The 49,445-nt window shown below is 73.0% G+C and carries 33 protein-coding genes; 22 read left to right on the forward strand and 11 right to left on the reverse strand.

The features are described from left to right. Positions 1–169: 169 nt before the first annotated feature. The 8 genes from POF43_RS11295 to POF43_RS11330 are packed head-to-tail and all read right to left on the reverse strand — an operon-like array spanning position 170 to position 7,656. The gene (locus POF43_RS11295) at positions 170–892 is read right to left on the reverse strand and encodes a sigma-70 family RNA polymerase sigma factor (protein ID WP_271322842.1); all 723 of its coding nucleotides are present in this window, start codon (positions 890–892) and stop codon (positions 170–172) included. A 45-nt stretch (positions 893–937) separates the two neighbouring features. Then, positions 938–1,606 carry an HAD family hydrolase gene (locus POF43_RS11300; RefSeq protein ID WP_271322841.1) on the reverse strand — a complete coding sequence of 223 codons (669 nt, stop codon included), beginning with the start codon at positions 1,604–1,606 and terminating at the stop codon, positions 938–940. 14 nt (positions 1,607–1,620) lie between these two features. Further along, complete coding sequence (locus POF43_RS11305; protein WP_271322840.1) at positions 1,621–2,970, reverse strand: NAD(P)/FAD-dependent oxidoreductase; 1,350 nt, start codon at positions 2,968–2,970, stop codon at positions 1,621–1,623. 11 nt (positions 2,971–2,981) lie between these two features. Further along, positions 2,982–3,260, reverse strand: a complete 279-nt coding sequence (locus tag POF43_RS11310; RefSeq protein ID WP_271312359.1) for an acyl carrier protein — start codon at positions 3,258–3,260, stop codon at positions 2,982–2,984. Positions 3,261–3,299: 39 nt separating this feature from the next. Next, on the reverse strand, positions 3,300–4,019 hold the full coding sequence (locus POF43_RS11315; protein WP_271322839.1) for a class I SAM-dependent methyltransferase: 720 nt from the start codon (positions 4,017–4,019) through the stop codon (positions 3,300–3,302). Further along, positions 4,016–5,449 carry an amino acid adenylation domain-containing protein gene (locus tag POF43_RS11320; RefSeq protein WP_271322838.1) on the reverse strand — a complete coding sequence of 478 codons (1,434 nt, stop codon included), beginning with the start codon at positions 5,447–5,449 and terminating at the stop codon, positions 4,016–4,018. The genes POF43_RS11315 and POF43_RS11320 overlap by 4 nt, the downstream gene beginning before the upstream one ends. Continuing rightward, positions 5,446–6,576: an acyl-CoA dehydrogenase family protein gene (locus tag POF43_RS11325; RefSeq protein WP_271322837.1), complete on the reverse strand. Its 1,131-nt coding sequence runs from the start codon at positions 6,574–6,576 to the stop codon at positions 5,446–5,448. The genes POF43_RS11320 and POF43_RS11325 overlap by 4 nt, the downstream gene beginning before the upstream one ends. 9 nt (positions 6,577–6,585) lie before the next feature. Continuing rightward, positions 6,586–7,656, reverse strand: a complete 1,071-nt coding sequence (locus POF43_RS11330) for a ketoacyl-ACP synthase III family protein (RefSeq protein WP_271312363.1) — start codon at positions 7,654–7,656, stop codon at positions 6,586–6,588. A gap of 1,675 nt (positions 7,657–9,331) precedes the next feature. Here POF43_RS11330 and POF43_RS11335 point away from each other — a divergent pair. Next, positions 9,332–10,648 (forward strand): aldehyde dehydrogenase family protein, encoded by a 1,317-nt coding sequence (locus tag POF43_RS11335; RefSeq protein WP_271322836.1) that lies wholly within the window; start codon positions 9,332–9,334, stop codon positions 10,646–10,648. A gap of 193 nt (positions 10,649–10,841) precedes the next feature. On the opposite strand, the gene POF43_RS11340 is transcribed toward POF43_RS11335, so the two are convergent. Further along, on the reverse strand, positions 10,842–11,579 hold the full coding sequence (locus tag POF43_RS11340; protein ID WP_271322793.1) for a DUF4232 domain-containing protein: 738 nt from the start codon (positions 11,577–11,579) through the stop codon (positions 10,842–10,844). 175 nt (positions 11,580–11,754) lie between these two features. Here POF43_RS11340 and POF43_RS11345 point away from each other — a divergent pair, with 175 nt between their 5' ends. The 9 genes from POF43_RS11345 (at position 11,755) to POF43_RS11385 (ending at position 29,818) form a co-directional block, all read left to right on the forward strand. After that, positions 11,755–13,314 carry a transcriptional regulator gene (locus POF43_RS11345; RefSeq protein WP_271322794.1) on the forward strand — a complete coding sequence of 520 codons (1,560 nt, stop codon included), beginning with the start codon at positions 11,755–11,757 and terminating at the stop codon, positions 13,312–13,314. Positions 13,315–13,646: 332 nt separating this feature from the next. Continuing rightward, on the forward strand, positions 13,647–14,255 hold the full coding sequence (locus POF43_RS11350) for a malectin domain-containing carbohydrate-binding protein (protein WP_271322795.1): 609 nt from the start codon (positions 13,647–13,649) through the stop codon (positions 14,253–14,255). A 189-nt stretch (positions 14,256–14,444) separates the two neighbouring features. Further along, a complete protein-coding gene (locus POF43_RS11355) occupies positions 14,445–14,690 on the forward strand; it encodes a hypothetical protein (protein WP_282704535.1) in 246 nt (81 codons plus the stop codon). Continuing rightward, positions 14,687–16,051 (forward strand): MFS transporter, encoded by a 1,365-nt coding sequence (locus POF43_RS11360; RefSeq protein ID WP_271322797.1) that lies wholly within the window; start codon positions 14,687–14,689, stop codon positions 16,049–16,051. Before POF43_RS11355 ends, POF43_RS11360 begins: the two co-directional genes overlap by 4 nt. A gap of 1,992 nt (positions 16,052–18,043) precedes the next feature. Further along, complete coding sequence (locus POF43_RS11365; protein WP_372515963.1) at positions 18,044–24,067, forward strand: acyltransferase domain-containing protein; 6,024 nt, start codon at positions 18,044–18,046, stop codon at positions 24,065–24,067. Continuing rightward, positions 24,064–25,884, forward strand: a complete 1,821-nt coding sequence (locus tag POF43_RS11370; protein ID WP_271322799.1) for a non-ribosomal peptide synthetase — start codon at positions 24,064–24,066, stop codon at positions 25,882–25,884. Before POF43_RS11365 ends, POF43_RS11370 begins: the two co-directional genes overlap by 4 nt. 35 nt (positions 25,885–25,919) lie before the next feature. Beyond that, the gene (locus POF43_RS11375; protein WP_271322800.1) at positions 25,920–27,704 is read left to right on the forward strand and encodes a beta-ketoacyl synthase N-terminal-like domain-containing protein; all 1,785 of its coding nucleotides are present in this window, start codon (positions 25,920–25,922) and stop codon (positions 27,702–27,704) included. Continuing rightward, on the forward strand, positions 27,701–28,942 hold the full coding sequence (locus tag POF43_RS11380; RefSeq protein ID WP_271312374.1) for a cytochrome P450: 1,242 nt from the start codon (positions 27,701–27,703) through the stop codon (positions 28,940–28,942). Before POF43_RS11375 ends, POF43_RS11380 begins: the two co-directional genes overlap by 4 nt. A 180-nt stretch (positions 28,943–29,122) precedes the next feature. Continuing rightward, positions 29,123–29,818, forward strand: coding sequence for a formyltransferase family protein (locus POF43_RS11385; RefSeq protein WP_271322801.1), 696 nt, complete (start codon positions 29,123–29,125; stop codon positions 29,816–29,818). Between the two features lie 328 nt (positions 29,819–30,146). Here POF43_RS11385 and POF43_RS11390 read toward each other — a convergent pair whose 3' ends face one another. Then, complete coding sequence (locus POF43_RS11390) at positions 30,147–31,688, reverse strand: FAD-dependent monooxygenase (RefSeq protein ID WP_282704536.1); 1,542 nt, start codon at positions 31,686–31,688, stop codon at positions 30,147–30,149. A 621-nt stretch (positions 31,689–32,309) separates the two neighbouring features. On the opposite strand from POF43_RS11390, the gene POF43_RS11395 reads away from it, so the two are divergent. From POF43_RS11395 to POF43_RS11405, 3 genes are all read left to right on the forward strand, one after another. Further along, positions 32,310–33,887 (forward strand): MFS transporter, encoded by a 1,578-nt coding sequence (locus POF43_RS11395; RefSeq protein WP_271317396.1) that lies wholly within the window; start codon positions 32,310–32,312, stop codon positions 33,885–33,887. 152 nt (positions 33,888–34,039) lie between these two features. Next, complete coding sequence (locus POF43_RS11400) at positions 34,040–34,498, forward strand: nuclear transport factor 2 family protein (protein WP_271325246.1); 459 nt, start codon at positions 34,040–34,042, stop codon at positions 34,496–34,498. 771 nt (positions 34,499–35,269) lie between these two features. Then, a complete protein-coding gene (locus POF43_RS11405) occupies positions 35,270–36,253 on the forward strand; it encodes a quinone oxidoreductase family protein (RefSeq protein ID WP_271325154.1) in 984 nt (327 codons plus the stop codon). 367 nt (positions 36,254–36,620) lie between these two features. On the opposite strand, the gene POF43_RS11410 is transcribed toward POF43_RS11405, so the two are convergent. Next, positions 36,621–37,562 (reverse strand): zinc-binding dehydrogenase, encoded by a 942-nt coding sequence (locus POF43_RS11410; protein ID WP_271317443.1) that lies wholly within the window; start codon positions 37,560–37,562, stop codon positions 36,621–36,623. 713 nt (positions 37,563–38,275) lie between these two features. Here POF43_RS11410 and POF43_RS11415 point away from each other — a divergent pair. From POF43_RS11415 to POF43_RS11455, 9 genes are all read left to right on the forward strand, one after another. Next, positions 38,276–38,941 carry a response regulator transcription factor gene (locus tag POF43_RS11415; protein ID WP_271325155.1) on the forward strand — a complete coding sequence of 222 codons (666 nt, stop codon included), beginning with the start codon at positions 38,276–38,278 and terminating at the stop codon, positions 38,939–38,941. A 692-nt stretch (positions 38,942–39,633) separates the two neighbouring features. After that, positions 39,634–40,407, forward strand: a complete 774-nt coding sequence (locus tag POF43_RS11420) for an SDR family oxidoreductase (RefSeq protein WP_271318815.1) — start codon at positions 39,634–39,636, stop codon at positions 40,405–40,407. A gap of 670 nt (positions 40,408–41,077) precedes the next feature. Next, positions 41,078–41,260 carry a 4-oxalocrotonate tautomerase DmpI gene (gene dmpI, locus POF43_RS11425; RefSeq protein WP_271315771.1) on the forward strand — a complete coding sequence of 61 codons (183 nt, stop codon included), beginning with the start codon at positions 41,078–41,080 and terminating at the stop codon, positions 41,258–41,260. A 202-nt stretch (positions 41,261–41,462) separates the two neighbouring features. Beyond that, positions 41,463–42,515, forward strand: a complete 1,053-nt coding sequence (locus POF43_RS11430; protein ID WP_271315770.1) for a phosphotransferase family protein — start codon at positions 41,463–41,465, stop codon at positions 42,513–42,515. An 85-nt stretch (positions 42,516–42,600) separates the two neighbouring features. Continuing rightward, positions 42,601–43,815, forward strand: a complete 1,215-nt coding sequence (locus POF43_RS11435; protein WP_271315769.1) for an acyl-CoA dehydrogenase family protein — start codon at positions 42,601–42,603, stop codon at positions 43,813–43,815. A 379-nt stretch (positions 43,816–44,194) separates the two neighbouring features. Further along, the gene (locus POF43_RS11440) at positions 44,195–45,520 is read left to right on the forward strand and encodes a beta-ketoacyl-[acyl-carrier-protein] synthase family protein (protein ID WP_271315768.1); all 1,326 of its coding nucleotides are present in this window, start codon (positions 44,195–44,197) and stop codon (positions 45,518–45,520) included. Continuing rightward, a complete protein-coding gene (locus POF43_RS11445) occupies positions 45,517–47,346 on the forward strand; it encodes a CoA-transferase (protein WP_271315767.1) in 1,830 nt (609 codons plus the stop codon). The genes POF43_RS11440 and POF43_RS11445 overlap by 4 nt, the downstream gene beginning before the upstream one ends. 158 nt (positions 47,347–47,504) lie before the next feature. Then, entirely contained in the window at positions 47,505–48,482 is a 978-nt protein-coding gene (locus POF43_RS11450; protein WP_271315766.1) for a ketoacyl-ACP synthase III, read from the forward strand. A 189-nt stretch (positions 48,483–48,671) separates the two neighbouring features. After that, positions 48,672–49,340 carry an HAD-IA family hydrolase gene (locus POF43_RS11455; protein ID WP_271324169.1) on the forward strand — a complete coding sequence of 223 codons (669 nt, stop codon included), beginning with the start codon at positions 48,672–48,674 and terminating at the stop codon, positions 49,338–49,340. The last annotated feature ends 105 nt before the right edge of the window (positions 49,341–49,445 follow it).

The following is a 49,445-nucleotide window of genomic DNA, read 5'->3' on the forward strand; positions in this document are numbered from 1 at the left end:
ACCGACCGCGCCGGGCCGTGCGGTGCGCCGGGCCGTGCGATCCGTGTGCCGGGCCGGTCCGATGAGCACACCGGCCCCGCCGTTCAGTGCGCGGGACCGGTCCGATGAGTACACCGGCCGCACCGTCCAATGCACCGCTTCGATCCGATGAGCGCACCGGCCGCACCGTTCAGTGCACCGGGCCCAGGAGTTCGGCCAGCGACCTCAGCGCGTAGAAGCGCCGCGACCGCACCGTGCCTTCCGGCACCCCCAGCCGGGTGGCCAGCTCGCGGGGCGTGACGTCGCGGTAGTACAACTCGACGAGCACCTCGCGCTGCACCTCCTTCAGCCGCGCCAGGGCGGACCGGACGGTGTGCACGTCCACCACCCGCTGCGCGTGATCCGGCGTGTCGATGTGCACCGGCGCCTCGACCACGGCACGCCGCTCGGCGCGTATCTTCCGTTTGCGGGTCGCGTCGATGAACGCGTGCCGGGCGACCGTGAACAGCCAGGGCTGGCACAGCTCCGGGCCGGCCGGCAGCGCGTCGACGTTGCGCCACGCCCGCAGCAGCGTCTCCTGGAGCAGGTCCTCGGCGAATTCGCGTTCCCCCGCCGTCAGCCGCAGCAGGAACCGGCGCAACGCCCCGGCGTGGGTATCGTGGACGTCCCACATCCGGCGCAGGTCGTCGGACACGGCCCCCGGCGTGCGGGCCGCACCGGGACGCGCGAGTACCGGTTCGCCGTCGGGCCGGACGCCGCAGTACCCGCCGCGGACGTCCTGCCCGGCCTGCGCGCGGTCGTCGGCGGTGCCGTCGGCGGCGGCGAGGGAACCGGTGCCGGAGGCGGCACCGGGCTCGGCGAGTGGGGTGGAGAACGCGACGGGGACGCGTTCGGCACGTCGGGTGGGGGACATTCGCGGTCCTTGGTTCGGTCGGCGTCGTCGGGCGAGCCCGGTCCGTCACACGGTCGGGACGGCCGCTCCCCGATTGCGGGAGCGTGTGGTGCCCGCGTCAACCAGGCGGGCGAGCCGTTCAACGGTCAGTTCGGACAGGCCGGGTACGCACAGGGCCACCGGTTCCCGTGTCGGCGCGACCGAGACCGGCACGCACCCCGCGGCGATGCCTGACCGGATTCCGGTGGACGAGTCCTCGACGACCACGCAGCGCCCGGGGGCGACCCCGAGCCTGGCCGCGGCGGTGCGGTAGGACTCGGGGTCGGGTTTCGGGCGGTCCACCTCGTCGCCCGCCACGGTCACGGCGAACTCCGCCCGGCCGAGCGAGGGCAGCACGGCGTCCACCATCGCCCGGTACGAGGACGTGACCAGCGCGCACGGCACCCCGGCCCGCCGCAGCGCCCGCAGCAGGCCGACGGCTCCGGGCAGCGGGGTGATCCCGTCACGCAACCGGGCGAGTACCCGGTCGTTGACGTGTGCGTACAGCTCCTGCGTGCTCATCGGCGACCGCAGCAGGCCGCTCAGCCGGGTCAGGTTCTCCGCGACACTGCGCCCCCGCAGTTCCTCCGGCCGAACCGCCGAGGCCGGCACGCCCCGGTCGACGAGCACCGCCAGCAGGGCGCCGAGCAGGATCGGTTCGGTGTCGACCAGGGTGCCGTCCAGGTCGAACAGCACCGCCCACGGCGCGGTCAGAAGAGGGCCTTGGACGCGAGGGAGACCTTCATCTTTCCCAGCAGCGGGTGCCAGAGGTGGTCGGGATTCTCCTCGACGGTGGTGACGAACTCCCGCATCGCCGTCAGGGCGGCCGGCTCCTGGTCGTCGTAGACGTCCCCCTGAAGCAGTTTCAGTACGTCGATACGGTAACGGGGGTCCTGGACGAAGGCGGTGAACAGGATGTTGAGGCGGTAGTAGATGGAGATGAACTCGTACCAGGTGGACACCCCGCGCCGCAGCTTCGTCACGTAGGTCTCGAACCGGTCGGCGCTGAAGTCGTCGGCCGCCGCGGCGGCGATGATGTCGGCGCAGGCCAGCCGGGCGCTGTTCATCGCGACACTGACACCGCTGGAGAAGATCGGGTCGACGAACCGGGCGGCGTCGCCGATCATGACCATCGCGTCACCGCTGACCTTGCGCATGCCGTAGCTGTAGTCGCCCTCGGCCTTGAAGGGGCGTACCCGCTCGGCCTTCTTCAGCGCGTCGTGCAGCAGCGGCCTGCTGCCGACCGACTCCCAGAAGAAGCCTTCGAGATCGTCCTTGCTCTCCTTGAACCGCGCCTTCTGGGTGACGACCCCGATCGAGGTGATCGTGTCGGTGATCGGGATCTGCCACACCCAGGTGTCGCTGAGCGGCAGGAAGTGGATGAATATGTACCCGGCCTGGTTCTCGTCGTTGGCCAGTGCCTGCCGGTCGAGCCCTTCGAACCAGCTGTGCACGGCGTACTGGTTGAACACCGGGTCGGGGACCTTGACCTTGAGCTGCCGCCCCAGGAGCGTGCCGCGCCCGCTGGCGTCGACGACCATCCGCACCGTGACGTCCGCGGTCGGCCCGCCGAGTCCGACCCGCAGCACGGGACGGCGGGGATCGGCGAAGTCCACGTCCCGCACCCGCACCCCGCAGAACACCTTCGCCCCGAGGCTTTCCGCGTGCTTGAGCAGGATCAGGTCGAACTCGCCGCGGTCGACGTGGAAGGTGTAGTCGCGGTCGACGCCGAGCTGGTCGCGTTCGTTGAACAGCACGTCGGCCGCGCCGAGGCCGTGGTCGTGGACCTGGAAGCCGAGCGGGTCCACCCCGTCCGCGTTGGCCGACGTCCACGCGGCGCCGTACTTGCGGGGGAAGCCGGCCGCTTCGATCTTGTCCATGACGCCGATGTCGAGCAGGACCGGCGTGGTGGCCGGCACCAGCGACTCACCCACGTGTTCCCGGGGGAACAGCTCACTTTCGAACACCGCGACCGAGAGGCCGGCCTTGGCCAGGTAGGACGCGGCGGTGGAGCCGGCCGGACCGCCGCCGATGATGCCGATGTCGTAGTCGTACGTCATCTGTCGCCCCGTCAGATAGAGGCGGTCTGGGAACGGAGGAGCAATATCAGGTCGGTGATCGTCTCCAGCGTGCGGAAGTGCTCACCGGTCATGTACAGCGGCGGAATCCGGGTGCCGTACTCGGAGCGGATGTGCGCCAGCAACCGTGCGGTGCGCACCGAATCCAGCACGCCCAGTTCCAGCAACTGGCTGTCGGCGGTGATCAGTTCGGGATCCACGCCGCCGGCGAGCTCGTCCTTCACGTAGCGCAGCAACTGGTCCAGCAGCGTCGCGCGATCGAGGTCCGTCATGGTTTCTCCTTGCATCGGTGAGGGGGCTGCGGCAGGGCATCAGTGCGGGGCGGCGGCGCGTGCGACGAGGTAACTCGTCGGCAGCTCGAGCGGTCGCCCGTCGGAGGTGTTCTCCGTGGTGTGCAGGGCGATCTCGCCGTCGGCGACGACGTCGAACCCGTTTCTTTCGAACAGCAGCCTCAGCTGTCCCTCGTGCGCGGGGGCGACGCGGGCGCCGAAGTCGAAGTGGGCGGCCAGCCCGGCGGTCTTCGGCAGTGGCTGGCCGCTGGCGAGCAGCTCGGAGACGTACCAGCCGGTGCGCTCGGTCAGCTCCTGGGCGAACAGGCGGCCGGAGTCGCCGAGCAGCAGGGCGAGGGTTCCCAGCATCGTGCGGCGCTCGTCCGGGACGAGTTGGTGCAGGACGCCGCGCATGTAGACGTTGACGTCGCCGAGTTCGGTGTGCAGGGCCGCCGCGGCGTGCTCGTCGAGCAGATCGGCGCAGCGGTAGGTGACGTTGGGTGCCGGATGCGACTCGGTGGCCAACTCCACCGCGGCCTCGGCGATGTCGAGGCCGATGACCCGCGGGAAGTGCCGCGCCAGCCACTGCGTCTGCCGTCCGTTGCCGCAACCGATGTCGACCAGCGGCAGGAGCGGGTCGACGTGGTCACGGAACAGCGGAAGGTGCTGCGCCGCGGTCAGCTGGGGCGACGAGTCCCACAGGGCGGCCCCGGGTTCGGCCGGCAGCATGGTCCAGAACGCGTTCCAGGCGGTGCTCGTCATGCGTCGGCTCCTTGCGCCACCAGGCCGCTGAGCGCGGCGCGATCGACTTTCCCGTTCCGGGTGAGAGGAAATCCGCCGATCGTGTGCGACGCGTCGATGTTCATGTACGCGGGCAGACGGCCGGCGCAGTGCCGTCGCAGCTCGACGTGCTCGGGTGCGGTGTCCGTCTCGGGGACCACGAAGGCGTGCAGTCGCGCGTCAAGACCGGTCCCGACGACGAGCACCACCGCGTCGCGCACCGCTTCGTGCGTGACGAGCGCGCTCTCCACCTCGGCCGGCTCGATCCGGTAGCCGCGGACCTTGGCCATGTTGTCGACCCGGCCCCGGTATTCGAGCAGGCCGTCGGGACCGTACCTGCCGAGGTCGCCGGTGCGGTACGGACCGGCCTGGGGCGGCGCACCCCAGTAGCCGAGCATGACGGTCGGGCCGCCGACCACGATTTCGCCGTCGTCGAGGGAGACGGTGTCCCCGGCGACGGGCGCCCCGATCGGAACGGCCGTGGTGCGGTCGAGGTCGGCGGCGGTCACCTCGTAGGAGGTGCAGACGTTGGTCTCGGTCGGGCCGTACCAGTTGAGCATCCGGATGCCGGGCCAGCCGCGGCGCAGATCCTTCAGCTGCTTCAACGGAAAGGGCTCGCCGGCGAACACGCACGCGCGGAGCGCTCCCGGTCCGCGCTCCAGCAGTTCGCCGTACTCGGCCATGAGGATCAGCGCGGACGGCACCGAGTACCAGACCGTGATGGCGCGGTCGAGCAGGAAGTCGACCAGCGGATCGGCGGCCTGGGCGAGGGTCTCGCCGATCAGGTGCACCGACGCGCCGGCCCGGAAGGCCCCGTAGAGGTCGAAGACCGACAGGTCGAAGCCGAACGAGGCGTGGTTCGCGAGCCGGTCGGACGCGGTGAGGTCCAACTCCCGGCAGGCCCAGTCGACGAACGCGATCGCGTTGCCGTGGCTCAGGCAGACGCCCTTCGGCGTGCCCGTCGATCCCGAGGTGTACAGGATGTACGCGGGGTCGGCCGGCCGGACCGGGCAGTGCGCCGCGGCGGAACCGCGCGTCACTCCCTTGACGAGGTCCTCGCAGTGCACCGAGACGGTGTCGCGGACGTGATCACCGTGGTCCGTGATGATCAGCGCCGGGCGGGCGTCCGCGACGATCCGGGCGACCCGCTCGCGGGGATTGCCCCGGGGGACCGGGACGTGGATCGCGCCGGCGCGTAACACCGCCTGGGCGATCGCCACGGCCTCGGTCGTCTTGTCCGTCCACACCAGTACGCGGTCGCCCGGCCGGACACCGCGGCCGTGCAGGGCGGCCAGGTACTCGTCCGCGCGCGCGTCCAGTTCGCGGTAGCTGAGACCGGTGAACAGGTCGTGGACCGCGAGAGCGTCCGGTGTCCGCGCGGCCGCGTCGACCACGAAGCTGTAGAGGCTCAAAGTCCCATCCCCCGGGCGATCAGCTGACGCTGGATGTCGGAGGTGCCGGAGAAGGTCGTGGCCGGAAGGGCGTCGCGCAACTGCTCTTCGATCCCGTACTCCTTGAGGTAGCCGCGGCCGCCGAAGATCCGGGTGGCGTCGAGCGCGGTAGCGACCGCCGCCTCGGAGACGGCGAGTTTCGCCAGGGAGATCCACAGGGAGGGGTCCTGACCGCTGTCGATCTCGGCGCAGGCGCGGTACAGCAGGAGCCGGCCGCTCTCCAGCCGCAGTCGCATCTCCGCCAGCCGATCCGCGACCGGCTGGATGTCGGCCAGCCGCTTCCCGAACTGCCGTCGCTCCCGCACGTGTTGAACGCACTGACCGATGAGCCGTTCTTGCTGGCCCAGGTAGATCGCGAACAGGCAGCAGCGTTCCCACTGCATCGACGTCTGGAAGACCAACTGCCCCTGCCCCGGACTGGCGATGACCCGGTCGTCCGGCACGAAACACCGGGTGAACACCACCTGGCTCGACTGGCAGGTCGTCAGCCCGGACTTCTCCATCGGGGGGCCCGCGACAAGACCGGGTGAGTCCTTGTCCACGGCGAACGCGGTCGTGTTGAAGTACGCGCCCTGCGGATCCGTCGTGGCATACGTGACGTAGAGATCGGCGACCGGCCCGTTGCTGACAAAGCTCTTGACCCCGTCGAGCAGGTACCCGCCGTCGACCTTGGTGGCCCGGGTGGCCAGCCGGGAGACGTCCGAGCCCGACTCCGGCTCGGTCATGGCGTTACCGGCGATCCATTCACCGGAACACAGCGCGGGCAGCAGCGCCTTGCGGATCCCCTCGGACGCGAACTCCACCAGCGGGCGGACGCAGGCGAAAAGATGTGCCGCGGCGGCGAAGAGCAGCCCGTTGTCGGCACACCCCTCACCCGCGGCCTCGAAGAGCAGGGCCGTGTCGAGGGCGCCGAACCCCGAACCGCCGTACTCCTGCGGGACCGCCGCACCGAGCAGTCCCATCGCCGCCAGGCCCGTCCAGTCGCGCCGGCGAAATCCCGCGGCGGAGGAACCCGCGGACAGGTCCCGCGCGGCGCTCTTCACCCGCGCGTACCGCTGCTGTTGTTCGGCACTCCGACTGAAGTCCATGAGATTCCTTCAGGAGGCGGTGGCGGGGGAAGCGGCGGCCCGGGCGGCGGTGGACCAGTGCGGGGTCCCGGTGATCTCGATCACGGCGCACGCGATGTTCAGCCCGGGGCCCACCCCGAGCATCAGGAAATGGTCGCCCTGCCGCAGCGAACCGTCGAGCAGGAGCTGCTCCAGAGCCACCACCTGGTCACTGGCGCCGATATGGCCGACGGTCCGTCCCTGCTCCCATGTCGACAGGGACATCGGCAGGCCGAGCGGCACCATCGCGCGGTCCTCGACCCGTTCCCGCGACCCGTTGGCGTAGGCGACGCGGGAGACGTCGTCCAGCGTGATCCCGGCCTCGTCGAGCGTGCGGCTCACCAGTTCGTCCTGGGCGGCGACGAGTTTCAACGGGCCGACCGGGTCGCGATCCGGGCCTTCCAGCCACCGGTGCTTGGAGTTGCCGAAGTCGAGCTTGCCCGGCAGCGTGGCCCCCGGCGGGTACAGCGGTTCCGGCCCACGATGCATGGCTTCGTACTCGGGGAGCGTGACCGAGTTGATGGACTTGAGCCGGGCGAACCCCTCCCGCCTGCTGAGGACGACGGCGGAACCGGCGTCCCCCATGACGAAATGCGGACTGAAACGCCAGCGCTCCAGCAGGGGCGAGGTGAAGTTGTCCCCGGAGGTGACCAGCGCCGCCTCGTGGTCGTCCGAGGCCATGAGGTGGGTCGCCGCCAGTTCCAGCGCGGAGAACATCCCCATGCAGCCCTGCCGGATCTCAGCGGCGGTCGCCCGGCCCGCGCCCGTGTGCCGCTGGACGTAGTACTGCGGGCACCAGCCGTGCGGGCCCTGGTACCACACGCTGACGTACAGCAGGAGGCTCAGCGACTCGGCTTTCTGCCCGGCCCGTTCGAGAGCCTGCCGGCACGCCCGCACCGCCATCTCCGGCGCCGGTATTTCGCCCGCGACGGTGACACTGGTGATCCCGTATTCCTCCGCCGCGGTCCGATCGATCAGTTCCCGCTCCACCGCCCACTCAATGGGGACCTGATCGGGCAGAAAGGAGCCCAGGCCGCTGATCAGCACATCGGACGCCTTCATTGACTGCCCCAGATTCTCTTGGCCGCGAAATTATTCGGTGTACCGGCAGACGGGTGAGGGAGTTCCGTTCCGCCCCGGCACGCCGGTTGCCGGCGGCACCGGCCGAGTCGGAACAGGGGGTGGTGGGCAACGGGGCCCGCACGACGATGCGGCCGACAACAAGGCGGCAGCGATGGTGTGTTGGGCGACGGGGTCCGGGCAACGCTACGGTCAGTAACGGTGTCCCCGGGACGGTGTGCCGGGCAACGTTGTCGCCCCGGCCGCGACGGCCGTGGCGGAGCGGAGTGCCAAGTCGGGCACGCGGAGCGAAAGGCCCATATTCAGAACGATCGGCTCTGTCGGGCCTTCGGCGTTGAGCACCATATTGTCCGGAGAGGGCATGCCGCCACTACCAGGTACTGACATGCTGCGCTAGCCTCCGGAACAAGTTCGACCCGACGGCGAATTGCCGTTGCCGAACCGTTATATTACCTTCCGTGTCACCTTGCGTCAAGAGTCGAGTCAAGTTCAGGCGGATATGCATAAGTAAAGGGAATTCCCGCTCGCGAGGGGACTACTCTTCCCGGTTTGCGGGAACGGAGTCGTTTTGCCCTGCTCGGCCGAAGCGGGATGCGTGCACCCGCCCGCGATGCCCCCGCGGTGCCGGCCGTGTTGTCGGCGGCACGCGCCGGTGCGCGTCGCCGGCGGGTGGCCTGACGGCGACTCACGGCGCCTCTCACGGCGCCTCTCACGGCGCCTCTCACGGCGCCTCTCACGGCGCCTCTCACGGCGCCTCTCACGGCGCCGCACGGTCGCTCGCGAAGGGTGAGATGTGTACGTCGTGCGGTGGGCCCGGCTCCCGTTGGCCGGGCGGAGTCGCGTCCCGCCCTGCTCGCCCGGCCGCCCGCGCGCCACGCAAGCCGGTGCCGGCGATCCGGGTCCGCACGACGGTGCCGGGTGCGGCGGCGGTGAGGTGAGGCCGGCCTCCGGGAGTTGGAAGGTGCCGCACCCGGTGATCCGGCCGGGGACGGTCACGACGATGTCGCTGCCGACGACCGCGATGCAAGCGCCGGGGACGCCCGAGCCGCCGGGGCGTCCCGATATTGTTGGCGGTGCTGGTGCTGGTGCTGGTGCTGGTGTCTTCGTCGGTGTTGCCCCCGCGCTGCGCCGCCGGGGCCCGCGGGCGGCGGCCGCCGGGTGCATGTCTCGCCGATGCGGGTCGCGTTGTTGGGCCGGTTCGCTCGGCACCTACGACGAGGCCTACGCCCCCGAGGCCGCGCGAACCGGTGCGGAACATGCCCCTCTCGACCCGGAGACCTCCATCGCCGACACACCGCCCGGCCGGTACCGGGACGTCATGGACGGGTTCCGGTCGTCCGTCGCACCGGGGCGTTCGCCGCACCGGAGCGTCATGGACCGCACCGGATGTCCGTCGCTCCCGGTGGCCCGCCGACTGGCCGGCAGACGTGCCACCCTCGGCGACACGCCGAGGGGGGCGTGCCGCCGCCCGCCGCGCGGGCAGCACACTGACGGGGTCCGGGCGCAGGTCCGGGCCGCTCAGGACGTCGGGCGGGTGCGGGGTCCGCGCCCCGCGCGGCGAGCCGCCGGCGACCGTTTTCCTCTCCCGACCACCCCTTCTCCCTCACCGCCCGGGGCCCGGCGAACGCCGCCCCCCACCATCCGTCTGGAGCACCGCATGTCGCACGACCCGTCCGAGACCCCAGCCGAGATCGTCACCCGGCTGCGTGCCACCTTCGACGCCGGACGTTCCGCGCCGCTCGCCTGGCGCATCGCGCAACTGCGGGCGCTGCGCACGCTGTTGACCGAGGAGGGCGAGACCCTGGCGGCGGCGCTGCGCGAGGACCTCGGCAAGGGGCGCGAGGAGGCGTACCGCACCGAGATCGACTTCACCGTCCGCGAGATCGACCACACCCTGGAGCACCTGGCCGACTGGCTGCGGCCGCAGCCCGCGCCGGTTCCGGAGCGGTTGAGCCCGGCCAAGGCCGACACCGTCCTCGACCCGCTCGGCGTGGTCCTGGTCATCGCCCCCTGGAACTACCCGGTGCAGCTGCTGCTGGCCCCGGTCGTGGGAGCGCTGGCCGCCGGCAACTGCGTGGTGGCCAAGCCCAGCGAGCTGGCCCCCGCGACCTCGCGCGCGCTGGCCCGGCTGCTGCCCCTGCACCTGGACACCGACGCGGTCGCCGTGGTGGAGGGCGCCGTGCCGGAGACCACGGCCCTGCTGGCGCAGCGGTTCGACCACATCTTCTACACCGGCAACGGCACCGTCGGCCGGATCGTGCTGCGCGCCGCCGCCGAGTACCTGACCCCGGTCACCCTCGAACTGGGCGGCAAGTCACCGGTGTTCGTCGACCGGGGGACCGACCTGGCGACGGTCGCCGCCCGGCTGGTGTCGACCAAGTTCATGAACGCGGGACAGACCTGCGTCGCCCCCGACTACGTGCTGACCGACCCGGAGACCGCCCGCGCCCTGGAGGAGCGGCTCGCCGAGGCGGTCCGCGAGCGGTACGGCGACGACCCGGCGACCGCCGAGGACTACGGCCGGATCGTCAACGAGCGCCACTTCGACCGGCTGTCCGGCCTGCTGGACTCGGGCCGCACGGTCACCGGCGGCGTGGGCGACCGGGAGCGGCGCTACCTCGCCCCGACCGTGCTGGCGCAGGTCGAGCCGGACGCGCCGGTGATGCGCGAGGAGATCTTCGGGCCGATCCTGCCGCTGGTCGAGGTGGCCGGCCTGGACGAGGCCATCGCCTTCATCCGGGACCGCGACAAGCCGCTGGCCCTGTACGCCTTCACCGACTCCGACACCACGCGTGAGCGCCTGATCCGCGAGACCTCCTCGGGCGGCATCACCTTCAACCAGCCGGTGGTTCACCTGACCGTCTCCGACCTGCCGTTCGGCGGCGTGGGCGAGAGCGGGATGGGCAACTACCACGGCCGGTACTCGCTGGAGACCTTCAGCCACCGCAAGGCGGTCCTGGACCGGCGCGGCTGACCGTACCGGGGCCGGACGCCGCGCGGGCCGCGCGGGCCGGACGACCGGTGGGCGGGCCCGTACGCCCACCGGTCGGTCCTGCCGGTCCGCGTACCGCGGCCCGCGTTCCGGCGCCTGCACGCGGGCGCGGCGTTCCGGCCCGCGGCACGCCCCCGCACGCGCCCTCCGCACGCCCCCCGCACGCCCCCTGCCGTCACCAGGTCAGCGCGTCGGCCATGGACTGCTCCCAGTACGTGGTCCTGAGCGAGTCGTCGATGTGGACGCCCTGCGCGGGCAGCGACGGGTGGGCGCCGGTGCCGACGCTCCTGGTGCCGGTGCCGGAGCGGCCGTAGAAGTAGACGGTCAGTGACTTCACGGTGCGACCGTTCGTGCCGCTGCCGTCGCCGGCGGACAGGCTGACGGAGGCGTAGCCGGACTCGCCCGGGTCGAGGGTGACCACGGCCTGCGGGTGGGAGGCCGCGACGACCGGCGGCACGGCCTGGGCGTCGCTGAAGCGCAGCGCCGGGTAGTCGTAGAGGTAGCACGTGCGGCTGCCGGTGTTGGTGACCGTGAGCAGCATGTGGTTCACCGGACGCTGCAACAGGGCGGCCACCATCCTGGTGTTGGAGCCCTCACAGGTGACCGGCGGGCCGGCGGAGGCCGGGGCCTTGGTGGCGATGGAGTGGTGTGCCGGCTTCGCGCCGGCGGGCGGCGCGGCGGCGGGTGACGCGCCGGAGGACGACCCGCCGGAGGACGACGAGGCCGTGCCGGCGGTGGACGTCCTGGCCGCAGGGGTGGCCGTGGAGGTCGGCGCGGAGGTGAAGGCGCTCGCCGAGGCTCCCTCGTCCTTGACGCCTGTTCCGTTGCCGCACGCGGTCAGGGAGAGCGCGGCGAGTACGACAGCCGCGGCTGCGCCGATGAGACCGGTTCGGGGGTTTCGCACGCTGGACATGTGGTGGTGCCTCTTTCGCTGTTCGGCCGGATGCGATGCTTGGATGACCGGAGCTTGCGGGGCGATCCGTCCCAGCCGCCAGGTACGGCGGAAAGCTGGGACGCGGGAACGCCGAAACCCGCTCCGAGCAGGGGAAACGGACCGCCCCTGGGACGCGCCAACGGGACGCTGTGGGATGGAGGAACGGGTGTCGGAGCCGGCAGGGGCCCGGGAGAACGCGGAGTTCGCGAGGCTGCTGCGGGAGCTCAAGGACCGCTCGGGGCTGAGTTACGGGGTATTGGCCAAGCGGCTGCACACGAGCACGTCGACACTCCACCGCTACTGCAACGGCACCGTGATCCCGGGCGACTACGCACCGGTGGAGCGCCTCGCGCGCGTCTGCCGGGCGACACCGAAGGAACTGGTGGACCTGCACCGGCGCTGGGTCCTGGCGGACGCGGTCCGCGGTCTCAGGGAGGACCCCGCCACGGTCAAGCCGACCGGTGCGGCCGGCGCGGGTGCCGCCACCGCGGAACCGGCCGCGGCGAAGCATTCGCCCCGGGAGGGTGATCCGGTCGATCCGGCCGCACCGGGTGAGCCGGCCGATCCGGCCGGGTCGGCCGCCGAGACAGAAGCGGCAGGAGCAGCAGACGCGGCAGGCACGCCGCAGCGGGCGGATGCCGAGTCGGCGGCCGGGTCCGCTCGTACTGCGGCATCCGGACCGGCGGCCGACGTTGCCGGCGCCACCGCGTCCGACGGAGGCGACGACGCCAGCGGCACGGGTGAGCCGCGTGAGCCCGGTGAGCCGTTCGGCGCCGGCGTGGTGTCGGAACCCGGGGCGCGGCGTCGGCGTCGTACCGCGCTGATCGCCTCCGTCGCGGTGGCCGCCGTGCTGGGGGCGTTGGTGCTCGTCGCGTCCTCGCCGTGGGGCGCCGGTCGGAGCGACGCGCGGGACCAGCGGACGGTCGGTGCCACCGCGAGCAGCGGCACGGCCGGGGCCGGGCAGCCGTCCGCCGTTCCGTCCCCGGGCCGGCGGTCCCGCACACCGTCCGCCTCGGCCTCCGTCGGCAGGCCCGGCACGGGCGGCGGTGCCGGCGCCTCGCGGAGCAGCGCCAGGCAGGGGACGACGACCGGGCCCGCCGGCGGCAGCGGCACCAGCGCCGCCCCGCCCAGCGTCGAGATCCGCCCGTACGTCTACGACAGCCCGTGCAGTCAGCACTTCCTCGTCGACCAGGCACCCGGGAAGGTCGGCCCGCCCGCGGACGAGCAGGACGCGCCGCGCTGGGCCGCCGCGTACGGCGCGGTCTCCTCGGGCGAACAGGAGGTCGCCCTCACCGTCCAGGGCGCCGGCGCGAACACCGTCGTCCTGGAGGCGTTGCACGTACGCGTCCTCGCCCTGGCCGCGCCGCTGGCCTGGAACGACTACTCGATGGGCGTCGGCTGCGGCGGCAACGTCGCCACCAAGTCGTTCGCCGTCGACCTGGACGAGGGAAGCCCCATGGTCACCGTGCAGGGCGGCCAGCGCGACTTCCCGTACTCGGTCAGCGAGTCCGACCCGGAGGTCTTCTACGTCGTCGCCCGCACCACGGCGCACGACGTCCGCTGGGATCTCAGCCTGGACTGGTCCAGCGGCAGCCGCCACGGCACCGTGCTCATCGACGACCACGGCACCCCGTTCCGCACCAGCGCCGACGCCGGCCGCCCCGGCTACGACTACCCGCTGGGCGGCGACGACTGGATCAAACGCGTGGACTGACGGGTCCGGCCCCTTCCCGTCGGCGGCCGGCCTGGCCCGAGGCGGACGACGCTCACGGTGGGACCGCGCCGGCCGGTCCGCCTGCCGAAAGGCCCCTGGCGGGGGCGCCCTTGACGGAGAATCGCTCCCACGTGACACTGTGTAACGCCGGAGAGCGCTCTCCGGTCCTTTTCGGAAGCTTTCTCCGTCCCGCCTTCCGCGTTCTGGTTCCGAGCCCGACCCGCGCCCGGCGTCGCCGTACCGCCGGTCGCGGCCACCGATTCAGTTCCTGCCCCCGCACCGACCGGGTGAGCCGTCCGGTCGGGCAGAAGCACACCGGATAGGGAGTCTCCATGACGAAGGCACGCCGCCTGCCCAGATCGGGACGGACCCGGATGCTCGCCGCCGCGGCCGTCACACTGAGCGTGGTGCTGGGACCTCTCGCGGCCGCCGGGCCCGCCCAGGCCGACCCGGCGGACGGGGTGTCGATCGATCTGGGCGGTGCCGGAGGCGGCGGCTTCACCGCGGACACGTACGGTACGGGTGGCAGCGCCGACACCCTGCCCGCGGGAGCGGCCACCTTCCCCAACTGGGGGCCCACGGTGGCCCATCCGATTCCCGCCGCCGTCTGGAACACCTCGCGGGTGGGGGAGTCCCACTACTCCGTTCCCGGGCTCACCCCCGGTAGCGAGTACCAGGCCCGGCTGTATTTCATGGACTGGTACTTCTCCCACCCCGGCCAGCGGGAGTTCGACGTCGCCATCGACGGCACCCAGGTGCTCAGCGACTTCGACATCATCAACACGGCCGTCACCAAGGGCGCGGACGGGCAGGAGGCCTTCGGCGTCGAAGAGGACTTCCCCGTCACCGTCGGCCCCTCCGGCACCGTCACCCTCGACTTCACCCGCGGCGCCGCCGACCAGCCCCAAGTCAACGCCATCGTGCTGAGCCCGGTCAGCTGACGGGCTCTCATGGACTGTCGAGCACAAGTGAGTTGAGGACTCACGGGGCGTCCTCGCGTTCGGTCGAGGGCGAGGACGCCCGGCCTTCGGGGCAACTGCCGTACACCGCGACCGCGTTACGGGCCGGTCTGGACAGCAGGTGAGCGGCACTGCAAGCTGCTCGATATGACAACCACAAACCACGTGCCGGTGTTGGCCGACGCCCGCGTCCGGGTGGTGGGCACCGGACAGGTGGGGCTCGCCGCCGAGCGGAAGGTGCTTGCGGCCGACGCCGGCGTCACCTTATCCAGACGTTCACCACACCGTCGCGTGGCCGCACCGCACCGACGTATGGCCGCCGCCAACGCCATCACCAGCGCCACCGGCACCACCACCCCCGCCGGCACCACCACCGTCACCATCAACGCCGGCGCGATCCTTGGCGGCCTCGCATGAGCGACGCCACCGTGACGCCATCGCGCCGGCCGGGCCTGGCACTCGGGGTGCTCGCCGGGGCGCTCGCGCTGGACGTGAGCGGCCTCGGGGTGCTGAACGCCGCCCTGCCGTCCATCGGAACCCGTTTTGGCCTGAACGACGCCACGCTCCAGTGGGTCATGACCGCCTACGCCGTCACGTTCGCCGGCTGCCTGCTGGTGGGCGGACGCCTGGCCGATGTCTTCGGCCGGCGGCGGGTGTTCGCCGTCGGGGTCGCCCTGTTCGCGGTATCCGCGGCGGTCGGGGCCCTGGCGCCGGACACCGTGGTGCTGTTCGGCGCGCGGGCGGTCCAGGGCATCGGAGCGGCCCTGTCGGGTCCGGCCGCGCTGGCCCTGATGGCCGAGGTGTTCCCGGCCGGCGCCGCGCGCAACCGGGCGTTCAGTGTGTACGCGGCGATCGGCGGCGCGAGCTTCAGCGGCGGGGTGCTGCTGGGCGGCGTACTGACCCAGTTCCTCGGCTGGCGGTCCGTGCTGTGGTTCTCGGCGGTGCTGGGACTGGCCGTGCTCGCCGCGACGCGTGCCGGGCTGCCCCACAGTGCCGGGCGCGGCGGCCGGCTGGACCTGCCCGGCGCGGTGTCGGGCACGCTCGGCCTCACCCTGCTGATCGTCGGCGTGAGCAGTCACGGCGCGTGGGCCTGGAGCGCGCTCGGCGCCGCGGTCGTCCTCCTGGTGCTCTTCATCGTGCGCGAACAGCGCACCGCCGACCCGGTGCTTCCGCTCGGCCTCTTCCGCAGCGCGTCGGTACGCTTCGCCAGCCTGGCGGCGTTCCTCCAGTTCACGGGCTCGGTCGGGCTGCTGTTCTTCGCGCCGCTGTACCTCCAGGGGATGCTGCACTACTCCCCGGCCGAGTCCGGTCTCGCACTGGTGCCGATGTCGGCGGCCGTCTTCCTCACCGCCAACTTCGCCACCGGACGGCTGCTGGCCCGGCACGCCCCGCGAACGCTGATGGCCGTCGGGCTCGTGCTGATCGGCGGCGGAACGGCGTTGTGGCTGGGCACCGCGCACCACGGCAGCTACGTGGAGCACGTGCTGCCCGGCCTGGTGCTGAGCGGCATCGGCCAGGGACTGAACTTCCCCTCGATGACGACCGCCGCGCTCACCGACGTCCCGCCGGACCGACACGCCGTCGCCGGGGCGGTCAACGTCGTGGCACAGCAGATCGGCGCCAGCGCCGGTGTGGCGGCCATGGTCCTGGTCGCGTCGACCGGCGACAACCTGCTCACCGGCTACCACCTCGCCTACCTGACCGCCGCCGTCGCCTGCGCGCTCGGCGCGGCAGCCATCGCCGTGGTGCCGTGGCGGGCCCGACAGGCAGCGGCGTAGCCCGCGCCGCGGGGTTGTCGCGACGAGCGCGGCCAGCGCGATCAGCGCGGCCCGCGGGTCCTCCCCATGGAGCGGAGCCGCCCGGCACGCGTTCGTTGCCGGCCGTCGACCACCTTCCCGGGCGATCCGGGGAGGTGGTCGACGGTCCCGGCCTCCCCCGGCCGGGTACCTGCCGCACGTCGGTCCGCCGGAACGGGGAAAGCCCGCGCCGGCGGACCGGAAGGCGTGACCGACGGCCTTCCGCGCGAAGTGCCCGGGCCCGCGCGACGCACAACTGCGGTGCGGCGATGAGGACTTCGGCGGACAGAACCGTCCTCGGCGATTCGCCGTACCTTCGAGTTCTGCCGGTCGGCCACTGAACAGGGCCTGGACGAGGCGGAAATCAACGGCATCTCCGACAACTCGGCTTCTGCCGACGGCGATCCGCCGGGATTTTGGGCAAGGGATGCCGTTCCGGCCGAGGAACTCCCGGAAGACGATCGCCGGGGGCGCATTCTCTGGCGGATGGCGTCTGTCGAGCCCCGCCGGCGCCGGCCGCAGCAGCCGCGCCGGCCGTGGCGGACGACCCGCACAGGCGACGGGAGCGTCAGGATTGATCCACGTATGAGAAGGATGTTCACTCTGGCCGTACAACGTCCCAACTGCCTCGCGATCATCGCCCGGAAGGAGAGGAATCGGACACTTCGGGGACCAAAACGAGCCACCTCACCTTCCGGCTCGCGGAGCACACTTGTCTCACCATCCACAGGGTGGCATTCTGACGTTTGCCGGTCTGGCGAGAGCCTCGTAATCCGGTCCGTATCGGTCCGCAGATTGTTGCCCCGGGCAAGTGGACCTTGAGGCTCGTCGGCAATGGTCATGCAGCTGAAAATGTTCGCGTGCACGTTCCCCAAAGTCACCTGACGGGAGTAGGGTCGCGATGCGCGTACCGGGTTTTTCGGCAGCCCTGCTTTCATGTCCGCTGTGAGACAGCCTGTCCAGCGTCATACGGATCAATTCCCAAGATCGTCATCGGTTGAAACGACCAACGCGGCGATTCTCCTCGGCATCCAGGTGCGGACCGGGGTAACGGCATTTCGTGGGCCCACTCCGATTCCGGAGACCGCCGAATATCCGCACTGCTGACCCAGGGCGTGGATTCCCCGCGCTCTGTGGGCAAGAACCTCGCGAGCCGCTGGTGCCACCTGCGGAACGGTCCGAGGGATTGCCCGGCCGGCGCGTATTGACCGCCCTCGTTCGATGACGCCGGCGCGGTTCCGGGAGACCCGCGACCCTTCCATCGCCGAACCACGACGACCCACGTGCCAACGATTCACGTGCCAACGATCCCTCTGTCAACGATCCTTGTGCCAACGTGCCAACGTGCCAACGTGCCAACGTGCCAACGCGACACCGCGGGTAGCGCCTCCCACCTGGGCCGGACCGGTGATCAGTAGGTCCTTCCGGGGTGGAGACGCGGCCAGGGCGAGCTACGCCACCACGTAGCACGGCGTCGCGCGAAAACCGCGTTGCGCGGTCCGATGATTTCCGCTCGCCCGAACGTTGATGCCGGGTACACCGATCCCGTACGCCCCTTTCCGTCGGCTCCGGCGGAACCCGGCACGGCGGAGCCGATCCTTCGTGCCCTCCGACATCTCCGCGGCCGCATTCGGGCACCGCCCGCCCCGGTCGAGAACCGCCGACGCCGGCCGCGTGCACCAAACGGGCACCAAAATTGCCGCAAGCGCGCCACCCGCACCTCGCCGTATGTATGCCGTACGCATCTCGCCGCATACGCGCCACCCGCACCTCGTCGCACGTACGCCGCACGCACGTCCACCGCACTGCTGTCGCATCGTTGACGGATTGCTGAGCCCTCGCCGGTCGGCCGCAGGTTCCACCAGTCCATTCCATCTGTTCCGCTGAGGAGCCGAAATGCCCCAAGAGCGCGCGGCACGGGATTTGCACGCCGTGACGGAGTTTCTGCTTTCTCGCGTTGCCGAGGTGCTGGACGTGGCCAAGGATTCGGTGGATCGCTGGGCGCCGATGCACCGGTACGGCCTGGACTCGCTGAAGTCCGCGACGCTCGCCGCCGAGTTGTCCGAATTCCTCGGCTGGAAAGTCCCGGTCACCTGGATGTGGCAGTACCCGACCGTCGACGAGCTGTCCCGCGCGCTGGTCGACGGTCCGCGTGCCGCGCAGGCCGCCCCCGCCGACGACCGCCGGGTGGCGTCCCACGAGCCCGTCGCGATCGTGGGCATCGGCTGCCGGTTCCCCGGCGGACCGGACCCGTCCGCGTTCTGGCAGCTGCTGGTGGAGGGCGGCGACGCCGTCGGACCGGTGCCGGCCGCGCGGCGCGAGATGCTGAACGGCAGGGCGCGCTGGGGCGGGTTCATCGACGGCATCGACCAGTTCGATCCGCTGTTCTTCGGCATCTCACCGCGCGAAGCCGTCCAGATGGACCCGCAGCAACGCCTGGTGCTGGAGCTGTGCTGGGAGGCGCTGGAGGACGCGGGGGTCGCGCCGCTCAGCCTGGTCGGCACCGAGACCGGCGTGTTCATGGCGTCCTGCTGGGGCGACTACGCGGCGCTGGCGCACTATCGCGGTCCCGACAGCCGGATCACCCCGCACACCGCGACCGGCATGCACGACGGCATCATCGCCAACCGGGTCTCCTACGTCCTCGGCCTGCAAGGGCCGAGCATGGCGATCGACGCCGCCTGCGCCGGATCGCTGGTCTCGGTGCACCTGGGCTGCCAGTCGATCTGGATGGGCGAGAGCGAACTGGTGCTGGCCGGGGGCGTGAACCTGAGCTTCGTCTCCGACTACTACGCCGCCATGGAGGCGATGGGCGCGCTCGCCCCGGACGGCCGCTGCAAGACCTTCGACGCCCGCGCCGACGGCTACGTCCGCGGTGAGGGCGCCGGGGTCGTCGTGCTGGCGCCGTTGAGCGTGGCGCTGGAGCGCGAACTGCCGGTGTACTGCGTGATCAAGGGCAGCTCGGCCAACAACGACGGTCTGAGCAACGGCATGACCGCGCCGAACCCGCAGGCGCAGGAGCTGATGCTCCGCAACGCCTACCGGCGGGCCGGCATCAAGCCGTCGCTGGTGGACTACGTCGAGTGCCACGGCTCCGCGACGCCGCTCGGCGACCCCATCGAGGTCAACGCCATCGGCGCGGTCCTGGGCGGCAACCGGGGAGAGGCGCTGCGACTCGGCTCGGTCAAGTCCAACGTCGGGCACCTGGAGGCGGCGGCCGGCATCGTCGGCCTGGTCAAACTCGCCCTGTCCATCCGCAACGGCGTACTGCCGCCGAGCCTGCACTACCTCAGTCCGAACCCGCAGATCCTGTTCGACGAGTACAACCTCACCGTCCAGGACCGGTTGACGGCGTGGCCGCGGCGGTCCGACGCGCGCCGGGCGGGCGTCAGCTCGTTCGGCTTCGGCGGCGCGATCTGCCACGTCGCCGTCGAGGAACTGCCGCGTCCCGAGGGCGCGTTGCTGCTGCTGGCCGCCGACTCCCGGGAGGCGCTGGCCGAGCGGGCCGCGGCGCTGCGGGACGGCAACGACCTGCGGGCGGTCTGCGGGCGCCCCCCTGGCGACGGCGCGTTCCGGCTCGCGGCCGCCGCGCGCGACATGACCGAACTGCGCGCGCAGCTGGACGCCTTCGCCGCCGGCACACCGGCCGCCGGGTTGAGCGTGGGGGAGAAGGCCGGACGCCGGCCGCGGGTGGCGTTCCTGTTCTCCGGCAACGGGTCGCAGTGGGTGGGCATGGGCCGCCAACTGCTCGCCGGCATGCCGGTGTTCCGGCGGTCCATGATGCGCTGCGACCGGCGGATGCGGGACCTGCTGGGCTTCTCGCTCGTCGACCAGCTGCTGGCGGCCGACGGCCGCATCGACGACATGGACGTCTTCCAGCCCCTGCTGTTCTCCCTCCAGGTCTCGCTGGCCGACGCCTGGCGCTCGCTGGGGGTGGAGCCGGACGTCGTCGTGGGACAGAGCGTCGGTGAGTTCGCCGCCTCCCACATCGCCGGCGCGCTCGACTTCGACGACGCCTCCCGCCTGGCCGCCGGCCACGGCCGCCTCCTCCAGCAGTTGGCTGTCGGCCGCGGCGACGGCATCGTGGCCACCACCGGCGCCGACGCCGTCCGGCCGTACCTGAGCGGCCAGTTGACGGTTTCCGGCTTCAACGGCCCGGCCTCCACCCTGGTCACCGGCACCCCGCAGGAGATCGACGCACTGGTGCGGCGGCTGACCGAGGACGGTGTCACGAGCCACCGGGTGCGGATGGGCCACGCGCCGCACTCGCCGCTGGTCGACCACGTCCTCGCCCCGCTGAAGGTCGAACTCGCCGGCCTCGAACCGCGCACCACCCGCATCCCGATGATCTCGACCGTCACCGGCGAACCGGTCGACGGCGCCGAACTCGGGGCGGACTACTGGGCGGACAACCTGCGCCGGGAGATCCGGGTGGTCGAGGCCCTGACGACGCTGCGCGGCCACGACGTCGACGCGGTGATCGAGATCAGTCCGCATCCGGTGCTGCTCAAGTCGGTGTCGGAGCTCCTGACGGCGACCACCCTGCCCTCGCTGCGGCGCGGCGCCGACGAGGCGTGGACCCTGCTGGGCTCGCTCGGCGCGCTGTACGCCGCGGGGCACCCCGTGACGGCCGCACCGCTCCTGGCGGGGGACCGGGGACGGCACGTCGCGCCGAGCCCGGGCGGCGTCGCGGTGGACGAAGCGGTGCACCTGGTACCCGTCACGGCGCACTCGGCGCAGGCGCTGGCCGACCTGTGCCGTGAGCTGTCCAACCAGGTCGAACGGGACGCCAACCTGCGGATCAGCGACCTCGCCTACACGCTCGCCACCAGGCGCACCCCGCACAACCACCGCGTGGCGCTGTTCGCCGGCAACCGCCAGCAGGTCCTGGACGGGCTCGCCCGCGCCGCCGCCGGTCAGCCGCACCCCGACGTCGTCACGGGCACGGTCGCCGGCAACAGCGACCGGCGGGTGGCGCTGGTGTTCTCCGGCGGCGGAACGCAGTGGGTCGGCATGGGCCGGGAACTCCTGCGCTCGCACGCCGGCTTCCGCGCCTGGATGCACGCCTGCGACGCCGCGGTGCGCGCGGCCGGCGGCTGCTCGGTGCTCGAACAGCTCGCCGCCCCGGCCGACCGGGCCCGGTTCGAGGAGATGGACTTCCAGCAGCCCGTGCTGTTCGCCCTCCAGGTCTCGCTGGCGAAGGCCTGGGCCGGACTCGGCGTCGAACCGGCCGCCGTCGTCGGGCACAGCCTGGGCGAGGTCGCCGCCGCGTGCGTCGCCGGCCTGCTCTCGCTGGACGACGCCGCCCGCGTGGTGGTCGCCCGCTCGTACCTGCTCGAACGCGCGGCGGCCCCCGGCGCCATGATCTCGGTCGACCTGCCGGAGCAGGAGCTGTTGCCGTGGGTCGCCCGGTACGCCGACCACGCGGCCGTCGCCGTGGTGAACAGCCCCACCAGCGCGGCGGTCTCCGGCTCGCCCGACGCCGTCCGCGCCCTGGAGGCCGACCTGCGGCGGGCCGGGATCTCCACCAGGAACATCCGGGTCGAACGGCCGGTGCACAGCCCCGGCATGGACCCGCTGATCCAGCCGCTGCGCGAACTCATCGACGGCATCACCCCGTTGACCGGCACCACCGCCTTCCACTCCACGGCACTCGCCGACACGGTGAACCCGGTCGCCGACGTCGACTACTGGGCGCACAACCTGCGCAACCAGGTCCGGTTCGCCGAGACGATCGGCGCGCTGGTCGACGACGGAATCGCGACCTTCGTCGAGATCGGCCCGCACGAGACGCTGCGCGGCGCGGTCGAGGAGATCGCGCTGACCCGGGGGGCCCGGGTGCACGCGATCAACTCCCTGCGGCGCGACGAAAGCGACGTCCGCTGCCTGCTGGGAGCCGCCGCGTCGTTGTACGTCAGGGGCATTCCGCTGACCTTCGACCCGTTGTTCGCCGACGACGTCGAGGTCGTGCGGACCCCGCTTGTGCAGTGGCAGAAGGAGCGCTACTGGCTGGACACCGAGCCGCGCGTCCACGCGGCGCCGGCCCCGGTCGCCGGGGCAACGGCCGCGACCCCGGCCGAAAGCGCGAACGGGACCGGGAACACGAGCGGGACCGGGAACGCGGCCGGGGTCGCCGCCGGGGAGAGCAGGTCGGTGGAGCAGATCGTCCTGGGGGAGATCTCCGACGCGGTGGGCGTGCCGGCGGCCAGGTTCCACGAGGGCGCCAGCCTGCGGGAGTTCGGCCTCGACTCGATGCTGGCGATCCGGCTGGTCAACAGGTTGCAGTCGCTGTTCGGGCAGCGGGTCTCACCGGTGGTGTTCCTCGACGGCCGGACCATCCCCGAGCTGGTCGGCCACATCGTCGAGACCATCGGCCGGCCGGCCGCGCCCACGGCGGCCGAACCGCCACCGGCCGCGCTGCCGCAGCAGCCCCGCACGCCGCAACCGCAGCTCCAACCACCCCTCCAGCCGCAGGCGTTGACCGAACCTGCGCCGGCGCCGAAGCCCGCGCCCGCCCCGGCGTTCCTCGACGACCTGTCCGAACTGGACGCCGAGGAGCTGGTGGACGAGCTGGCCGCGCGCGGGTTGCTGGAGCCCACCGGCGCACCGGCGCTCGACCAGCTGCGGGCCGACGATCCCGGTTTCGCACTGGCGCCGGCCTCGCACGGCCAGGGCTCGCTGTGGTTCATGCAGCAGGTCGATCCGGACGCGGTGCCCTACAACTTCATGGTGGCCGCCCGGATCCGTACCGCGGTCGACGAACGGGCGCTCGACGGCGCCGTGCGGGCCGTGATCGAGCGGCACCCCGCGCTGCGCACGCTCTTCGTCGAGGCCGGCGGCAGCCCGCGCCAGGTCATCCTGGACGAGCCGGTGTACGAGTTCCTCGTCGTGGACAGCACCGAGCTGGACGACGAGCAGGCCCGCGAGGAACTCGCCGCCTACGGGCACCTGCCGCTGGACCTGGACAACGGGCCCTTGGTGCGCGTGGTGCTGATGACGCGCGGACCGGCCGACCACTACCTGCTGGTGCTGGTGCACCACATCGCCTCGGACGCGGCGTCGGCCGACGTGATGATCCGCGAACTCCAGCAGTTCTACCAGGGGTCCGACCCGGCCGGCGGTGAACCGGCCGCGTCCTACACGGAGTTCGTCGAGTGGGAGCGGCGGTGGCTGGCCGGACCGGCCGCCGACGCGGCCCTGGAGTGGTGGTCGCAGCGACTGGCCGACCCGCCCGCCCACGTCGACCTGTCCACCCGGCGGCGACCGCCCGGCGTCACCTACGAGGGCCGCGACCTGACGTTCCGCTGGAGCGCGGAAGAGTCCCGCCGGCTGCGGGAGTTCGCGGTGCGCGAGGGGGTCTCGGTGAGCACCGTCGTGCTGGCCGGCTTCTTCGCCACCCTCAACCGCGCGGCCGGCGTGCGGGACTCCGTACTGGCCACCGCCATCGCCCAACGCGCCGAGCCCGGTTGGGAATCCGCCATCGGCTACTACCTGAACACGGTGCTGGTACGGGCGAAACCCGCCGGCGACCGCAGCTTCCGGGACCTGCTGAGCGAGGTCCACGCCTTCGCGCTCGGCCTGCTGGAGCACATGAACTACCCCCTCGACCTGCTGGCGTCCACCCTGAAACCGCCCAGGGCCGAGGGCCGTTCCCCGTGGTTCGACGTGGTGGTGAACTGGCTGTCCTCGGAGGCGTTCCCCCGGTCCGTGAAGCTCTTCCACGGCATCGGCGACACCATCGCGCCCGACAGCGCCCTGCCGCTCGAACCGCTGCCGGTGCGCAGGCACCTCGCCAAGTTCGACCTGGAGATCTCGATGGCCGACATCGGCGGCGAGGTGGTCGGCCACGTCCAGTACAAACCCAGCTACCTGGAGAGGGAGACCGTGACGGCACTGCTCACGCTCTACCGCGCTGTGCTCTTCGACTCGATCGCCCACCCCGACCTGGTACTCGACGACATCACCGCCGGCGGCCGTCCCGAGGGGACGCACCGGTGACCGGGACCCTGCACGCCGAGTTCCTCGAACAGGCGGCCAAGAACCCCGGCGCCACCGCGCTCTACAGCGACGCCGGCGTCCTGACCTACCGCGACCTCGACGAGCGCTCCCGCGTGCTGGCCGAACGGCTCGCCGCCGACGGCGCCGGACCCGGCGTGCCGGTCGGCGTCTGCGTCGAGCGCACGCCCGACCTGCTCGTCGGCATCCTGGCCGTGCTGCGCGCCGGCTCCTGCTACGTGCCGCTGGACCCGAAGTACCCGGCCGACCGACTGGACTTCATGGTCCGCGACAGCGGGACCCGCCTGCTGCTGACCACGCCGGCGTCCCGGGCCGCGTGCCCGGCCGGACCCACCGTCGTCGTGCTGGGCGCGACCGTGGTGACCGAACCCGGCGAGCGGCCGGTGCCGGTCGTGCCCGGCGACACCGCGTACGTGATCTACACCTCGGGATCCACCGGCCGGCCCAAGGGCGTGGCCGTCCGGCACAGCGGCTGCGTGGCCATGCTGTCCGAGCTGGACCGGATTCTCGCCGACTGCGACCTGAGCGGCGTCTCCGCGGCCAGCTCGGTCTGCTTCGACATGTCCGTGATGGAGATCTTCGGCGCGCTGAGCCGCGGCGGCGCCGTCGTCCTGGTGGAAAGCGCCGTGCACCTGCCGGAGAGCCGGTACGTCGAGCGGATCACCCACCTCAACGTCGTCCCGTCGGTGATGAACAGCCTGCTCGACGCCGGCGGCCTGCCGCCGAACCTGCGCTCGGTGGTGTTCGGCGGCGAGCCCCTGCGGCGCAAGCTGGTGGACCGGGCGTACCGGGAGACCGGCGCCGACCGGGTCTTCAACGCCTACGGCCCCACCGAGGGAACCGTCTTCTGCGCGTTCAAGCTGGTGCCGCGCGACGGGACCGACGAGCCCACCGTCGGCACCCCGTCGGCCTGCGCCCGGGTCCACGTGCTCGACGAGAACCTCCAGCGGGTGCCGGCCGGCGTGCCCGGTGAGCTGTACCTCGGCGGCGTCGGCCTCGCCCACGGCTACGTCGACCGGCCGCTCACCACCGCGGAACGGTTCGTGCCGGACCCGTTCCTGCCCGGCGAACGCATGTACCGCACCGGTGACGTCGTCAGGCTGACCGACGACGGTGAGCTGGCGTTCGTCGGCCGCACCGACCACCAGGTCAAGATGCGCGGCTACCGCATCGAACTGGGGGAGATCGAGGCCCGGTTGACCGGCTGCCCCGAGGTGCGCGAGGCCGCGGCCGTGGTACACGGTGCCCGGCTGGTCGGCTACGTCGTGCCCGCGGGCGGGACCGGCGACGGCGTCCGGCTGGACGCCGCGCTCCAGAGCGCCATCACCGGCAGGCTCGCCGCCGAACTGCCCGACTACATGGTGCCCGCCACGGTCGTGTTCCTCGACGCGCTTCCGCTGACACCGGGCGGCAAGCTCGACCGTGCCGCGCTGCCCGAGCCGCCCGCCGCCACGACCGGCGGGCCGGTGACGGCCGCCGGCACGCCGACCGAGGTGGCGCTGTCGCAGATCTGGGGCGAGCTGCTCTCCCTCGACCCGGCGGGCATCGACGTCAGGGCCGCCTTCTACGACCTCGGCGGCGACTCGCTGCTGCTCGTGCGGCTGGCCCGGCTGATGACCCGGCGGTTCGACCGCCGCGTGCGGGTGCCCGACCTGTTCAGCTTCCGCGACATCTTCTCCCTCGGCCGCTGGCTCGACGACGACAGCGGTGAGACCTCCGAGGTGGTCCAGTCGGCCCGTCGCCGCGCCACCGCCCGCCGCGCCGTGCTGCGCGGCCGTGCCACCCCCAGCGGCACCTGAGCCACCACCGTCCCCACCCGAGGCAGGAGCCTTCCATGTCCGACAGCCCTGAGCAGGAGTACGACCCGGGCGACGTGGCCGTCATCGGCATGTCGTGCCGGGCGCCCGGCGCCCGCACCAAGGAACAGTTCTGGGACAACCTCGTGCACGGCAGGGAGTCGGTGTCGTTCCTGGAGAAGGACGAGATCGAGGCCGACGACACCTTGATCCACAACCCGTTCTACGTGCGGGCCTGCGGGGTGCTGGACGGCTACGACGAGTTCGACCCGTCGGTGTTCGGCATCGGCGACCGGATGGCGGCCGCGACGACCCCGGAGAACCGGCTGTTCATCGAAAGCGCATGGGAGGCGCTGGAGGACGGCGGCTACGACCCGGACCGGATCACCGGCGAGGTGGGCATCTACGGCGCCAACAACCCACAGACCGCCGCGCTCTACAGCTCCCCGCCGGACCGGGTCTCCGTCGGCCCCGAGGCGATCGAGCGCAGCCTGGCCTGGTCGCCGGACACCATGACGTCCAACGCGCTGTACTACCTGGGGCTGACCGGTGAGGCCGTCACCATCGCCACCGCCTGCGCCGGCTTCCACTACGCGGTGCACCTGGCCTGCCAGTCGCTGCTGCTCGGCCAGACCGACATGGCGATCGCCGGCGGCGTGATGGTCCGGCTGCCGCACCCGCGCGGCCACCTGTGGGAGGAGGGCCGCATCCTGTCCAAGGACGGCCACTGCCGCCCGTTCGACGCCAACGGCACCGGCACCTCGCTGTCCAGCGGTGTCGTCACGGTGCTGCTCAAGCCGCTGGCGGAGGCGGTGGCCGACCGCGACCACGTCTACGCCGTGGTCAAGGGGACCGCCATCAACAACAACGGGGTCAGCGCGGTGGCCTACGGCATGGCGCAGCCCGAACGGCTGGGCGCGTGCATCGCCAACGCCATGCAGGTCGGCGGCGTCGACCCGGACACCGTGTCGCTGTACGAGGCCAACGGCTTCGGGCTGCCGATCACCGACGAGCTCGAAGTGCACGCGGTCAGCCTGGCGTTCGGCAAGCAGACCGGCACCTGCTCGATCGGCGCCATCAAGGGCAACGTCGGCCACGGCGGGGTGGTCTCCGGCGGCTTCGGCGCGATGAAGTCCGCGATGTCCCTCTACCACAAGACGCTGGTGCCGACGATCAACCTGACGGAGGTCAACCAGGAGATCGACTTCCCCACCACCGCGTTCGTACCGCAGCGGGAACTGGCCGCCTGGGAGCCGGAGGCCGGCATCCGCCGCGCCGGCATCACCTCGATCGGCGGCGGCGGCTTCAACGCACACCTGGTGCTGGAGGAGCCGCCGGCCCTCGCCGGGCGCGCCCCGGAGGCCGCCGGCCGGCCGCGGCTGGCCACCTTGTCCGCGCTGGACGACGCCGCGCTGGCCCGGCAGCGCGCCAAGCTGAAGGACCGGCTGGCGGCCGACCCCGGCCTGCGCCTGGACGACATCTGCTTCAGCCTCAACCTGGGCCGCAAGGTGATGCCGCGGCGCTGGGCGGCCGTGGTCCGCAGCCGTGCGGAGCTGATCGAGGCGCTGTCCGCCGACGCCCCGCGCGGCCTGACCGCCGCCACCGGCAGCGCGCCGCGCACGGACGCGGACGCCTTCCGCCGCAACGGCGAGGGGATCGTGCCGTCCGGCACGGACGCGCAGGCGCTGTTCGAGCTGGCCGCCGCCTGGGTGAACGGGCAGCGGGCGGACTTCGCCTCCCTGCACGCGGGGGAGGCCAGCCACCGCGTGCCGCTGCCCACCTACCCGTTCCAGCCGCGCCGGTTCTGGCGCAAGGACTGGTGACCGTGAGCACACCGGCACTCGGCACCGTGGACCTGGGCGACCCCGACACGTTCGCCGACCACGAACTCGGCGCGTTCTGGCGCACCTTGCGCGACACCGCCCCGGTGCACTGGAACCCGCCGGTCGACGGCCGCCGGGGGTTCTGGGCGCTCTCCCGCCACGACGACATCATGGCCGTCTACCGCGACGACGTGAACTTCACGTCCGAGCGCGGCAACGTGCTCGTCACGCTGCTGGGCGGCGGTGACGCCGGCGCCGGCCGGATGCTGGCCGTCACCGACGGGTACCGGCACCACGAGCTGCGCAAGATCCTCCAGCGGGTGCTGTCACCCAGAGTGCTCAGCGAGGTCGCGGCGGCGGTGCGGGCCAACACCCGGCAGCTGGTCCGCGAGGCGGTCGGGGCCGGCGGCTGCGACTTCGCCGAGGAGATCGCCAGCCGGATACCGATGACCACGATCTCCAACCTGCTCGGCGTGCCCGAGCAGGACCGCGACTACCTGCTCGCCCAGACCAGGGCCGCACTGTCCACCGACGACGAGGACGTCGACGAACTGGACTCGGAGATGGCCCGCAACGAGATCCTGATGTACTTCATGGACCTGGTCGAGGAGCGCCGCGAGGCGCCGGGCGACGACGTGATCAGCATGCTGGTCGGCAGTTCCATCGACGGCGTGCCGCTGTCCGACGAGGACGTCGTCCTCAACTGCTACAGCCTGATCATCGGCGGCGACGAGACCAGCCGGCTGACGATGATCGACAGCGTCCACACGCTCGCCGCCCGGCCCGGGCAGTACCGGCGGCTCAAGGACGGCGAGGTCGCGATCGACACCGCCGTGGACGAGGTGCTGCGCTGGGCGTCACCCACCATGCACTTCGGGCGCAGCGTCGTGCGCGAGACCGAACTGCACGGCGTACGGCTGCGGCCCGGCGAGATCGTCACGCTGTGGCACGCCTCCGGCAACCGCGACGAGCGGGTCTTCGACCGGCCCGCCGAGTTCGACCTCGGCCGCACCCCCAACCGGCACATGGCCTTCGGCTACGGCCCGCACTTCTGCGTCGGCTCCTACCTGGCCAAGGTGGAGATCGCCGAACTCCTCATGGCGCTGCGGGACTTCACCACCGGAGTCGAGCGCACCGGCGAGGCGCTGCCCATCCGGTCCAACTTCCTGACCGGGTTCTCCGCGCTGCCGGTGCGGTTGCTGCCCGACCCGCGCGGGCTGAAGGAGGCCGACCGATGAGAGGCGACCCCTCCGACGGTGGCGGGGGCGCCGCCCGGACCGGGCGGGAGCGCACCGGTGCCCGGCGCCGGGACTGCCGCCGGGATCACCGCCGGGACCGCCGCCGGCCGGTCCGCTGCCCGGTGGAGCGCTGCTACCCGAACTGAACCCACACCCGTCCAGCGACCGCCGGGAGCACGAGTGAACATCTACATCTCAGGACGCGGGGCATTCGCGGTGCAGGTCGCGGACGCCCTGCTGGAGGAAGGGCACCCGATCACGGGAGTGGCCGCCCCCCGGCTGCGCCAGGGGCGTTCCGACGACGGCGACGCGTCGTCCTGGGACCGCCTGCGCTCGTGGGCGTACCCCAGGAGCATCCCGTGGACGGACTCCGCCGAGCTGCGCGCGACGCATGTCCCGGACGGGGTGGATCTCATCGTCGCCGCGCACTCGCACGCCTTCATCGGCCGCCGCACGCGTGCCAGGGCCGCCGTCGCCACCATCGGCTACCACCCCAGCCTGCTGCCGGTGCACCGCGGCCGGGACGCCGTGCGGTGGACGATCCGCGACGGCGACAAGGTGACGGGCGGCAGCGTCTACCACCTCACCGAACGCACGGACGGCGGCCCGCTCGCCGCCCAGGAGCACGTGTTCGTCCCCCCGGGCTCGACCGCGCAGAGCCTGTGGCGCGAGCACCTGGCCCCGCTCGGGGTGCGGCTGCTGCTGAGGGTGGTCACCGACCTCACCGAGGGCCGGCGGATCGAGGTCCCGCAGGACGAGAAGGTGGCGACCTGGGAACCGGCGATGGACGCGCCCCCGCTGTTCAAGCCCGAACTCATCGCGCTGCCCGGAACGACGTTCGTCGACGGCAGCAGGTGGGCGCTGCACGCGCGGTGAGGGCCGGCGGTGACCAACTGGGGCCGTGACGGCGGGGGCCGACCGCGCCGAACGCCGACGTGCCGGAGCGCCGGTCGGCGGGGGTGCCGAAGCGGTCCGGCTCCGTCGCCCGGCCCGAAGCGCTCGCGGCCCCAGGACCGCGCGGCGGCATCGAAGGTCCAACGCGGCCCGGCCCTGCGCGCGTTGGACCGGAGCGGCGCCAGCCGACACGCCCACGGCCGCGCGAGACCCCCGCCCGGCCGTGGGCGCGTTGGAGCCGGCGGCATCAACTCCCCCCGCACCGGGGCCGCCCACCGGTGAACGGGCGGTCCCGGTGCGGCCGGAGCCGTCAGCCGGTCACCGCGTGCCGGGCGGCGGTCAGGGCGATGGCGACCGCCGCGGGGGTGGGGGAGGGCAGCAGGGTGTGGAGGTGGCCGTCGGGGCGGACGAGGGCGGCGGCGGGGCGGGGGCCGAGGGCGGTCAGGAGGGGGCCGCGCACCCGGCTGGGGGCCTCGACGACCTCGGTCTCGGCGCCGACCACGGCGCGGATCGCGGCGCAGGTGCGCTGCCAGTCGGCCGGCCGGGCCCGGCCCGGGTGGAGCAGCACGGCGTAGTCGCGGCCGGAGATCGCCGCCCACGACGGACCGGCGACGGCGGCCCCCTCGCCCAGCAGCACCGGCAGGCGGTCGCCGGGGGCGGCGGCGCCGGGCCGGCCGAGCGGCCGGCCGGTGCGGTAGGTGGCGTCCAACTGCCCGATCTTCGGCGCCAGTTGCCACTGGAGCAGCCCGGTGCGCCCGGCGGCCCGCACCAGGGCGTCGCGTACGGCCAGCTGGGACGGCTTGGTCAGCGCGCCCCAGCGGGTCTGTAGCGAGGTGGAGCGGGTCACCGCGTGGACGGCGGCGCGGCGTTCGGTGTCGTAGGTGTCCAGCACGGACGGGTCGAGCGTGCCGCGCAGGACACCGCCGAGCTTCCAGCCGAGGTTGGAGGCGTCGAGCAGGCCGGTGTTCATGCCCTGGCCGCCGGCCGGGCTCATCAGGTGCGCGGCGTCGCCGGCCAGGAAGGCCCGGCCGGAGCTGAAGCGCTGGGCGGTGCGCACGTGCACCTTGAAGACGGTGCTGAACTCCAGCTCGCCCAACCGCACCCCGCCCGGGCCCCGTTCCTCCACGATCCGCTGGAAGAACGCGCGGGAGGGCGTCTCGTCGGCCAGCTGCGGCGGAACGCTGACCGCGATCCGGTGCCGGGTGGGGGAGATCGGGGCGAGGCCCAGGCCGCCCTGGGCGGTGTAGCAGTAGCTGACCAGGTCGGGAGCGATGTCGCCGGTGAGTTCGGCGTCGGTGATGGCGAAGTTGATGGGCAGCCGGGAGCCGTCGAAGGCGATGCCCAGCTGCTTGCGCACGGTGCTGTGCGCGCCGTCGGCGCCGATCACCCAGGGGGCCTCGACCTCCTCGGTGCCGCCGTCCGCCAGGGCGAACCGCAGCCGGGCGCGCGGCCCGGAGGCGTCCAGCCACTCCAGCCGCACCCCGCGCTCGACCTTGCCGCCCAGCTCCACCAGCCGTTGCAGCAGCAGCGCCTCGGTGCGGTGCTGCGACAGGCCGATGGCGAACGGGTACGGGGTGTCGCCCAGCCGGTCCAGCCAGGCGGTGGCGAGCGGCTTGTGGTCGGAGAAGTAGGCGACGCCCTGCACCCGGTGGCCCTCCTCGACCAGCCGGTCGGCGACACCGATGCGCCGCAGCAGCTCCAGCGGGCGCGGCCAGATGCTGGTGGCCCGCGAGTGCGCGGAATGCTCGCGCACCGCGTCGACGATGCGCACGGCAACGCCCTGGCCCAGCAGTTCGCAGCCGATCACCAGACCGATGGGACCGGCGCCCACCACCACGACGGGATTGTCCATGGAAAATCGTCTCCCCTGATAGGGCGAAATCGGGGCGGCCGCTGCGACCGCGTACCAGCCGAGGCTAGGCAGGCCGCCGGAAAGCCGGTACCGCCTTTCCCCGAAAGTGCGATCCGCCTTTTCCCAAAGTGGTGTTACGGCCCCTCCCCCGGGGGATGTTCCGATCGGCACCCCGGGTGTTCCCTCCGAGGGGAGAACCGGACGGCGACACCTCCGGCGTGCTGAAGTGGTGTTCGGCGGCCGGTGCGTCCCGACGGGTCGTCACGGTTGTGGTCCGGCCCTCAACGCCCCTGTGGCGTCAGCGGGTTGGCGGCGTGCCTCCAACCGCCGTGCCGGGCAGGGCGGTTGATGTCTCTGACGGGACATCAGTGCCTCCAAAGAGACATCTCCATGGACCCGAAGCGGAATTCCGGTGGGCCGGTATCGCTCCTAGCATGGTGGGGACGAGATCCAGAAGCTTTCCCAAAGGACGTCCCGACTGGAGGGACGGCCGCGTCGGCGGCCTTTCACCGGACGTAGTTCTTCATTCGGAGTTCCTTCGCCCTCGACCGGGATCGCCTCCTCACCCTCCGACGCCCCCCGCGGTTCCCCACGAAGCCTTCTTGGCGAATGACAAGGACGATGATGACGAAAGACACCCAGAATGCGACCCGCCGTCCGGCGATCAGCCTGATCACCGTCGTACTCGCGTCACTGCTGCTGCCGATCTCGCTGACGGGCTCCTCGGTGGCGATGCCGGGAGTGGCCAACTCCTTCCACAACACCCTGGCGTCCGGCCAGTGGATCGTGAACGGCTACGACCTGACGTTCGCCAGCTTCATGCTGGCGTGCGGCGCGTTCGCCGACCGGTTCGGCCGCCGCAAGGTCTTCGCGATCGGCACCGCGGTGTTCGCGCTGTGCACCCTGGTGTCGGCGGTCTCCAACGGCATCGTCCTGCTGGACGCGGCGCGGGCGGTGGCCGGTATCGGCGCCGGCGCGATGCTGACCGCGGGCAGCGCGACGCTGGCCCAGGTCTTCGACGGCCCGGCGCGCGCCAAGGCGTTCGGCGTCTTCGGCACCGCGGTCGGCGTCGGCATGGCCTTCGGCCCGTTCATCGCCGGCTCGCTGTCGACCTCGTTCGGCTGGCGGTCCATCTTCTACGTGCCGGCCATCGCCGGCGCCGTGGTGCTGCTGCTGGTGCCGTTCCTGCCCGAGACCCGGGACCCGGACGCCAAGAAGGTGGACTGGGCCGGCACCATCAGCTTCTCCGGCGCGCTCGCGGCGCTGATCGCGGCGCTCATCGAGGGCTCGCAGCTCGGCTGGGCCTCCGGCTTCGACATCGCGATGTACGCGGTGTTCGCGGTGCTGATCACGGTGTTCGTCCGGGTCGAACTGGCCCAGGAACGCCCGATGTTCGACCTGTCGCTGTTCAAGCAGCCGCAGTTCCTGTCGCTGTGCGTCGCGGTCGTGGCGCTGGTGGTGGCCTTCACCCCGCTGCTGGTCTACCTGCCCAGCTACCTCAGCTCGGTCAACGGCGCGACGCTGCGGCACGCCGGCGTCGACATGCTGATGCTGACCGTGCCGACGATCTTCTTCCCGCTGATCGCCGGTTACGTGATGCGCTGGATCCCGATCCGGCACCTGGTGACCGCCTCGGTCGGCTTCACCGCGATCGGCACCGGCTGGCTGACCGTGCTGCACCCGGGCGTCGGCAACTGGGAGGCGCTCGGCCCGTACGCGATCATCGGCATCGGCATCGGTGTGTCGTTCGGCGTGATGGACGGCGCCGCCGTCTCCAGCGTCGACCCGGCGCGGGCCGGCATGGCCGCGGGCATGTTCAACACGATGCGCCTCACCGGTGAGGCGATCGGCATCGCGGTGGTCGGCGCGCTGATGGTGTCCTTCACCCGCAGCCGGCTCGGCAGCCAGCTGAACACCTTCACCGGCGCCTACGGGCACCAGCCGGGCAGGCTCGCCAACACGCTGAACCAGGGCCGGCTCGCCGACGCGCAGGCCACGGTTCCGCAGTCCGCCCGCAGCGCGTTCCACTCCGTCGCCACCCACGCCTACACCGGCGGCCTGCACACCTCGATGTGGGTCATGGCGATCTTCTGCGCCGCGGCCACCGTGCTGGTCGCCGTCGTCGGCGCCCGCTCCGCGCACCCCGCCCCGCAGAGCGCCGGCGACGCCGCTCCCGCCACCGAGCCCGCCCGGGTCTGACCGCTCCCCGGCACCACCCGCCGGGCGGCGCCGCGGCACCCGCCGCGCCGCCGCCCGGGGGCCGGGGCGGCGCCCGCCGCCCCACCGAACTCCCCCCGGCACACCGTTCCCGTCCCGGGGGCACCGCTTTGTTCCGGAAAGGACGATCCACCATGAGCGAACTGACGGTCGAGCGCGTCGGTGAGGCATTCGCCGCCCTGGGGTCCGGGGACCGCGAGAAGATGCTCCAGTACTGGGACGAGAACGTGCGCTTCGAGATCCCCGGCAACCACGCCTACGCCGGCTGGTACGAGGGGCTCGACAGCTTCCTGGGATTCCTCAAGACGGTCGGCGAGATGTCCGGCGGCTCCTACCTGGCCGAGAACATCACGGTCATGGTGAACGCCGAGGACGGCTGGTCGGTGGACGTCAACCGCGACTACGCCCGGCGGGCCGGCGTGCCCGAGGGCGAGACGTCCCCGTACCTGCTCATGGACGTCGAGGCGATGCACCTGCTGCGCTGGCGCGACGGCCGTGTCGTCGAGGGCCGCGGCACCATCCTGGGCGACGGCCTGACCACCTCCTCGCTGTGGTGGTCCCCGATCGCCGCGGACGGCACCCGTACCGCCTGAGCGGCCGCGGAACCCGTCCGGCTCAGGCCCCCGTGCCCCCCGGCGAACACCCCCGGGGCCGGCCCGGGCGCCGGGGCGGCGGCCGCCCCCCGTCGGCCCCGCCCCGGCCATCACTCCCGCTCCACGAGTACGTCGCGCTCCGGCCCGGGTACGTCGTCGTACGGCCCGGATAGGCCGGCGTCCGGTACGGATAGGCCGGCGTCCGGTACGGGTAGGCCGGCGTCCGGTACGGGGAGGTTGCCGCACCGCAGGCGTCGCACCGTTACGCATCCCACCGCACCGGATCGGGCCGCCGGGGCCGCCGTGCCGGGGGCCTGGGGGCCGGCGCCGGTCATGGCTCCGGCCCCGGCTCCGGTGGGCCGCTCCGGGACGCACTTCTGCCTGACGTCGGTCGCACCCCCCGGCGCCGAAGTCCCCTTGTCCGCACAGCCGTTGGGCGAACCGCACCGCTGTTGGGCCAGCCGTACCACCGTCCCGTGAACCGCACTCTCCGTCCCGTGAACCGCACTCTCCGTCCCGTGATCCGCGCCCCCGTCCCGCGTACCGCGCCGCGGTCCCGGCCCGGCGGTGCGGCTCGTACGGCGGACCATCCGGCCTCCGAGGTCCTGATCCGCCGGCACCCACGCCTCCCACGGGTCGACGCCCGGCCGCCGGCCGCCCCCCTTCCCGGGCCGGCGGCCGGGGCCGCGCCGCGACCCGCCGCTCTCCCGCACATCCCGCACATCCCGCCCGGCCGGTCAGCCCGGCCGGCTCCCGATTGACGAGGTCACCATGCGCGCAGCCCGATTCGCCGCCTTCGGCGGGCCCGACGTCCTCACCGTCGACACCGATGTCCCGGCGCCCGCCGACGAGGCCGGCCGGGTGGTCATCGAGGTGTCCCATGCCGGCGTGAACTTCGCCGAAGTCATGTTCCGCCGCGGCCAGTTCCCGGTGGGGCTGCCGCACGTGCCCGGCCTGGAGGCGGTCGGCACGGTCCGCTCGGTCGGCGAGGGCGTCACCGGCCTGGTCCCCGGGCAGCGGGTGGCCGCCCTGGTGATGGAGGGCGGCGGCAATGCCGAACTCGTCAGCGCCCGGGCCGACCTGACCGTCCCGCTGGAGGGGCCGCTGGCCGCCCTGGACTCCGCGACCGCAGCCGCCGTGCCGTGCAACGTCACCACCGCGATCGGCGTGGTGGAGTCGGCCGGCCGGGTGGCGCGGGGCGACAAGGTCCTCGTGCTGGCCGCCGGCGGCGGCGTCGGCAGCGCGGCCGCCCAGCTGGCCCGGGCGGCCGGTGCCGCGCTGGTGGTCGGCGCGGTGAGCACGGCCGCGAAGGCCGAGGCCGCCCTCGCGTTCGGCTACGACGCGGTCGTCACCTACGACGAACTGGCCGACGGGGTCCGCGCGGCCACCGGCGGCACCGGCGTCGACGTCGTCCTCGACTCCGTCGGCGGCCCGGTCCGCAAGGCCGCCAACGACCTGCTGGAGCCGCTGGGCCGGCACGTCGTCTTCGGCGACGCGGCCCAGCAGGACACCGAATTCCCGGCCAACCACGTCTGGTTCACCGCGACCGGCTTCGCCGGCTACAACCTCGGCGGCCTCGCCGGCGCCCGCCCGCTCGTGCTGCGCGAGCACTTCGAGCGGGCCCTGCACGCCGTCGCCTCCGGCGCGGTGCGCGTCGCCGTCACCGAACTCGCCCTCGACGAGGTCGCCAAGGCCCACGAACTGCTGGAATCCCGTTCCTCCACCGGCAAGTTCGTCGTCCGCACCGGCGTCTGACCGCACCGGGACCCCGCCGGGACCGCACCGCCCCCCGCGGTGCGGTCCCGGTCGCGTGAGCCGGTCCACCGTGCCGCAGCCGCTCCCCGCGCGGCTGCGGCACGTCTCGGTTCCACGGCTGGCCGCGGGGGCCGGCGTACGGTTCCGGTGACCACGGAAGCCCCGCACCGGCCGCCGTCGCACGCGGTCCGCCCGCGCGTCCGCGCCCCGGACCGCAGGACGGCGGCAGCCCGCCTCACGGCAGATCCGCGCCTGCCGAACCGCACGGCAACCGGTCCGGCGCCGGCGCGGTCGGCGTGTGCGGCCGCAACGACGACGTCTCCCGCCCCGTCGTGGTCGACGGGGGCGGGAGACGCGGGCGTGGTTGTCAGGAGGCGGTCGTCGCGGAGTGGTCCACGGTGAGGACCGCGTTGCCGATGACGCGGCGGTCGCGCAGGTCGGACAGGACCTCGGCGGTGCGCCGCCAGTCCTCCCGGCGGCCGATGACCGGGTGCAGCAGGCCGCCGGCGGTCAGCCGGACCAGGGTCGCCAGGTCGTCGCCGAAGCCCTCGTCGGAGTGCTCGTAGTGGAAGTGCCGGACGGTGCCCGAGCGCGGGCCCTTGAAGAACTCGAAGAAGCTCAGCTGCGCGGGCTCGCGGGACGCCTGGCCGAACCAGACCATCTGCCCGCGCGGGCGCAGCAGGGACAGCGCCTTCGGGGTGGAGGCGCCGCCGACGGACTCCAGGACGATGTCGAACGTGCCCTCGACGTCGTCCAGGTCGTGCACGACCTCGGCGCCGAACTCCTCCAGTACCTTGCCGCGTTCGGGCGTGGCGGTCACGGCGGTGACGTGCGCGCCGGAGTTGACGGCGAGTTCGGTGGTGTAGTGGCCGACGCCGCCGGAGGCGCCGGTGAGCAGGACGCGCCGGCCGGCCAGCGGGCCAGCCGCACGCAGCAGCCGCAGGGCGGTCAGGCCGGCCAGCGGAAGGGCGGCGGCCTGCTCGAAGGAGACGTCGGCCGGCAGCACCGCGAGGGAGGCGGTGGGCACCGCGACCCGCTGCGCCCAGCCGTTGGCCGGCGGGTGGCCGACGACCCGGCTGCCGGCGGCGGGGCCGGAACCGTCGGCGGCGGCCCGGACCACGACGCCGGCCACGTCCTTGCCGGGCCGGCCGACGCGCTTGATGGGGCCGTGGAGCTGGAAGACCTCGCCGCGGTTGACGGAGAAGACCGCCACCTCGACGACGGCCTCGTTCGCGGCGGGCGACGGCTCGTCGGCCTCTCCGAGTTCGACCATCTCCTCCGGGCGGCCGGTGGGCAGCATCGCCTTCATCGACATCGGGCACTCCTGTGTTCTCGGGTTCACGTCGAATTCGCGCGCTTTCGGCCCGCCGGATTCCGGGATGTCGCGGGTGGGGATTTCCGCCGGCGTGCGGTGGGGGACGCCCTTCACGCGCGTCACCACGCTAGGCGGGAATGCTCCGGCTCCCGCGCCGAATGCCCCGGAGGAGATCGCCGGATGTCCCGAAGGGAACACGGCGGGCGGCCGGCGGGCGTTGCGCCGGGGTGCCCCGGGCAAGGGACCGGGGGAGTACTGCGGGCGATGACCGCGTTCAACGCGCCTGCGGCGAAAGCGGGTTCGGCCCGGTGTGTCCGGCAAGGCGTCGGCCGGAACGCCTGCGGTCCCGGTGGTGGTGGCCGCCGGGACCAGGTCGTGACGGCGTACTTTCGGTGGCCGGGAACGATACGGTGCGTCACACCGGCCGACGGGGGACAATGGCGAGAGGAATCCGGCCCGCAGGACGATGCCGGGTAATCCTTCGGCGCATTCCGGTGTTTCTTCCGGGTGCCGCGCGGGACATGGGCGAACCCCGGAAGTGCCATCGCCGGGATTTTTGGTCCACGCGCCATGCCACTACCGGTGAATTACCGTCGCCGTGCCGTCAAATCGGAGATACGTTCGGGCCGTCCATTCGAAGGAGGAGCCGGCACCCGACCCTTTCTCCGTCCCTGGAGGCAGCTGTGGATACGAAGAGAGCGGCAGCGATGTCTGACGACCACCCGATGTCGTCGCTGTCCCAGCAGAGGGTGGTCGTGGTGGCGGACTCGTTCCCCGTGCCGCGCGGGGCCGTCGCCGCGTTGCTGCGGCACTCGGGGGCGGCGGACGCCACCCACGAGGCCGGCACGGTGGAGGCCGCGCTCGACGCACTGCGCCGGGCGGACGCCGGCATGCTCGTCACCGAGGTCGACCTGGCCGGCCGCGGCGACGGCGTCCACCTGTGCCGCGAGGTCAAGCGGCTGCCCCGGCCGCCGCGGGTGCTGATGTTCACCGGGGCGGAGGACCCGGCCGTGGTCGCCGCCTGCCTGGCCGGCGGCGCCGACGGCTTCGTGCACCGCACGGCCACCCCGGAACGCCTGGTCCGCGCCGTCGAGACGCTCGCCGCCGGCCGCCCGGTGTGGTACCTGCGCGAGCACTGCGGCATCACCGAACTGATCCCCCGCACCCTGCGGGTGCACGGCATGACCGAACGCGAACAGGAGGTGCTCGGCATGCTCCTCGCGCGGTACTCCAACGACGAGATAGCGGCGCAGCTCCACCTGGCCCGGCAGACCGTGAAGAACCACGTGAGCAGCGTCCTGCGCAAACTCGGGGTCACCAACCGGCGCGAACTGCTGACGGCGCAGGGCCCGTCGTGGCCCCGGGGCGGCTGATGACCCGGGCCCGCCACGCGCCGCGGGTCCGCGAACCCCGCGCCGCGTACCGCCGCCGCATTCACGTCCCGGGACACCGGGATACCGGGGCACCGGGGCACCGGGACACCGGGACACCGGGATACCGGGACCGACTGATCAGGGGCCTCACGAACGCGCCGCGATCCGTTGGCCAGGAACCGGGGCTGATGCCTCGGAGGAGATACCGGCGGCGCCCGGAAGCGGGACGCGCGGTTCGTCCGACGGGAAAGGGCCCCGGCCCGCAAGGGATTCACACCGCTGACGGGACGGCCGAAGGCCTTTCCCCCGGCCCACCCGCAATTCCCCCGCCCGCGAGGACGGATCGGCTCCGCCGGGTTACGCGGTCGCCGTGGCGGGTTCTGCCAACGCACCGCTTCGCACCGCCCAGCGCCGACCCGTATCGCACCGCCTCGCTCGCACCGCACGCCCTGCTCCGTCCAGCACCGCACCGCCGGGCCGCGCCGCCCTTGCGCCGACCCGGGCCGCGTCGACCCACACCGCGCCGCCCGGCACCGCACCGGACCGCGCCGCCCAGCACCGCACCGCGCCCCGCCGCACCGCTCCGTCTCGCCCCGATCCGCCCCACCCCCCTCACCCCACTCCACCCCGACCCCGCCGTCCCCGACCGCCTTCGCGGCCGGTGGGCGGCTCACTCCCGGAGGACTGCAACCGTGAGCACAGCTCCCGCGACCGCCCGTTTCCAGGGACGCGTCGCCCTCATCACCGGTGCCAGCCGGGGCATCGGACTCGCCGTGGCCGAGCGGCTGGTCGCCGAAGGCGCGCGGGTCTGCGTCACCGCCCGGTCCGCCGGACCGCTGGACGACGCGGTGCGTGCCCTCGGCGGCGAGCGGCACGCCATCGCGGTCGCCGGACGCGGTGACTCCGCCGAGCACCGCCGCGAGGCGGTGGCCCGCACCCTGGAGGCGTTCGGGCGGCTGGACGTGCTGGTCAACAACACCGGGATCAACCCGGTGTTCGGCCCGGTGCTGGACCTGGAGGACGCCACCGTCCGCAAGGTCTTCGAGGTCAACGTCCTGGCCGCGCTGGGCTGGCTGCGCGAGGCGCACGCGGCGTGGATGGGCGAGCACGGCGGCGCGGTGGTCAACATGACCGCGGTCGCCGGGCTGCGGCCGGCCGCCGGCATCGGCCTGTACGGCGCGAGCAAGGCCGCCCTGATCCACCTGACCGCGCAGCTCGGGCAGGAACTCGGCCCCGGCATCCGGGTCAACGCGATCGCCCCCGCGGTCGTCAAGACCCGGTTCGCGGCGAAGCTGTACGAGGAGCGGGAGAAGGAGATCGCCGCCGGCTACGCCCTCGACCGGCTCGGCACCCCCGAGGACATCGCCGCGGCGGTGGCGTACCTGGCGTCCGACGACGCCTCCTGGGTCACCGGCCAGACCCTCGCCGTCGACGGCGGCCTGGTCGGCGCGGGCGGCGGAGTCTGACCGGCCGGCGGTCACCCCGGCGCCGCAGCCTCCGCGAGGCGACCCGCCGCCGACGCTGAGGTCTTCGCCGTGGGCCCCTTCGGCGTGGGCCCCGTCGGCGTGGGCCTCCGAAGCATGGGCCCCTCCGGCGCCCGACCCCGACAGCGCCGGTCCCCTCACCGTGTGCCCCCTCAGCGCCGACCCCAACAGCACCGACCGCCCCGCCCCCGTAGGCCCACTCCCACTCCCCGGCCCCCGGCGACCGCATGGTCACCGGGGGCCGGGGCGCGTGGCGGGCGGTTCGCGGGAAAGCCGGGAGCCGGTCCGGACGGGCCGGCGGCAGGGCCGGTGAGCGGTGTGACCGGTGTGACCGGCCAGGAGAACCACGGGAATGCCGAAGGCCGTTTCGAACGAGCCGTCCCCCGCCCGGAAAGGCAAGTGGGAAAGCGCGCAAGGAATACGGATTCCGGTGTGCCCAAGGAAACACGCGGTAGGCGCGTGAAGTGACATCGGGGCGAAGCGCCGCCGCGCGAAAGCGGCGGGTGAATCGGCCGGGTGTTCCTTTGGGGGCAAGGACGCCCGCCCTTGGGCGCATTCTGCTTGAGGCGGTCCGCGGGCGGCGCATAACGTCGTTGATGTGCCGGGCCGTCGCTGGAAAGACGGCCCGGGGTTTCGTTCCCGAGGAGGACTCATGCCCGTCGTCACCATTCTTCAGGGCCCGCGTGACGTGGAGCTCAAGCGCGACCTGGTCGCCCGCATCACCGACGCCTTTGTCGACGCGTACAAGATCCCGGCCGAGACCGTCCAGGTCTGGATCACCGAGACCCCGGCCGACAGCTGGGCCGCCGCGGGCAAGCTCATCGCCGACAGCTGAGCGTCCCGCACGCCACACCACGGTCCCGGCCGCCGCGCTGACGGCGGCCGGGACCGTGGTGTTGGCGGGCAGCGTCCCGCGTTCCCGGTCCCGTCCGCCGCCGAACCGTGCAAGGAGCACCCGTGCCGCAGACCATGAGCACCAAGGGCTTGAAGCCTCACCGCGTGCGCCCGCCGTGGCAGGCCCGACCGGCGGTGCCGCGATGAGCGGCCCGCTGCCCGGCGTCCGGCCCGCCACACCGGCCGGGATCGACCCGGACCGCCTGGCGTCCTGGCTGGCCGGGCACCTGCCGTGGCCCGGACCGCTGGGCGCGGTCACCCTGCTGGCCGGCGGCCGGTCCAACCTGACCTACCGGGTCGAGTGGGGCGACCGGCCGCTCGTGCTGCGCCGCCCGCCGCTGGGCCACGTACTGGCCACCGCGCACGACATGGCCCGCGAGCACCGGGTGCTGACCGCGCTCGGCCCGACCCCGGTGCCCGTGCCGCGCACCGGGGGACTGTGCGAGGACCCCGGCGTGCTGGGCGCGCCGTTCTACGTGATGGAACTGGCCGACGGCATCGCCCTGCGCGGCGACGCGGACCTCGCGCCGTTCGGGCCGCGGGCGGCCGGGCGCATCGCGTACGCGCTCGTCGACACCCTCGCCACGCTGCACGCGGTGGACGCCGAGGCGTGCGGGCTGGGCGGCTTCGGCCGGCCGGAGGGGTTCATGGCCCGCCAGGTGCGCCGCTGGCGCCGCCAGTGGGACGACTCGCGGACCCGCGAGGTGCCCGGCGCCGACCGGCTCAACGACCGGCTCGCCGCCGGCTGCCCGCCCTCGGTCCCCGGCCGGCTGGTGCACGGCGACTTCAAGCTCGACAACGTCCTGCTCGATTCGGCCGACCCCGGCCGGGTGACCGCCGTCCTGGACTGGGAGATGGCCACCCTCGGCGACCCGCTCGCCGACCTGGGCATGTTCTGCATGTACTGGGACGGCTTCGGCGGCCTGGACCGCTCCCCGGTGGCCTCGCCCGGCGCGCTGCCCGGCTGGCCGCGGACCGCCGACCTCGTGCGGCGGTACGCCCGCCACCACGGCGACGGCCTCGAACACCTCGACTGGTACGTCGCGTTCGCCTTCTACAAGATCGCGGCGATCCTGGAGGGCATCCACTGCCGCGCCGCGGCCGGCCTGACCGTCGGCGACGAGTCCGCCGACGTCGCCGACGCCGTGCCGGTGCTGGTCGAACGCGGTCACGCCGTGCTCGACGGCCTCCGCTGAGCCGCCCCGCCCGCACCGTTCGCCGTTCCCCTTGCCCCTGCCCGTTCCCGTTGCCCCGTTCCCGTTGCCCCGGCTGGAGATCCCGATGGAATTCGCCTACGACGCGACCACCGAAGAACTGCGCGCCCGGCTGTCCGCCTTCCTCGACGAGCACGTCCTGCCCGCGGAGCCGGTCTTCGCCGCCGAGTACGCCGCCGGCGAGCCGTGGCACCGGCCGCCGGTGCTGGCCCGGCTGAAGACCGAGGCCCGGCGGCAGGGCCTGTGGAACCTGTTCCTGCCCGGCACGCGCTACGGCGCCGGGCTGACCAACCTCCAGTACGCGCCGCTGGCGGAACTCACCGGGCGCAGCCCGTTCCTGGCGCCGGAGGCGGTCAACTGCGCCGCGCCGGACACCGGGAACATGGAACTGCTGACCGCCTTCGGCACCCCCGCCCAGCAGGACCGCTGGCTCAAGCCGCTGCTGGACGGCTCGATCCGTTCCGCGTTCTGCATGACCGAGCCCGAGGTCGCCTCGTGCGACGCGGCCAACATCGCCACCCGCATCGTGCGCGACGGCGACGAGTACGTCGTCAACGGGCGCAAGTGGTGGTCGTCCGGTGCGATGGCCCCGGACTGCGAGCTGTTCGTGGTGATGGGCAAGACCGACCCGGACGGCCCGCGGCACCGCCAGCAGTCGATGGTCCTGGTGCCGCGCGACACCCCCGGTGTGGACGTCAGGCGCGGGGTGACCGTCTTCGGCTACACCGACGGGCCGCACGGCGGGCACGGCGAGATCGTCTTCACCGACGTGCGGGTGCCGGCCGAGAACCTGGTCGGCGGCGAGGGCGACGGGTTCGCCATCGCGCAGGCGCGGCTCGGGCCGGGCCGTATCCACCACTGCATGCGGCTGATCGGCATGGCCGAGCGGGCCTTCGACCTGATGTGCCGACGGGTGGGCGCGCGCACCGCGTTCGGCCGCCCGCTGGCCGAGCAGGGCGTGATCCGCGAGTGGATCGCGGAGTCCCGGGTGCGCATCGAGATGGCGCGGCTGCTGGTGCTCAAGACCGCGTGGCTGATGGACACCGTGGGCAACAAGGGCGCCCACACCGAGATCCAGTCCATCAAGATCGCGGTCCCGGCGATGGCCGAATGGGTCCTGGACAAGGCGATCCAGGCGCACGGCGGCGGCGGGGTCTCCCAGGACTTCCCGCTCGCCCAGCTGTGGGCGCACGCGCGCACCCTGCGGCTGGCCGACGGCCCCGACGAGGTGCACCGCGCCTCCCTCGCCCGCCGCGAACTGCGCCGCTACGAGGCCGACTAGCCACCCCGCGTCCTTCCCCCGCCGGCCGCCGCCGTTCCGCTTCCCGGGACGGCGGCGGCCGTTCGCGTCCCCGGACCGCGCGCCGCCGCCGACCGGGAACCTCCCGCGGAGCGGCGGCCCTCGCGGCACCGGAAATCCGATCATGTAATTCGATCATGGAATGCGGCGGCGGACATCCGGGGGCGGGCCCGGCGCGGTCCGCCAATGGATCATGAGGTGGCCGGCCCGGGTAATTCGGTGGATCATCGAATTCCGCATGCGCGGTACTCCCTTGGTGGAAGTCGGCCTCGGCCGGTGGTACCCGCGGTACCGGTCGTCCCGGCGATCCAGTACCCGGCGGCCCATGGAATCCGCGAAGTCCCCGAATAGAGTTTTGGCCATGACGAACAAGGAATTCGAGCACCACAATGCCGAAAGTTCCCCGCCGACGTCATTCCTCGCCTCGTGTGACGAAGGCATCGTGATCACCGGTATCGGCGTGGTCCTGCCCAACACGCGGACGGTCGACCAATTCTGGACCAACATCTCCCAGGGCCGCTCCCAGATCGGCCGGCTCACCCGGTTCGACGGTGAGGCGGCCGGCCTGCCGGTCCACGCGGCGGCCGAGATCAACGGCTTCGACCACCACGCCTTCCTCCCCGAGCTCACCGACGGCCACGCGGCGAAGTACTCGCGGGAGATCCTGATCACCATGTCCGCGGTCGCCGAGGCCCGCCGCGACGCCGGACTGCCGATCGACGGCATCGACCCGCGCCGGCTGGGCATCGTGATGTCCTCCTCGCGCGGCCCGCTGGCGTGGTGGCGCGACGTGCTGACCGGCGCCGACCCCGCCGCGTTCGGCGACAAGGGCGCGATGTTCCGCGGCATGGCCGGCTGCCCCGCCACGCTGTCGGCCATCTACAACAACGCCCAGGGCCTGGTCACCACCATCAGCAACGCCTGCGTGGGCGGCCACCAGGCCATCGGGCTGGCGCTGCGCGAACTGCGCTCCGGCGCGGCCGACGCGATGCTGGTCGGCGGCCACGAGTTCCCGATCATGCCGGAGGTCGTCTCCTGCTACCGGGCGGCCGGCAAGGGCGTGATGTCCACCGAGCGCGACGACCCGTCCCGCGCCGTGCGCCCCTACAGCGCCGACCGCGAGGGCTTCGCGCTCGGTGAGGGCTCGGTCGTGCTGTGCCTGGAACGCGAGTCCACCGCCAAGGCCCGCGGCGCGCGGATCTACTCCGAGGTGCTGTCCGCGGCGAGCCTCAACGAGGCCGCGCACCCCACCACCATGGACCTCACCGGCAAGGTCACCGCCTCCCTCATCGAGGACGCCCTCGCCGACGCCGGCCGCTCCGCCGCCGACGTCGACTACTTCTGCGCCCACGGCACCGCCACCCGCTACAACGACATCGCCGAGACCCGCGCGCTGCGCGCCCTCTACCCCGAGGCGAGCGCCGCGCAGCTGCCGCCGATCAGCTCCAACAAGCCGATCTACGGCCACACGTTCGGCATGGCGGGCATCATCAACGTCGCCGCGACCAGTCTGATGGTCCACCACCAGGCGATCGCGCCGACCATCAACCTCACCACCCGCGACCCCGAGTGCGACCACGACCACGTCTTCGAGGGCCTGCGCCCCGCGCGCCTGGACCTGGCGGTGTCGATGTCGTTCGCGTTCGGCAGCCAGACCTCCGTGGTCACCGTGGGGGCGCCGTCATGAGCCGGCCGCTGATCGCCGCGGACGTCGACGACCTGGTGCGCCGCCTGATCGGCCCCGGCGACCACGTCCACCTGGCCGGCACCCCGTCCCGGCCGAACGCCCTGACGTACGCGCTGTGCCGGGTGCTGGGCGCCGAAGGACACCTGACCGTCAGCACCACCGCCGTGCACTCCTCGGCGCACGCCCTGGCCCTGTCCGGGGTGGCCGACAAGGTCATCGCCGGGTTCGCCGGCGACACCTACCCCTCGCCGCGCCCCAACCCGCTGTACGCGGGGCTGACGCGGGGCGAGCCGTTCACCTTCGAGGCCTGGTCGCTGCTCAGCTACCTCCAGCGGCTGATGGCCGGCGCGCAGGGCGCCCCCTACGCCGTCACCGGGTCGCTGGACGGCACCGACCTGGCCGAGGGCAAGCCCGGCGTACTGCACCGGATGCCCGACCCGGCCGACCCGGAGCGGCGGATCACCCTGCTGGCACCGCTGCGCCCGGACGTCACCCTGGTGCACGCGGTCGCCGCGGACGAGGACGGCAACATCGCGATGGTCCCGCCGCTCGGGGAGGGCGCCTGGGCCGCGTACGCCGCCAAGCGGGGTGTCATCGCCTCGGTGGAACGCATCGTCGGCCGCGAGGAGTTGCGCGCCATCGCCGACCGGGTCGTCATCCCCGGCCAGCGGGTGCTCGGGCTGTGCGAGGCGCCGCTGGGCGCCCACCCGCAGTCGCTGCGCACCGGCGGACTGGCCGGCATTCCCGGCTACCTCGACGACTACGCGTTCCTGGAGGAGATCGTCGAGTCCTGCCACGGCCCGGAACGCGGCACCGACTGGTACCGCGACTGGGTGGCCGGCCCCGGCTCGCACGCCGGCTACCTGGAACGGCTCGGCCGCGCCAGGACCGCCGCGCTCGCCGAACCGCTGGCCGCGCCGCGCGAGGACTGGGCGGCGGAGACCGAACTGCTCCAGGAGATCACCCGCGCCGAGCAGCACACCGTCGCACGGGCCCGTCCCGCCGGCACACCACCCGCCGCCCGCACCGCCGGCGTCCGCACCCCGGGCCCGCCACCGCCCGCGACGGCGCCGGCCACCGCGCAGGAACGGCTGATCGTGCTGGGCGCCCGCGCGGTGGCCGACCAGGTGCGGCTCCACGGCTACGACACGCTGCTCGCCGGCATCGGCACCTCGCACATGGCCGCCTGGCTCGCCGCCGAACGGCTGCGGTCCGGCGGGCACGAGGTCAAGGTCGTCGCCGAGCTCGGGGCGTACGGCTTCACCCCGCAGCCGGGCGACGTCTACCTGTTCAGCCTGCTGCACGCGGCACGCAGCGAGATGCTCGCCGGCATCCCGGAGATCCTCGGCGGCATGGTCGCCGCCAACCCCCGGGCGCTCGGCGTGCTGGCGGCCGCCGAGATCGACCGCACCGGCACCATCAACACCAGCGTGGGCGCGGACGGCCGCTGGCTGACCGGTTCCGGCGGCGCCAACGACATCGCATCCTCGACCGACTGCGTGGTCATCGCACCGTCCTCGCGGCGGCGTTACGTCGAGACGGTCGGCTACCGCACCAGCCCCGGTGACCGGGTCCGCGAGGTGGTCAGCGACTTCGGCCGCTTCCGCCGCGCCACCGGCGACGAACCGTTCCGGCTGGCGACCTGGCTGGCGCCCGACGAGAAGCCCGCCGGCGACCGGACCCGCACCGAGGAACTGGCCGCGGCGGCCGTCGCGGCACGCACCCGGTGGGCCTCGGACGTCGCCGGCGTCGTGGACGAGAAGCCCGTCGCCGACGAGGAACTCGCCGTCCTGCGCGCCCTGGACCCGGCCGGCCGCTACCGCTGACCCCCGCCGCGCCGGAACGCCGGCCCCGGAACGCCGGCCCCGGAACGTCGGCGCCGCGCGCCCGTACGCCTTCTCGTCCCACCGTGAGCACACCGCACCCCGCTCCACGGCATCCGCGTGCCCGCACGTCTTCCCATCCCACCGCGAGGAGACCGACCATGCATGTCCGCACCGAAGGCCGAACCTGGACCGGAACCGGCCTGCGCTTCAGCGGCCTCGGCCACTACTTCCCCCGCAACCGCCGGTTCCACGACGGCGAGGTGACGGTGGGGGGCCGCACCTACCCGCCCGGCGCGGCCGACGAGCTGGGCGTGCGCAGCCTGCACGTGGCCGACGAGGACGAGACGCTGGAGTTCATGGCGGTCCAGGCCGCCCGCGCCGCCCTGGAGGACGCCGGCCACGACGCGTCCGACGCCGACCTGGTGGTGCTGGCCAACTGGACCGACCGGCAGTGGATCCCGGAGATCGCCCCCGGCGTCGCCACCGCGCTCGGCGCGCACGGCGCCCTCGCGTTCGACGTCTGCGGCGCCTGCACCGGCTTCGTCCACGGCGTGCAGACCGCCGCCGCGATGCTCAACGGCCACCCCGGCTGGCGGCGCGCGGTCGTGGTGGCCGCCGACCGCTTCACCCGGCGGGCCAGACCCGGCACCCGCGGCCAGCTGGTCTTCGGCGACGCCGCCGGCGCGGTCGTACTGGAGAAGGGCGACCCGGACGACCCCAGCGGCCTGCTCGACTCCGTCCTGGACTGCGACTCCACCGAGGCCGACACCGTCGCCGCCCGGCCGCCGGAGGGCTGGCTGCGCCCCAAGCCCGAGCTGATCGACCTCGCGGTCCGCTCCAGCCTGAAGGTGGCCGACAACGTCCTGACCCGCAACGGCCTGAAGACCTCCGACATCGACTGGCTGGTGCCGCACCCCGGCAACAACGCCATCCACGCCGGCGTCCGCGACGGCCTCGACCTGCCGCGGGAGAAGTTCCTCACCAACTTCGCCGACCGCGGCAACACCGGCTGCGCCTCCATCCCGATCGCGCTGTCGGAGTTCTCCCGCAGCGGTGTGCTGTCCCCGGGCGACCTGGTGCTGTCCACCGCCGTCGGTTCCGGCTGGTACTACGGCGGCCTGCTGTACCGCCTGTGACCCGCGACGTGCCGTACGCCTGCGGCCGGCCCGCGGCGCCCGGCGCCCGATCCACCGCGCGCGTGATCCCCGCGGCACCCCGCCCCTGATCCACCGCGCGCCCCGCCGTACCGCCACGCCGGCCGGCCCCGCGGCACCGCCGCGGCGTCCCGCCCGACCCGTCCATCCCGCCATCGCGAAGGACCCGCCATGACCCACGCTCCTCGCCCGCTCGCCGTCTGGACCGACTTCGGCGGCGTGCTCACCCCGCCGGTCGACGTCACGTTCCGGGAGTTCAGCACCCGGGCCAACGTTCCGCTGCACGCCCTGAAGGAGGCCATGCGGCTCGTCGGCGAGGCCCACGGGACCGACTCGATGGGGGTGCTCGACACCCCGATGCTGGACGAGGAGTCCTGGTCGCGGGAGGTCGAGGCGGCGCTGGCCGGCACCTTCGGCGTCGACGCGGACCTGAGCCGGTTCGGCGAACGCTGGTTCGCCGGCCGCCCGGCCAACGCCGACTGGAAGGCGCGGCTGGAGGGCTTCCGCGCCGCCGGCGCCTTCATCGGCCTGCTGTCCAACCTGCCGCCGTCCTGGGAACGGCACCGCCGCTTCATGATCGACGACTCGCACTTCGACGACATCGTCTGCTCGTACGCGGTCGGCTGCCGCAAGCCCGAACCGGAGATCTTCCGGATCGCCGCCGCCCGCGCCGGCCGCGCCCCGCACGAATGCGTCCTGGTGGACGACGTGGAGAAGAACGTCGTCGGCGCCGCGGCGGCCGGCTGGCACGCGGTCCTCTTCCACGACGCCGCCCAGGCCGCCGGCCAGGTCGCCGCCCTGCTGGAATCCGCGGCCCCGGTCCCGGCCCGGTCGGCGTGAGGCCGTGAGGGCGTGACGGCCGAGGGCGTGAGGGCATGACGGCCAACGGCTTGATGGCCGGCCGCTGACCGCCGACCGTCGCCCCCCAACACCGCCCCCCAACAC

Source organism: Streptantibioticus silvisoli (assembly GCF_027947535.2).
GTDB lineage: Bacteria > Actinomycetota > Actinomycetes > Streptomycetales > Streptomycetaceae > Streptantibioticus_C > Streptantibioticus_C silvisoli.

Bases quoted from the DNA above. Each gene is read 5' to 3' on its own strand.
- POF43_RS11295 (WP_271322842.1), bottom strand. From the start codon at position 892: ATGTCCCCCACCCGACGTGCCGAACGCGTCCCCGTCGCGTTCTCCACC.
- POF43_RS11305 (WP_271322840.1), bottom strand. From the start codon at position 2,970: ATGACGTACGACTACGACATCGGCATCATCGGCGGCGGTCCGGCCGGC.
- POF43_RS11310 (WP_271312359.1), bottom strand. From the start codon at position 3,260: ATGACGGACCTCGATCGCGCGACGCTGCTGGACCAGTTGCTGCGCTAC.
- POF43_RS11315 (WP_271322839.1), bottom strand. From the start codon at position 4,019: ATGACGAGCACCGCCTGGAACGCGTTCTGGACCATGCTGCCGGCCGAA.
- POF43_RS11325 (WP_271322837.1), bottom strand. From the start codon at position 6,576: ATGGACTTCAGTCGGAGTGCCGAACAACAGCAGCGGTACGCGCGGGTG.
- POF43_RS11330 (WP_271312363.1), bottom strand. From the start codon at position 7,656: ATGAAGGCGTCCGATGTGCTGATCAGCGGCCTGGGCTCCTTTCTGCCC.
- POF43_RS11335 (WP_271322836.1), top strand. From the start codon at position 9,332: ATGTCGCACGACCCGTCCGAGACCCCAGCCGAGATCGTCACCCGGCTG.
- POF43_RS11340 (WP_271322793.1), bottom strand. From the start codon at position 11,579: ATGTCCAGCGTGCGAAACCCCCGAACCGGTCTCATCGGCGCAGCCGCG.
- POF43_RS11345 (WP_271322794.1), top strand. From the start codon at position 11,755: ATGGAGGAACGGGTGTCGGAGCCGGCAGGGGCCCGGGAGAACGCGGAG.
- POF43_RS11350 (WP_271322795.1), top strand. From the start codon at position 13,647: ATGACGAAGGCACGCCGCCTGCCCAGATCGGGACGGACCCGGATGCTC.
- POF43_RS11360 (WP_271322797.1), top strand. From the start codon at position 14,687: ATGAGCGACGCCACCGTGACGCCATCGCGCCGGCCGGGCCTGGCACTC.
- POF43_RS11375 (WP_271322800.1), top strand. From the start codon at position 25,920: ATGTCCGACAGCCCTGAGCAGGAGTACGACCCGGGCGACGTGGCCGTC.
- POF43_RS11390 (WP_282704536.1), bottom strand. From the start codon at position 31,688: ATGGACAATCCCGTCGTGGTGGTGGGCGCCGGTCCCATCGGTCTGGTG.
- POF43_RS11395 (WP_271317396.1), top strand. From the start codon at position 32,310: ATGATGACGAAAGACACCCAGAATGCGACCCGCCGTCCGGCGATCAGC.
- POF43_RS11400 (WP_271325246.1), top strand. From the start codon at position 34,040: ATGAGCGAACTGACGGTCGAGCGCGTCGGTGAGGCATTCGCCGCCCTG.
- POF43_RS11405 (WP_271325154.1), top strand. From the start codon at position 35,270: ATGCGCGCAGCCCGATTCGCCGCCTTCGGCGGGCCCGACGTCCTCACC.
- POF43_RS11410 (WP_271317443.1), bottom strand. From the start codon at position 37,562: ATGAAGGCGATGCTGCCCACCGGCCGCCCGGAGGAGATGGTCGAACTC.
- POF43_RS11415 (WP_271325155.1), top strand. From the start codon at position 38,276: ATGTCTGACGACCACCCGATGTCGTCGCTGTCCCAGCAGAGGGTGGTC.
- dmpI (WP_271315771.1), top strand. From the start codon at position 41,078: ATGCCCGTCGTCACCATTCTTCAGGGCCCGCGTGACGTGGAGCTCAAG.
- POF43_RS11430 (WP_271315770.1), top strand. From the start codon at position 41,463: ATGAGCGGCCCGCTGCCCGGCGTCCGGCCCGCCACACCGGCCGGGATC.
- POF43_RS11435 (WP_271315769.1), top strand. From the start codon at position 42,601: ATGGAATTCGCCTACGACGCGACCACCGAAGAACTGCGCGCCCGGCTG.
- POF43_RS11440 (WP_271315768.1), top strand. From the start codon at position 44,195: ATGACGAACAAGGAATTCGAGCACCACAATGCCGAAAGTTCCCCGCCG.
- POF43_RS11445 (WP_271315767.1), top strand. From the start codon at position 45,517: ATGAGCCGGCCGCTGATCGCCGCGGACGTCGACGACCTGGTGCGCCGC.
- POF43_RS11450 (WP_271315766.1), top strand. From the start codon at position 47,505: ATGCATGTCCGCACCGAAGGCCGAACCTGGACCGGAACCGGCCTGCGC.
- POF43_RS11455 (WP_271324169.1), top strand. From the start codon at position 48,672: ATGACCCACGCTCCTCGCCCGCTCGCCGTCTGGACCGACTTCGGCGGC.